This is a genomic window from Macellibacteroides fermentans (assembly GCF_013409575.1).
Taxonomy (GTDB): domain Bacteria; phylum Bacteroidota; class Bacteroidia; order Bacteroidales; family Tannerellaceae; genus Macellibacteroides; species Macellibacteroides fermentans.
The window spans coordinates 57,672-115,342 of record NZ_JACCCY010000007.1 but is presented as its reverse complement, the minus strand read 5'-3'; the positions used below and the strand labels follow the sequence as shown (position 1 = coordinate 115,342).

The window sequence follows — 57,671 nt, the reverse complement described above, 5'->3', positions numbered from 1 at the left end:
TGCGATAATGAAAACACATTGGCCGATTGCTCTTTTTTCTTTCTGTCTTCTTACTTCAGACAGCTATTTCGTATGCGCAGACGTACACCGTTGCCGGAATCGTTGTAGACGATAAAGGTGCGCCGATGATGAGCGTGAATATTTACATCCGGGAAACGCTGGAGGGGAACAAGCAGCAGAGAGGGACGGTTCGTTTGATTTCAAAAACCAACAGCCAAGGGCGAAATCACCCTGTGCGCCCAGATGTTAGGATACACCCTGCGTATATGAAGGGTGAAGCATCCGGGATAGGGCCGGGTACATCTGGTGTTGCATCCTCAAAACGTTGCATTACAGGAGGTATTTGTTACTGCAGGGAATTATCGGTTACAGGGAAGTTCCAAATGGAAAGAGATGTCGCCGGTAAGCATCGGGCGACAACCGCCGGAGGCTGTGGGCGATATTTACAACGGCATTGCTTATTGCCGGGAGTGCAGGCCGCCAGGCGAAAGCGGTAAGTTGATGGTGCGTGGCGGCGACAGTCGTGAGGCGCAGACCTTTATTGACGAGATGCACGTACTATCGCCCTACACCTATACGCCCGAAAACTCGGCCGCACGGGCAGGTACTCTCCATTCTTATTTGAAGGGATTAACTTCTCGTCGGGAGGCTTCTCTTCCGATTATTCCCAAAGTTTGTCCAGCGTACTCCCTCTATAACTACAAAGACGAAAGTCCGGTTACCAAAATCGCGTCAGCCTGTTATCCGTAGGTATGGTGGAGGGGGCACCAAAGCATGGGCAAACTCTTCGCTCTTCCTTCAACGGCGGATTACCAGAACATCGGACCATACAACAAGTTGTTTCCGGACAGCTATGACTGGATCAACCCCTACAACGAATCTCAGGCGAGAGCCAGTTCCGAAAAAACATTGGCAAATAAAGGGATCTGGAAAACATATCTGGCGTACGACCGCACTCGTTTGCCCAGCATACCAGCGAAGCCTTTAATCCGATCAATCGCCGAATGGATTTTGAGGAGGATAATCTGTACCTGAACAGTTACTTTTAGAAAGACATTGGGAAAAGGTTACAAATTCTTTTCGGGCGTTGCCATTTCGTCCAACAAGAAACGAATGGATGGAGCCAGGCTTGCCTCCGATGCATTAAAGGAGACGGAAAGCGAAATTCATCTGAAAATAAAGCAGAAAAACGTTACAGCAATCTATATAAGCTGACCGCCGGTGCCGAAAGCATGCTTCGGCGAGATTCGTTGTCTTACATGTATCCTCCGGCAATCCTGACAGGGGGCGAGATTAGCCATAGCATCAACTCGCTGTTTCTAATAAACGACTTTCAACCTGTCGACCAGCTTGCAAGGAAATGTTTCGGCACGGGTGGAACAGACATCCCTGAACGACCACTGGCAGATTCTCCCCCGCGCGTCGCTTACGTATAAGATGAAGGACTTCTATCTGTCGGCCATCGCCGGATTGTATCAGCAGCTTCCCGAAAACAGTTTCCTGCTCCGGAATCAACACCTGTCGGCCGAACGTTGCTGGCAGTATATTCTCGGGGCCTATCACGAAGCGAATGGAAAAACCTTCCGCCTCGAGGTCTATAATAAGAAATATCATAACCTGGCAACCAACCTGAATAGCATCTACACATCCGACGGCTACGGTTATGCCAGGGGAATTGATCTTTTCCTGAATGACCGCGAGGTGGTTAAGAACCTGGAGTATATGCTGGCTTATTCCTATAATGATTCCAAACGAAAATACGGGGACTATCCCGCAGAGGCTATGCCTCAATATGCCACCAGGCACAATCTGTCGCTGGCACTCAAATACTGGGTTCAGCCCATCCGGTCCACTATCGGCATAACCGACCGCTACGCCAGCGGCCGACCGTACCATAATCCCAACGAAGAGGGATTCATGCAGCATACAACCTCACCCTATAATAGTCTGGATTTGAGTATCAGTTTTCTGTTAAACAAAAAGGTGATTATTCATGCTTCTGCCTCCAACATCCTGGGAAGAAACAATGTATACAATTATACGTATTCCAGCTCGCGGGGAGAAGACGGAGCCTTCGCAAGCAGCCCGGTGAACGCTTCGCGCAACAGTTTCTTTATGATCGGTATTTTTATCACCCTCAGCGGTAATACAGCATACGATGTTTCAAACTTTTAATACACCACAAAAATGAAAAAAATGAAATTGTTTTTACTGATTCTGTCTCTGTCCGGCTTCGGATTTATCAACGCTCAGAATGCGCAACCGGAGTTTTCGGATATCATGACCCGGGCATACACGTCGCTGCAAGATGCCGAAAGTCCCCAGGACCTTGTTAACGCACGAAATACCATGGAGCGGATTTCCATGAAATTCACGGATCAATGGCTGCCTGTATATTACACAAGCTATGTGGATATCATTCTTTCCTTTGTAAACGAAAACAAAGAGACAAAGCTGACTTATATCACGGAAGCAAAAGAGCTGGCAAAAAAGCTGAACAACTATCCGGATGCTGATAAGTCGGAAGTCTCGACGCTTGCCGGGTTTGCGCTTAATGCTCAGGTCGCTGCCGATCCGGAGAACAACGGTCCGGCTCTTTTCGGCGAACTTATCGGAGCATACAAAGCCGCCATCGCCATCGATCCGTCCAATCCGAGACCCGTTTACCTGCTGGCCCGCTTCAACCGGGATATGGCAAAGTTTATGGGACAAACTTCGCCCGAATTCTGCAAAGAGCTGCTAAAAGCGAAGGAGTTGTACGAATCCCGAAAGGATAAACCCTTCTACCCATCCTGGGGAAAAGAGGAGGTAACCCGGTTATTGCTTGAATGCGACAAACAATAACCCGGGAAACCGCTTTATTTCTTCAACAATCCATCCAGGTCCACACTATCCGCATCATTGGGAGCCGGTTTAATTTTCAACAGCCGGCAGATGAGCGGATAGAGACTTATATTGGGAAGCGACGGGTGTGTTACATTCTTTTTAAAGGAAGGCCCGGATGCATAAAAGATAGCCTGCATGGTAGGATCAAAATTGTCATATCCATGTGCCCCTCCTAACCAAGGGTTACCCTTGTCACGGAACTGGACCATACATCCCACATCCGGTAATACAATCAAATCTCCGATGCGGGCATTCGAGCCATACTGATAACGGGCCGGAACCTCTTCTTTCTTCCACACAGTGATGTTCGGAACCTTTTTCAAAATTTCGTAAGCTGTATCCGTGTATCCGGGTTTTGGATAAAGAACGGTAGGCACTCCGTCGAAAACAAATTTGAAACTATCCCTGGGAAGATAATCTCCCAGATTTACATATTTATCGGGAACAAAGGTTGCCATCCCGTGATCGGACGTCACGATAAAATCAATTTTAGGTGCGATATCCAGTTTATTAACCTTGGAGAAGAAACGGGCCAGAACGGCATCAAGCTCTTCCACTTTGTCAATTACCGCAGATGAATCGGGGGTGGCATCATGACCGATGGCATCGGGCTCTTCGATATACCACATCACCAAATGAGGCCGTTGCTCTTGGGGCAACGAAAGCCAGGCAACCACAGAGTCGGCTCTATCATTATAAGGCACCGAACTATCAAACACTTTCCAGATCGAATTGTGCTTTCCTCCTACAGGAGCTTCAGATCCAACCCAAAAATAGGTAGCTGCCTTCACGCCCTGACGCTCGGCAGTGTTCCATACCGGCTCACCGCCATAGAAAGCCGGATTGGATACAGCCTCCCGATCCTTGATGCGGTACATTTTCTGCATGGTACTGTCGTAAAACGAATTGTTGACCAACCCATGGTTATTGGGATGCAAACCCGTAGCCATACTATAATGGTTTGGAAAGGTCACACTGGGGAAACAGGGAACAAAGGAGGCCCTGACTCCAACCTTGGCCAACGAATCGAGCGTAGGCGTATGTCCCCTTCCGGGATAATCGTCCCGAAAGCCGTCCATAGATAAAACCACAACGTATCTTTCCTGGCGTGTCGTCTTACAGGCAGAAAAACTCCATGTAAGGAATAGGGCCAGAAATAAAACAAACATATTCTTATTCATCGGCTCATAATTTTAAATATAAAAGCAGGTAAAAGAAAAAGGCGCCACATGGAGCAGCAGCCTTTTTCAAGATATAACAGTTTAACACCCTATTTGGTCTGAGTGAATTAGAAAATATACCTTACACCCAGCTGAGCTCTCCAGCGTGAATTATAATCGCTCTGGTTGTACAAAGCATTGCTGGCTGGTTTGGTAAACGAGAAGGTAGGTGTACCATCCGAAGCGATGCTTTCAACCTTTATCGGCGTATAGGAATAACCCGGCGAATTTACGGTACCCCAGGCTCTGTTAAACAAATTACCGATATTCAACACATCCAGGTTTACTTGCAAAGTATGCTTTCTACCTCCTACCATCAGATAGAAGTCCTGCATGATGCGTAAATCGAAATGATGTTCGAATGGCGTAATCAGTCCGTTTCTTTCGGCATACTTACCCTGTAAATCTTTCAAGCCACTTTCTTCGCTGTTGATATAGGCCTTCAGGTCGGTCCGTTGCTTATCGGCAGGCAGATTTGTCAGAGGTTTGATTAGCATGGCATCTATTTCCGAGTTGGTAGGAACGTAAATCAGATCATTTCCCTTTACACCATCCTTGTTTAAATCGCCATTATAGCACAACGAATAGCGGCTGCCGCTGTTTCCGCTGTAAAACAAAGCGATGGAAGTGGCCAGGTTCTTTCCGTAGGCCACCTTGTAAGATGCCGAAGCGATAATACGGTGAGGCTGATCGAAATCGGTATAAGAAACCTCCGGGTTATTGGATCCGCGCCAGTTTTCATTGTATGACCAGTTGGAGTAGGCCTGACTGGATGTACCGTCGTTCACCCCTTTCGATACACCGTAGGTATAGGCAGCCATCAGGTCTAATCCGAAGTCGAACGATTTCTCCAACTTTCCTGTTACGTTGTAAGAATAACCTTCGTTGGTATTGCTTAACAGGATAACAGATGTATAATCGGCAGAAATAGAAGGTCCGTATAAGGGACGTTTATCCTTAAAATTATTCAACATTTTGCCCGACTCTTCGATATTGATATTCTGATAATAGATGTCGTTCATCTTCTTGGTATAGATACCTTCCAGGGTTCCACGGATATCAAACGGAAGCATTTTTTCGACAGCCAGGTTTACACGGAATGACTGCGGATATTTAAAATCTTTCGACACCACGTCTACCTCAGTACTGGTCATCGCCTTGCCCAACGGCTGGTTATAGGGATCCGGACTAAATTTGAAATTAATATTTTTCAGATCGGCAGTCTGCAAACGTGTACGTATATACTCTACGCCGGTATTTCCGAAAGAGTTTGAAATCCATACGAACGGGATTCTTCCCGTAAAGATACCTGCCCCGCCTCGAAGCAGAAATGAATTATCTCTGTTGATATCCCATCTGAAACCTACACGGGGAGAAAATAACGGTGTAGATGACGGCATTTTGTTTGTAGCCAGATCACGCGATTTTGCAATCTCGGAGGCATTAAACTTTTCATTTATACTGGGCTTATCCAAATAGAGCGGTATATCAACCCGTAAACCATAGGTAAAGTTAAAGTTATCGGTCAGATTCCATTTATCCTGCACATATAACCCCAGCTGCATGGCTCCGAAGGAGGGAGCCCAATTCTTACTTCCGGTAATTGTTTCATTTGAAAATGAATAATTATATTCCTCCGGCTTTGCCTCTTTGGCGGAACCGATAGACAGGAAGTCGGCTAAAGAACTATACACATAGGAACCAAAGTTCTCGCGGATGAAAAGATTTTCCAACATGAACAGTTCGTTGTGTGTTCCGAAGGTAAGCTGATGCGAACCAAAGCTCAGGTTAAAGTTATCGGTTAAAGTAACAATATCCTGATCCAGGCGGTTGGCTGTTGAGTAACGCTCCGTACCCATTTCAATATACCGTAAATTATCAAGTTTCACCTTAACATATGGGAAAGGAGTAGAACCGAAATCGCGGTTATCACGAACACGTGTATATCCTACGCGCAACTCGTTATTCATCGTGTTGTTAAGCTTCGTATTCAATTCGGCAGCAAATGTGTGTGTCTTGCTGTTCATATAATAACCATTGTCATTAAAGCGTAATCCGTTGGCCGAAAGCGAGTAGTTAAGCTGTTTTCCGCTTACATAACTATGGCGGAGCGTAAACTTATTGTTATCGTTTATGTTCCAGTCGATACGCTCGAGTATCTTATACGATTTAGTGGTAACATCCATCGGACCATATCCGCCTCCGTTGTAACCGCCCGAGATTGACATCAGGTGGTTCATCACCTGATCGGCCTCCTCTTTGGTAACATTCGATCCTTCACCTACATTGTAGGAGGTAGGATAACTTTTGTCGGTTATTTCGCCGTTCACAAAGAAGAATAGTTTATTCTTGATAAGTGCTCCACCAAGACTTACACCAAACTGCATATCTGTCTGCTTGTCCAGCTTCTTCCTGTTTTCCACATTCTTTCCGGCAGTGGTACCCACAAAATCCTGGTTATTACCATAGAAATAAGCACTTCCCTTGAAATCGTTACTTCCCGATTTGGTGATCGCATTGATTCCTCCGCCGGTAAAACCACTCTGGCGAACGTCGTACGGGGCAATAACCACCTGAATCTGTTCAATAGCATCCAGAGATATGGGCTGAATACCAGCCTGTCCGCCGTTGGTTCCGGTACCTGCCAGACCAAACACGTCGTTGTTCACCACTCCGTCTACCTGAAAACTATTGTAACGATTGTTTGTTCCGGAAAAAGAGGTACCTCCATTGGATGAGGCTGCCTGAGGGACCAATCTTGTAAAGTCGCTTACGCTTCTTGAAATTGAAGGCATCAGCTGCAATTGCTGCGAAGAGATGTTGGCCGAAGCTCCTGTTCGTTGCGTATTAAAACCAGGCGCAGCTACTACTACCAATTCATTAAGTGCAATTGAAGATTCATTCATAACCGGATTATAGATGAAAGTCTCGCCCAAAGGGAGGTTGATTCCTACTAAATCCGACTTTTCATACCCGATGTAACGAGTTTCAATCCGATAGGGGCCTCCGGGCTTCATACCCATAATTGCATAATAGCCATCTACGTTTGAAACACCGCTGTAATAAGTTCCCGAAGGAAGGTGAATGGCAACTACCGTTGCACCTGGTAGTGCCTGCTTTTGTACATCCACAATTTTACCTGAGATTGCAGATGTTGTAACCTGTGCATACGATAGGGTTGTAAAGAACAACATCATTAATAGAACAAAACAATACTTTTTCATAAATGGTTTGAGGATAAATGTGTTAAATTGCCATATTATACATTGCAAATATAGCAGTTAATGTTTAACATATCATTACATTCATATTACATTTTTTGACATAAAAAAGTCGGAATTCAAAGATTTAACATTTCTGCAACATCTTTGAAATCCGACTTAAATATCAAACAATCAGTATAGTTTATTCAAGCATGCGAATCACGCTCTGATTTGCCTCCTTAACGGCCTTTTCGTTAATTTTTATTACTTTACGATCGTAGGTCATCAACCCGTTCACTTCGCCCTCTACATCGGTAGTCTGGGTATAAACTGCAGCAGAAAATCCTCGTTTAACCATGTCTTTCAACTCATTGGCAAACTTCACGTATTCGGCTGTCACCTCATCGCTGTTCTTGAACTGAACATATCCCCAGTTTTTGCCTTGTTGCCACAGGTGACCTTCCAATGGAAGTCCGATTCCGCCGTACTCGCCCAATACATTTACTCTTACAGCATCAAACAAGAACATATTCGGTCCCGGATAATTGTGTAAATCCAATACATCACCGCAAGCACGATGGTTTCCTCCACTGGCCGGATTAACCAAGCGGGATGGATCATACTTCTTAGTCCACGCAATCACCTCTTCAGTTTTAAACTGACCCCAGGCTTCATTAAAAGGCACCCACATTACAACCGAAGGATGCGAGATGCACAGATCCATAATCTCTTTCCATTCCTGATAGTAGTTAGCGATGGATTCGTTGCTTCTGTTTTTATCGGTTCCGCCATTATATACATGAGGTTCCCAACGGTTTCCGTGATCGCCGCTAGGCATATCCTGCCAAACCAGGATACCTTCCTTATCACAATGATAATACCAACGTGCAGGCTCCACCTTTACGTGCTTACGAATCATATTGAAACCCCAGTCCTTAGTCTTTTTGATATCATACAACAATGCTTCGTCTGTTGGAGCTGTATACAGACCATCGGGCCACCAACCCTGGTCAAGCGGACCATATTGGAAATAATCTTTGTTGTTCAATTGCATACGCATAATGCCGTTTGCATCTCTTTTTGTTGAAATCTTACGCATCGCGGTATATGATGAAACTTCGTCAATCTTCTTACCATTGCTGAACAAAGAAACCTTCATATCGTAAAGAACCGGATTTTCGGGACTCCATAACTTCGGACTCTTCACTGCCAGGCGCAATGCCTTACCGGCAACGCCCTTAGCTGTTGCAATCTGTTTTCCTCCGTCCAGGATAGCCACTTCAATATAATCGGCTGCACAACACTTAGCAGCAGAAACAGTTACATCTACCAACTCCTTGTCAACATCCGGAATAGCCTTGATTGCAGTAACGTGATTTACAGCAACCGGTTCAAGCCAGACTGTCTGCCAGATACCTGTTACAGCTGTATACCAGATTCCTTCCGGTCTGGAAGTCTGCTTTCCGATAGGTTGAAATCCCTTTTCTGTTGGGTCCCAAACGCGAACCACCAGTTTTTGTTCTCCTTTATTTACCAGATAAGGGGTTACATCGAACGAGAACGGAGTGAAACCACCCTGATGCGAACCAATAAGGATATCGTTCACAAATACATCCGTTTTCCAATCTACAGCACCGAAATTAAGCATTACCTGTTTTCCTTTCCATGAGGCAGGTACCGTAAACGTGCGTTTATACCATAATTCATTTTTCTCTCCAACTGTTTTCTGTACACCCGAAAGAGAAGATTCAACAGCAAAAGGAACCAGGATAGTTCCGTCGAACGCAGCAGGTTCAACGCCTCCTTTTTCGCGGATGGCATATGCCCATTCGCCATTCAAGTTCTTCCATTCCGCCCGTTCCATAGCAGGACGAGGATATTCCGGCAATACAGCGGCTGGATTTATCTGTTCCGCCCATTTGGTTTTAATCTTATCACCGACGGGCTTCCACTGGGCATTCGCCCCCATAACCGTTGCCAGCAGGCAACACAACAACACCTGTTTTTTCATGATCTGTCGTTTAAAGTAAATATTAATTATATAAGTCAATGAAGAATCCTTATTTTTTCAATACCGGAGTTATATATTCCGGATCGATATACATGGTTTGTTCAGAACTTCCTTTTTGTTTACGGAATTTTACCTTCCCTATGTACATAGCCCGGGGATGGATAGACTCCTTATCCTTATGCGCATGAAACACAATACGTAACTGTCCTTTTTTATCGCGGAACATGGCACTATGACCTACTCCCACTAAATCGCCCGGACATTGTAATAACGGGTTGTGTTCATATTTCGTCCACGGACCGTTTACATCGGTTGCAGTTGCACAGCCTATTCCGTAAAACGGACTTTCATAGCTGTTAGCCGAATAGGTCATGTAATACATCCCTTCGTGCTTCATTACAAATGCCCCCTCATTCACCCTGGGCCATATCATCTCCCAAGGTTGAGAAACATGAATACAGGGTCTCATGGTTTCACGTTTAATCTGAAGCAGATCATCTGTAAGCTCGGCAACCCAGATATTCAGTCCGTCGTTGAACCGATCGAAAAAAAGATAAGGCTTTCCATCGTCATCTATAAAGAGGGAATTGTCGATACATTTCTCATCCGCAATCATAGGTTCCTTCTTTTCCTGTTTAAACGGACCCAGGGGAGATTTGGACGTTGCCACACAGATGTGCTCGTCGGCCGAATAATACATATAGAAGGTACCATTCACCAGGTATACTTCAGGCGCCCAGAACCAACGGTCGGCCCACACATCTTCCTTATTCAGGGCCAGTCCGTCGGGCAGATGAGCCGGTCTCGACCACGTTTTAAGATTATCAGACACATACACCTCAATTCCCTTATCCGAGTGGGTACCATACGCATAATAGGTTCCCTCGTGCAATAAAATGAAAGGGTCGCCCAACGGAACAGGGAAAGGACCTTTGTCCTTCCCCTTACCTGTCACAGAATTGCCGACCAATACCAATATAAAGGTCAACATCCATATACACCTGTTTATCTTCATCTCAATCATTTTTACCAGCAGTTGTCGTCTTAACAGCTTTCATCTTATTCTCAAGCATTTTCATAAAATACCCACCCACAACCGACCGGGCACGGAAACCAACAGAACTACCGTCGGTTGTTTCATGCCAGTCACTTAAAGGCATCCGTGTAGTTGTTTCGTTTGCATAATTGTATACCGGAACCAGCAATTCCTTAAAATCATCCGGATTATCTGTCAGACATGCACTCCACAAAATCCAGTCACTTTTGGTATAGGTCTTTCTGCTATCCAAAGGTAATCCGTATTTGTTTTGTTTCGTACGATAATACGACATCTCTTTCGTAGCAATATCAGAAGCAAATATAGTAGAAGCAAACAATTTATCCCAGATGAGGTTGTACTTCTGACTCCAGGTTCCTGCCTGGTCGAAGGTCAGTTTGTAATGATCGCCATCGTTAGCCATCGACTCCCACTTGGCTGCCATTGCTTTTGCTTCGCTCAGGTACTCGTTTGCAATCTCTTTTTCGCCCATCATCTCGGCCATAATACCATAACCGGCAATCCCCATGATCGCTTTCACCGAAAGGTTTGCATTGTGTGCAAAGTGACCGGCAAAGTCGTCTGTACAAAGCTGATTTTCGGGATCAAGACCCTCCTTACGCAAATAATCCGCCCAGGTTGTAAGTACCGTCCAGTGCTTTTTTGCATAATCGGTATTTCCTTCCATTATAGCAATCGCAGCGGTAAGGGTTAGCATGTTACCACATTCTTCCACCGGCATATCGCCGCCATAAGTCTGACCGTTAGCCAACGGATAGGTACCTACGTCGTGAGCAGCGAAGGGTTTGTTCCATTTGCCCGATTCACTGTAATAAAAGATCGGATTCAGCATACCCTTCAATAATTCGGGATTATATACCAGAAACATGGGAGCCGAAGGATAGGTAACATCTACCGTTCCGATGGAGCCGTTACTAAAATTCTCTTTTGAAAAGAACAAAAGATCACCCTCCTTGCTTTCCACTAATTTATGGGCAGCAATAGCCTGTCTATAGGCCAACGCACAAAGTTCGGCATACATTTCGCCTCCGTCTTTTGCAGCCTGCTCCATTAACGTTCCGTCAAAATCATTGCAACGTTGCATTACAGAAGCATAATTGGAAGAAGCTTTCTCAAAAGCCTGATAAATATCAACCTGTCCGTTGCGTTTCCAATAAGGCAGCAGGTTCTCGTTAAAATACTGGATGGAATACAAATCATCGTATCCAATCATCAGATATCCATTGCTTGATGAAACATCCACCATTCCCAGATTCCGGCTATAAGCCAATACAGGCATCTCTTCCTGCATCTTCTGCGATACTTCACCCTCTTTGGCTACCAATACGCCACTTTCATTAAATTCACTTTTCACTGCGTGATATTCACCCAGCTTCATGGAAGTCTGCTTCTCTGCAGCTGCAGCCAGATAAAAATAGCCCCAGTCTATGCGTACATCGTCCCCTTTTTTACCAAGAATATTCTGTTCGGCTGTACCTGTTTTAAGATAGGTAATTCCATTCTTTTCCAGTTTCTCCGATTTCACAGGCTGATTATCTGTATTCACAGCCCATTGGGGTGTGGCATCAAAATAAATCTGCACATCATGTTTTGCTCCGTCGAGGGATTTAACCTGATAAGTAACGTAATTAATAGGCGTAGTCATCAGCTCCAGGTCATCCATCAGCAATGGAGCTGTAAAAATAAGGTCAAGCTGAACAGGTCCGCATTCAAACGTATAGAATGTTTGTGTAGGCATCACGTTGGCCGACTTCTGTACAGCCATCGTATCGAAAGATGTTTTTGTTTCGGGTGTAGTAAACAAGCCAAAGTCTACATACCCTCCACCGGTACGGTTATGACAATGAGCTGTAATTATATTTTTTCCAGGTTTTAACGTTGCTTTTACCTCGTCGGACAACTCAACCATTACATTGTTTTTCCAGGTGTATTCTGTAGCAACAAACTCTATTCCATTAATATAGAGTTCGAATATATCATCGTGCGAATATTCCAGATAAACAGGAACCGATGCAAAATTCTCTGTAAGTTCAAAATTACGACGAATCCAAATGTCTTTCGACAGCCAGGGAGTAGTAAGGTTGGGCATTCCATCGGTACCAAATGCAGCTTTGGCTTTTTTCCACGAACGATCATCAAAGGCAACTGAAGTCCAGTCGCCGCCCGGTTTGGATTCGGTATATGCGGCATCCCAACTTAAAGTAGCTGCCGTTGGAATAATTTCTTTTAAAGGCGTCTCCTCTTTTCCCATAAAACGGTACGATTTCCCATCCACACGCAAAACTCCAATGAGCGGATGCTTTTTACCTGTCCAGTGGCGTACATCATCCTCGTTCAATTTGTCGGTAAACGACCAGGCACTGGTATAAGGGTCGATAGTTATAAGCGGATAAGCCGGAGCCCGTAATTTATTCACTTTTACAGGCGAATAGGTCTTCACTGCATTGTTCGCGCACGATGATGCCATCAAAACAACCAGAAAGAGAAAAAGAAGATTTCGTTTCATACAAATAAAATTTTAAAATGGAAGGTAAAAACCTTAGCAAAACCTATTGGTTGCTATTCGATACAGACTGTAGAATACAGGCCTGTGTTATGGTATTAAATTATAAAATAAAAAGGGAAGAAAAGAGATACCAATCCCTCCTCTTCCCTTTATAAAAGAGCTTACTTAAGCTTAATCACTTTTGAATAAATGGCCTGATCTGCGCCCGAAGTCTTCACTCCGATTCTGGCATAAAGAGCCTTGGCTGAAGCCACATTCGCATTACCGGTCAGGTCCATCGACAGGCTGGCATTTCCGGCAGTCATTCCGGAAAAGTCCTTACGGGCAATGTTATTAACCTCGTCAACAAACGATGTTTTGCTTAACAAAAGCATCACACGGTCGATATTTGCCGTAGCCACCACTTTATTAATCGCACAGGTTGCACTCAGTGTATTACCATTCAACGAAATGGCATCACCCGAAATGGTAAAATATGGGGTAACTTTCACTTCGCATTGGGTACTTCCCTTCAGATTCACCACCATGGTATCGCGGGTATTCACCCAGGGGCCATTCTTATCTTTGGTCACCAATTTATATTCGCCATCGAAAAGCAGTGCTTCGAAGGTACCTTCCTGACCAACATATACGGTAATAGGGTCACGTAGTTCAAAGCCATCCTGATACAATTGCATTTGAATCGCTTCACCTGTGCCTCTCAAACCCAGTGCTTCGCCATTGTAGGTAACTTTACCATACAATTTTGATTTAGGTTCGTCGTAATTATCCAAACCGCAGCTCCACAGAAGCGTTGCCAACAATGTAAATGATAAAATATTTGATAGTAGTTTCATTGCTTTATAATTTAGAATTATTGATATGGATTCTTTACAAGCTTCGGATTGTTGTTAATCCAACCCTGATCAATAAAGTTATAATAATGCTTTGGCTGGAAGTATCTTGGATACGGAGCCATATGAACTGGTTGCTTGTCGAACACCCATTTGCCATTATTCGGATTTCCCGGTTCGTTAATAACGTAAGGGAACAAGGCATACTGCTGTGCATTCGGGTCGTTAGGTATACCATTCCATACCTTATCTGCAATTCTCCAACGCTTCAAATCCCAGTATCTGTGATCTTCAAAAGCAAACTCAACACGGTTTTCCTGTACAATATCATCAAAGGTAACCACTGTCAAAGGCTGAATACCTGCACGTTCGCGAACCATATTGATATATGTCACCGCATCCGCCTGTTTATTCAATTCAAACGATGCTTCGGCTGCAATCATAACCGCTTCGGCAAAACGGAAACGTGGGAACCACATATCGCTGTTACGGCCACGGGTAGAAGACATGGGCGTTTCATCCAGGAATTTACGGAAGAAAAATCCGCTTTTATTGATAAACTGCTCGTTGGTTGTTGTAGGACCGTTGAAAGATGTAATTACATTACCCTGTGCATCGGTTGTACCACCTTTTGCAGTTTCAGACACCCAAACCCCGTTTTCCAACGATTTACGTCCGGCCTGCAAAGGAACCGGCATACCTTTGAAAGGAGCACCCGGATAAATGATTGATCCATATAAACGGGCATCTTTGTTAGCAAAGGCATCTTCCGGTTTATTATAGAAAATATAATTTCCCTGAGCATCCTTGGTCTTGATACCTCCTTCGCGGTTGTCCACATATTCGAATGCTTCAACCAGATTCAGGATTGGAGAATACATACAACGGTCGATATCTTCTGCATGGGTTGCCGGGATATTCAGTTTTGTAAATTCCACAGTTTGTCCCGGATATTTATAATCTCGCGCCCAGATAATCTCTTTGTTGTTTTCTTTCACACAAACAGCTTCATAAAAATTCTTTCCCTTATCATTGGGTTTTGTATTCTGAAGCTGGTACTTACCACTGGCAATCACCTCCTTGGCTGTACTCAAAGCCGTTTCATAATAACCCTTTGCCTTATCGGCCGGGATACCTACTTCGCCTCCGGCAGTTTTAATCGGGTTCACCATCTTGTTGTTATAGTTGGCAATGGATCCGGCGTAAAGGGCTGCACGGGCCTTCAGCATCAAGGCAGCCCATTTGGTTGCACGGGCTCCGTTTATAGACGGTGCTTCAGACAGTAATGGAGCTATTTCGGTGCATTCCTTAATAATATAGTCGTATAATTCGGCTTCGGTAGAACGAGGATATTGCATGGCGGTGATATCCATTCCAGCTTTATATTCGAACACTTCATCACCTACGATAGGCATACCACCCATACCGCGACACATATTAAAATAGGTCCAGGCTCTTAAAAAGCGAGCCTCCCCTTCTATCGAAAGTTGTACATCCTTATCCAATACCTTAGCCGCACGCACACCTGCCAGGAATTGGTTGATGTTACGGATCAGTCCATAATCGTACACGCGCCACTGGGTATCGCTGAATGTTTGCGTGTTATCCGGACCACCATCCGAACGACAAGCCTCATCCAAAAGTATATATGAATAAGAGTCTTCAGTATTTTGTCCCCATCTAACTCGTTCGTAGTAATTGGCTAAAACTGACTTAATCATGTTTGCATCACCAAAAACCTGTTCTTCCGTAAGAATCTGATCCGGGTCTCTTTCCAGAAAATCAGAGCAGCTTCCGAAGGACAAAGCTAAAGCGGCTACAGCCGTTAAAATATAATGTTTCTTCATCTCATTTAAAATTTAAGTGTTAAACCAAGGTTCACAATTCGGGTTGTTGGATACTGAAGTCCATTTTCACTTGTAATTTCAGGGTCTGTACCTTTTGTATTAGCAAATGTAAGCAGGTTCTGACCGGAAACATACAGTCTTAATTCTGAAATCAGGAATTTTTCCAATACCTGTCGTGGAATTGTATAACCAAACTCTAAATTTCTAAGTTTCATGTAGCGGATGTTGTGCATCCAGAAGGTACTGTTCCAATAGTTACTATGGCTACTGTTACCGATTAACATCGTTGGATATTTACCCGGAATCAATGCGCTGTTAGCATCGGTTATATCAGACAATCTCCAGGTGTTTTCCATGTAATACTGAGAGTTGTTACCTCCGTCGTGGAACGGATTACGTTGTTCCCAGTCTTGTCTCCAGCTGGCCAATGCGCCTCCTGTCAAGTCGAATGCCAGGTCGAATCCTTTGTATGCAAATGAGAAGTTCATACCGAAGTTAAGTACTGGAGTAGAACCCTGGCGGTAACCGATGGGACGTTCGTCCATACCGTTAATCACCTTATCACCGTTCTGGTCTTTGTACTTGATATCACCCGGGCGAAGAGTCTTGTTACCCTGACGGTCGTTATCAATTGGCCAGGAAGCAATTTCTTCCCATGTCTGGAACTGACCATCGGCTTCAAGTCCCCATGACAGATAACCGAAACGCTCGTTAATAGAATTACGGTATACATTCCATGAATTGCTGAAACGAGGTTTGTACTGGTTCCAGTCGTAAAAACGAGAATAGGTAACGTTTGCACCAATAGAATAAGAAAGATCGCTGATCTTATCGCTCCAGCGGGCAGATGCGTCGTAACCTAGATGCATATCCGAGTTCAGGTTTTCTTTAGGCAAACCGAACCCAGCTTCCGACGGGATCAATACGTCGTAACGCGATGCCGGCAAACCGGTACGTTTACGTTGGAAGAAGTCGAATGTTCCAGTTAGTTTTCCATCTACAAAGCTTGCATCTAAACCAATGTCCAAAATCTTTGCTTCAATCCATGAAAGCGTTGTTACAGGTAAACCTCTGGGAACACTACCGATGGTATATTTACCATCAATTACGGAGCCTCCGTTCTTATAGTTATATCCACTCATATAATCGAAGGCAGCATAATCAGATACGTTATCGTCTCCCATCATACCGTAAGAACCTCTCAATTTCAAGTCGCTTACGATAGCACCGATTTTAGTATCTTTCCAGAAACCCTCTTCGGATATTCTCCAGCCCAAAGATCCCGATGGGAAGAATCCCCAACGGTGATGAGGTGGAAATTTCCAGGATCCGTCGTAACGGGCAGAAAGTTCTACCAGGTACTTATTAGCAAAGTCATAATTTACACGACCGATCCAACCCAGACGAGCTTCCGTATTATTACCGGTATCATCATAAGTATCCATGGTTTCGTAAGTAATCAGATGCAGGGCATTGGAGGCCGGAATTGAATGTACCCAATTTTTGGGTGAATCCCTTTTAATAGATTCCAGACCAACTACAGCTGCTACATTATGATCCCCAAACGTTTTATTATAAGCTAATTGAACATTGGTGGTTAATTCTTCAACCATTTCTGTTGTACGTTCTCTCCATGGATTGTTATTTTCAAACATCACAGGATAGGTGTCCGTTGCTTCATCGTAACGATATAGCTTGTAGGTATACTCCTGGTTATCATGCTTTCTGTTGGCCAGATAGTAACCAAACATACCTTTCGCTTTCAACCCGTCCATAATCTCATATTCTGCATCGAAATTAAGTTGAGCTACACGCCAGGTATCTTCCATTTTACCGGACAAATCGTAATTTAACCAGGCAAAGTTCGTACCAGAGTCTGTTGAGGTCATGGTTGGATACTTCGGATTGTCATTAGCAAACGGACGAACCGTAGGCAAGTTTCGGTATGTTCCGAAAAGAGGCAACCAATAGTCGTCGCCACCCGGCACACCCGGATTCATACGCTTCTCAATACGACCGTTCATAGCAGCACCCAGTTTCAGTTTATCATTAACCTGCGATTCGATGTTCATCTGCACGTTTGAACGGGTGAAACCTCCGTAATTAACGATCATTGCATCCTGGTTAAGGTGACCCAAACTAAAGTAATAGTTTATCTTGTCTGAACCTCCGGATACATTCGCATTTATATATTCCTGAGGAGCTGTTTCCCAGATAAAATCCTTCCAGTCGAAGGGTTGATATCCTTTTTCAGTACCCTGTTTCCATTTGGCCAGGTCTTCTTTATCCCAGGTAAGAGATTTACCTTGAATAGTTTGCGACTGGATGTAATTTTCCACGTAGGTGGCAGCATCTGCCGGATCGGGGAAGTTTGACAATGTCTGCCAACCATAATAGGCATTCAAAGAAACCGTATTTTTGGTATTCTTGCTACCCTTTTTAGTTGTAACAACCACAACTCCGTTAGCTGCACGAACCCCGTAGATTGATGCGGAAGCATCCTTTAATACGGCGATGGATTCGATGTCGTTAAAGTCGATGTTGTTAAACTGTCCGGCATCTTTCTGTACCCCGTCAATTACATACAAGGGATTTCCCATGTTACGAATTTGGATAGAGGTAGTAGAACCCGGGCGACCGTCGGACTGACGGGAGTTAACACCTGCAATTTTACCTACCAAAGCACCCGATGTAGTAGAAGAAACCGAACGACTCAAGTCGTTTGCGCCGATGGAAGAAATAGCACCGGTCAGCGTGGCCTTTTTCTGTGCCAAACCGAAACCGGTAACTACAACTTCGCTTAACTGTGTGGAATTTTCTTTCATTACAATGCTTAGCGAAGTACTGTTGGCAACCACCGTTTGGGTTAAATAACCAACATACGAAACTTCGAGGGTTGCACCCACCGGAACATCCAGCGAGAAGTTTCCGTCCATATCGGTAACAGTCCCTGTAGTGGTACCCTTAACTACGACCGAAGCGCCGATAATGGTTTCGCCGAATGCATCTTTCACCACTCCCTTGATGCTACGATTCTGCTGCACTTCGGGTAAAGCGGTTTTTGAGAACGAACGCAGATTAAGCTGTCCTGTATTTCCCTTGGGAATAAGCGCAATCTGATTGTTCGAAATCTCATAAGTAAGATTGGTTGAACTCAATAATTCGGACAAGACACTGGTAATCTCATCATTATCAGCATCCAGATTAACCACATGATTTAAATCCGTTTTATTCGCATCATAAAAGAAGGAATACCCGCTGGCTTTTTCAATTGCGGTCATCGCTTTAGACAGCGATACGTTCTTAAGTTCAACAGTAATTGTTTTTGCTTGTTCGGCTGCCCGTATTTCTGCAGGGCCGCCTAGATAGAGAGTAAACGCAGCTAGTAAAACGAGCCGTTCACTCCTTTTTAAATAATTAAACAGACGATTCTTCATAAATGAATTTTATTAAATAAATTAACAAATCAAATGTTGCCCAACAAGGGGCATACAGGTTAACAATTTCGATCTCTATCCATAGGCTTTAATTTTTTAGGTTCATTTCTTAGGTGTTATTATCACTGTTTCATCTTCTGTATAATGATATTCTATGGGATTAATGCGTGCCATAAGACGCAAAATCTCCTCAAAAGGTTCTCCTTTAATAGTAAATGTATAAGCCTGACTTTCAGGAATGGATGGATCCAATATGATTTTAACATCGTACCACCTGGACAAATAGCCGGAAAGCTCTTTAATCGATTTCTTTTCAAAGCGAATGGATTCCTGTGCCCAGAGGGCTTCAAATGCCACATCCGTCTTTTCAACCTCAATCTGTCCGGTATTTTTTGCACATGTAGCCTCTTCGCCGGGAACGATCAATTTCGACTCGTTGGCTGTGGCAACCTCAACCGAACCGGATATAAGACTTACACTCACATCTTCCTTATCTTTACGGGCATCCACATTGAATACGGTTCCGTATACCTTAACATCTACTCCATGGCTCTGTACAATGAAAGGGCGGCTCTTATCTTTTGTCACATTGAAACAAGCTTCTCCATTAAGACGGACCTTACGCTGATTGCTCCAAACGGAAGAAGAATACTCGAGGGTAGTCTCCTTATGAAGCCATACAGTGGTTCCGTCCGGCAAAATCACCTTCGATTTTCCGTTATAAGAGGCATAGGTCTGAACAACGTGGTTGGAGCGTATCCATTGATTGGTGACATATCCGGTAATGGAAAGCAGTAAAATCAAAAGTAAAGAGGCAGCAACTGCCATCCATCTGAATTTATTTGCCGGGAATCTGATTTCCCGGCTTTTCGTTCCCGCCAGCCGTTTCTCCATCTTTTCCCAGCATTTATCTGCTCTGGATGGTTGTGTCATCCGTTCAAACATCAACGTATTCCACAATTGGACAAATTCCTCGTAAAGCGCCCGGTTATTCTCAACGGCTTTCCAGCGGTCGAGATCTGCCTGCTCATCAAGGGATATCTCCTGTTTAAGTTCCTTGATTATACGCTCCCAAGGTATTTTGTTATTCATATTTCTCTATTGTTTTAAAATAAGACGCACAACTTGGCTGCTACCCCTAAATGCCTGAAAAAAATTATTTAAACAAAAGGTAATACCAATAGGTATCCCCATACTTCTCGCCCAACCTTTTTTGAATCGCCGACGAACCATCTTGTGCAACCAACTCTCTCTCAAAAAGTGTATACTGATGTTCCGTCTCGCTGCTCATTCCGTGTTGTATCCAGTACTTACGATCGTCGGGAGCGATGAAAGGTAACGCCTGTTGCTGTGTAACCGCCAACTGAGGCCATACATCGGTCGCATAATATTTCTCCAGCAATAATTTGAACCGGCTTAAATCCTTGTTGACCAGATAAAATGCCGCCAGATATTGAAAGGCGGTCTGGTTTTTAGGATTATTGACGGCCAACATCTCCAATTCCTGCAATAAATGAGCCGATACCGCTTTACCGGCAATACCATCAAGACCTTTTCTTCTACTACCCAGTACCGGGTGCTTTTCCACCGCCTCATCATTAAATAAAAGCTGACGGTAACCCGATGCCCATTCCTTATAAAAGAGAGTCTGTTCGAGCAAAGCTATATATTTTTCGGCAACCCTGTATGCCCCCATAATCAGATTTGTTTCCACCAGCCGTTTAAGCAAACGACTGCTACCGCCGTTTACCGAGCTTACACAACCCTCAAAGGCAAACTTCTGGGCAGAAGCCACATCTCCTATACCATAATATATATCACTCATCGGCATGGCTGTTGCAATTGAATTGTCCCAGGTTGAAACAAGCGATTTAACACCCTGCTGGTTGTAAGCGAACATGGCATCACCCAACTTTCCCTGTTGAGCCAAAGCATAATTTACCAGGTTCATTTTGCGTTCTGACATCGGGTCCTTCAGCTCAACCGCCAGCAGTTTATTCCATTGCTTTGTATAAGCATAATAATCAAGCTGCTTCTCCTGAATGGTGCCGGTCAGCCCGTATCGGCTATAACAGCCGGCAAACAGTCCGGCTAAAAGTAATATAGGAATTAGCAGAGTTGAATATTTCCTCTTCCTGTTTGCTGTTTTTGGAATCCTGTTATTATAATAATGTGATGCGAGTATACAAAACGGAAAAACAATCCAGGCGAGATACCCCTTACTCCCATCAATCTGCGGGTCGGCATACGCATCGGAAAGAAAGGCAAAGCGGAATTCGCCAACCACCGAAAAATGGAGACTTGCCAATGCGAGAAGTAAAACTACAGCCAACAATACCAACGAAATATACCAACGGATTCCTTTCGTCACAAACTCCCACAACAATACGCATACGGCAAACAGGATGCTGACTGGGCCGGCTATCAGATAAAGGACGCTACCCATAAACAAGCCGGCAAGATGCCTGCCCCATGAATCTGAGAAGCTTCTATAGCCAACAAAAAAGAGTATGAAGAACAGGTATGCAATAATCCCCTGCAAAAAATAGTTGGGGTCGATAATAACCGGATATAACGAGACAACAGGGAAAAGGCTTAACAACGAAGTCTGCATAGATTTTGAAGAACCGGATATGCCTTTTTTAGTACTCCACCAAACGCCGTAAAGAAGGATAGAAATGATAATGGACCCTGCCCAGGGCACGACAAAAAACTGAACCATAAAACGAGATAACCACAAAGACACCCCCCCGGGCTGCAGCAAAACATCTTCCGCCCATTGCGCATTAAACAAAAACAACTGTATCTGTTCCATATAATAGAAATGGTAACAATAGTTGGTTTGCAGGAAAGCCACAAACAAGACAAATAAGGTTAACCCAAGTATAATTTCTCCTTTCTTAAACACGACATCATTATTTTACATGTATGACGCACAACCGCCTTACATCCCCTAAGGAACCAATCTAATTTTGAACTTTATAGAAAACTCTTTACCACAAGTAAGCATATTTGTCACCCAGAAAAGCCTTGATTTTTTTAAGAGCAATGGTAATCTGTCCCTCAACGGTCTTAACCGAAATGCCCAGCTCTTCGGCTATTTCGCGGTTCGTAAGGTTTTTATCGCGGCTTCTGCTGAAAATCTCCCTGCATTTTTCGGGAAGTAAAGATACAGCTTCTTCAACCAGCCGGGACAACTCATCAAATTCCACCTGCCAATCTTCGGTGCTGAACAGTTGGCCGTTCACATCTTCTATGGCTACGGTATCCTTTTTATCGCGTATATGTGTGAAAGCTTTATTTTTAGCTGCCTGAAAAAGGTAGGCTTTCAAGGTAATCTTAATTTCGAGGGTAGTACGGTTCTCCCATATAAAGGAAAATAAATCCATGACCAGCTCTTCCGTTGCATCCCAGTCGTGAATATAGAAATTGACAAAATGGCTTAATGGATCTATATATTTATAGAATACCTGCTTGAACGCCAATTGGTCATCCTGTTTAATCAGCTTCAATAATAGTATGTCGTCGTTCTGCGCCTCCATGATGTTCCTGCGGTAAAAGTACATAAAATAATAGAATTTTAGCATTTTTGTAATAGTTTTGCTAAAACAGGATACCTAATGTCCATTCTGAGTAATAGTCTAGCAGTAAAAGGAGTGCTGTTTGGTGATTCAACGGCTGTTTACGTAAATATCTGCAGCAATTATATACTTACATATATCCTCCTCTTTATACACACGATCATTAAAGAGAGTTAGCACTTTACATTAACAATATAAGACGCTAATAAACAGTGGTTAATCATTTGCATTACGAACAGCTATTCAGTATGCAGCTGGCTACTGCAAGTTATTCAATTGAGAAACTTACAGTATGCAGCTGCATACTGCTAACAACACAGCTGCATACTGAATAGATACCTGTTACTTACAATTAGTTTCCAACCTATTTGTTGCTTATTATCCGTTAGAAAAAAGATACAGCCCAATGTAAAAACCCGTAAGCGTCTCCGCGATACCGTCTTGTAAGATTTATTAATTGTTATTAGAGTTTAGTCCACTTGTCTGGAAGTAAATCGCGATATATTTGATCGGGAGCGGTTGGACTTATGTATGCCAGTCGGTTTAGTATGTCCGTAAAGTATTCGAAGGAGTTTATATTATGAAGTTTGCAGGAGATGGATAGCGAGTAGAGCAATGCCGTTCTTTTAGCTCCGGCATGACTGCCACAAAAAAGAGAGTTTTTTCTGCTTAAAGATATGCTTCGCATACATCTTTCCACGGCATTGTTATCCAACGCATAGTCCGGACGTACAATGTAATTACACAGTGCATCGTACTCGTTGAGAGTATAATTCACGGCCTTCGAGAGGGGACTCTTGGGAAGGGTGGATGGATTGGATTGTATTTCCAACAGTTTACTTTTTAGTTCAGCCAGTATGGGTGGGGCGTACTCTTGTCTATGTTCAAGGATTTTGTCGGGCTTCCATTTCGGGTCAATCTTATGCTCCGCCTGATAAAGCCGGTTGATTATGTTGACAATTCCGATGGCTTCTTTATCGTTTGCGAGATCCAGGAACTGACGCTTGCAGTGCTGGAAGCATGCCAGCCGGATTACATCAGGATAGGTATCGGTCTCAAGTATTTTATAGTTGATCAGCCCGTCACTCTGGATGGCTCCTTTGTAATGATTGCCGATATAGTTGGTCAGAACCTCCCGGGATCGGGAGCCGTTTTCATAAAAGTACTGGACCAATTTCTTTGTATTGGCCAGCGAAGCCCAGATATACCCTTTGCGTACGCCCTTACCATCCTTGTTTTTCTCTTTGGTAAGGATGGTATGGTAACTTTCATCCATACAAAGATAGTCATCTTCAAGGATCGCTGTATGAAGAACATCATCCAGGCGGTCCATTAATCCGGCAGACTTCTTAATCAGTCCGTGGGCGGTAGCTTTGTTTAATTCAAAGCCATTTTCTGTAAAATACTTGACAATCCGCTCCACAGGCATGGAGTAAACATACCGCAGTTGAAGCATGCCGGCGATAAAGGAGGCATCATAGTTTGAGTTCTGCAGGGGAGATCTGGGGGCTTTACCCGAGTAAACCTTTTCCTGCTGTACGCAATTATATTGTCTGTATATGATTTTCTTAAAAGTAGCCTTGCTGTAGGTATACATGACGGAGTCTACAGATCCGATCACCCTGGCCTTTTCTTTGTCAAAGGCAGGGTCATCGGGATATACATGCTCGACAATGGTTTCCAGAGAGAAGTATTCTTTCCGTTTGGCATTGTTGTTTCCGCGGTCTTTGGGCAAAACAGGGGGAGCGGTTTCTGCCGGTTCTTCTTTTGCAGCATCGGGCACAAGTTTTTCCGATTTATTGGAGAGAAGCTTGCTCATTCTCCGGTTTTTCCCCTCAACCTTCTGCATGTCCCCATTCTTTTGAAGAAGGCTTTTTTCCAGCGAACGGATTGTTTCGGTTAAACTACCAACCTGGACAGAGAGGCTTTCTATTTGTTCGGATTGCCGGACGAGTTGTTCCAAATACATCTTTTCCCTTTGAGCGGAAAGTTTCAGCTGGTCTTCCTGTAGTTCAATAATCCGTTTGCTATTCATGTCATAAAGATACGGACAATACTTCGGATATCAAAGTAAATTACAATAAATAATTTAGCTATATATTTGGTATACAATATATTAAGCCTTATCTAAAACCTTATCCTGTACTTTGCCGAACGGACCGAGACGCCCTCCATTATCAAGACAAAGGTCTTCCATTTCATCTCAAACTCATTGTTTGAAGGGTTAAATCGGGGGACTTCAAAGGTGCCCCGTTCCAGCTTTTTCTGATACAAAACAAATCCACCGTCTTCCCAGTGAAGGATCTTAATTAACGACCGGTTCCTGCCAAGGAAGAGAAAAACCTCTCCCGACAAAGGATTCCGTTTCATGTCTGTCTTCACTAACTGGTATAGGGAATAGATGCCTTTGCGCATGTCCACGTAATGCGGACATAGATAATAGCTCATGGATTCTGTAAGTGCAAACATCGGATTATTGGTTAAAATAGGTTTGTATAAATTTATTCAGATCTTCCTGGCTAATCTCTTTAATGGTTATAATTACGCCATCGGGAAAAGTGATGTTGACGCCTTTAAGCACAGGGAAAACATTCCCTGTGAAAACCGGTTTTTCTGATGCTTCCTTTATAAAGGAGAGCGGATAGAGTTGTTGTCCTTCACAAGAGGCTTGCTCAGGAGTGGAGGCAGAAGTATCGGGTAATACGGGACGAGGCTTGAGATCTGCTACTTTGATCGAATGCCTGCTCATCCAATTCTGGATACCTCCGTAGCAGACATGACGTTCTTTGCAATAGTCCCGTAAAGTCATGCTACTTAAAATACAGATTTGCCTGTACTCTTCGATTGCCAATGCATAAAGTTCGGATGCTTTCATTTGTTTCTTTTTTGAAAACAAAGGTAAAGGGGATCAAATGTGTTCACAAGATGGCATCGCGGAGACGCTTACAAAAACCCGGCATTCGGCTGTGACAGATGACAGATCATTCGGATCTGTCACCAGGCATCTGTCATCTCAACTATCCGCTTCAATAAAGGGATTCAAGCCATTTCATGATAGATGACAGATCAAAATGCGATTTATTCAATTTAGTTTGAGATAACAGATAAATTGGTTCTCTATAAATCAATAATTAGGAATGCAGCAACATTTATTGCAATTCAATTAATTCGATAGGATAAAGAGTTAAAATATTAAATAACAACTTCTAACATATTAAAAATTGAATAAATTGTTTTTACTTTGTCTCCCAAACATAGTTATTAACAAAATTTAGCTTCTTGACTTTGGAAACAAAAGAACTTAACGAGCTCAGCAGAAAAATCTGTAAAGAAGATGATGAAATAGCCTTCTCCAAGCTTTTCAATTATCTATACGACAGATTGTATGTTTTTGCCAATAAGTTTGTACAGAACAAAGAATCGAGCGAAGATATCGTAGCGGATGTATTCACAAAATTCTGGATAGGTAGAAAAAACACAGAAATAAGGAACATTCTTAATTACCTTTATACGTCTGTCTACAATGCTTCGGTAAGTCATCTAAATAACCTAACCCTTCACGGGAGACAGGTTTATCTGCAGGATATAGAGATCGAACTGGAAGAATACACCTTTAATCCAGAGGTGGAAATGATATCCAACGAAGAGGTGACAAAAATTAATAAAGCGGTAGCTGAATTACCGAATCAATGCAGAATGATCCTTTTTTTAGTTCGGGAAAACAACATGAAGTACAAGGAGGTTGCCCAGGTGTTAGGTATATCTCAAAAGACAGTGGAAAATCAAATTAACATTGCACTTAAAAAGATTGCCGCTTACCTACAGATCGAAACAGATCCGATCAAACAAAAGGCTCTATTTGTTTTTATGCTAGCTTAAAACGCCTTTATCGCTATAAATCAACCCTTTAATCTTCCGAAATTAATTAAGACTATTTAAATAAGGTAGTCCAGAGGATACTTATAATCAATTATTTGAACAAGATCATTGTTATCAAATGTTAAATATCAACCTCCCTTTGGGGGTAAAACAGATTTTGGAAGTCCATTAAACGCCAATTAAATTGAGATGTATAAAATGAATATTTTTAATATACTTACAAAGTTCATAAACAGTTCCCTTAATCAGGAGGAAACAAGGGTTCTGGAGCAGATTAAAAAAGGAAACGGTAATAACAGCCGCCTTTTTTCAATTGTAAAAGATTACTTCAGCTACAAAGCGGTAGATCTTTCTGCAGCCGACAAAGAACGCGTATTCGAAAAAATAAAACTAAATACTGGTAACTTTACTTACACAGACCACAAACCCTTCCTTAAAAAGCGCATAACTAAACTAAATCTGGCTACTTATGCTGCTGTAGCATCTGTAGCTCTACTCATTTCGATAGGCCTTTGGAAATATGTAACCGACAACCAGGGCGAGCTCAATATCTTAATTGAGGCTCCCCTGGCGCAGACCCGGGAGGTAGTTCTTCCTGACAGTTCGAAAGTGTGGCTGAACGGTGGAGCCAGTCTGCGCTATGGAAAAAATTACCTGAAGGATCGTAAAGTAAGTCTTACCGGGGAAGCGTTCTTTGATGTAAGAAAATACAATAAAGCGACTTTCAGGGTATTGGTAAACGAATTCAATGTGGAGGTATTAGGTACAACCTTCAACATCAAAGCATATAAGAATCAGCATTCGGAAGTAAAACTTTACACCGGTAAAGTAAATTTTGAAGTTCCTTCCTTAAACAAGAAGATCACACTAAAACCAATGGAGGAAGTCACTTACGATCCATTAACTAAAGAGATTCAGGTTAGCTCCTTTGAAAAAGACGAATACGACTGGCGTTCGGGCAAATATAAATTTACCGACAAGCCTCTCAAAGAGATAATTGCGATTCTGAATCAAAACTACAGCGTCACAATCCTCTTAAGTGAAGAACAGCTTGGCGAAAGTATGTTCTCCGGAGCAATTGGAAAAGACGAACCATTAGCCGATGTACTGGATAAAATATGTATCAGTACCGGCCTGAATAAAACAATTGAGGGGGATAGTATCACCCTCTACTAACCAACGGAGTTATTTAATGTCTAATATAACAAAAAACAGCAAAGTATGAAAAATCATTTTCGGGGAATAAAATGGCGTACCGGGATACTATCTCTGGCACTCATTACAAGCCCCTTGTATACAGACGCCGCTCAAGGCCAGTTGTCGATAAAAAAACAATCGGCCTCACTTAAACAAATTATCCAGCTAATCGAAAAAGAAAGCGGATATACCTTTTTCTTCAGATCATCGGACATAGACGATTCAAAAAAAGTAAACATTGACTGCGAAGGATCAATCGAAGAGGTCCTTAAAATTGCTCTGAAAGAATCCGGAATGACGTATGTAATTAAAGACAAAGAAATCATTCTAAAACCGGTTCCTGTAACTCAAAATGCACAACAGAAAAAAAGAATTATCAAAGGAAGTGTTATTGATGCCGAAACAAAAGAACCAATTATTGGAGCAAATGTATGGGTTAAAGAAACCACCATTGGAGCTGTAACCGATGTAAACGGTAATTATTCATTATCTGTAAATGCCAATGTTGGTCTGGTTGTTGCCTCATATCTTGGTTATAAAGACATGGAAGTTATGGCGGGTGACAAAACTGAGATTCAATTTAAACTCGTTCCCGACGCCGAAGCCCTGGAAGAAGTAATGGTAATTGCCTATGGATCTCAAAAGAAGGAAAGTGTAATCGGTGCTATTTCAAGTGTAGATATTGCCAAGCTGAAAGTCCCTACCAGTAACATAAGTAACAATCTTGCAGGACAACTCGCAGGTATAGTTGCCGTAACAAGATCGGGTGAACCAGGTTCAGGCTCTGAATTTTATATCCGCGGTATCAGTACTTTTGGGGCAAATAAAAACCCGCTTGTTTTGGTAGACGGTATTGAACGAAGTCTGGATTTAGTTGACCCGGAAGATATCGCATCATTTTCAATCCTTAAAGATGCTACTGCAACAGCTGTATATGGGGTGAGAGGTGCAAACGGTGTAATCCTTATCTCAACCAGAAAAGGAGCAGACGGTGCTCCAAGAATTAATGTTAAGGCTGAAATGGGTATTCTGGGACCGTCAAAAATGCCTAAGATGGCTAACTCTGCTCAATTTGCAGAAATGTACAACGAAGCATCCGGATCTAAATACTATTCGCAGGAAGTTATCGATAAATATGCTAATGGCACTGATCCTGATTTGTATCCGGATGTAAACTGGATTGACGAGCTTTACCAGGATTTTACTTCAAATCAACGTGTGAATGTAAACATTTCCGGGGGTGGTTCCATTGCAAAATATTATATAGCAGGATCTATATATAATGAAGGATCTATTTTTAAATCGGACAACTCCAACGACTACAACTCTTCTATCAACTACAATAAAATAAATTTCAGGGCAAACTTAGATCTTAATTTATCAAAGTCCACAACTCTTAATTTAAATCTGGCAAACGTATACGAGAAGAAGAATAGTCCGGGAGCCGCTATCGGTGATATCTGGAGTTATTCATTTGCAACATCTCCGAATGCATTCCCTGCAAGGTATTCAGATGGTAAGTTCTCCGGACCGTTGGCCGGTTCAGGATTCAACCCCTACAACCTACTTATGCAGTCTGGTTATAGAGAACAATTCTGGAACTCAGCTCAGTCTTTAATCGGTTTGACTCAAGATTTCAGCGAGATTGTTACACAGGGTCTTAAAGCAAATATCAAATTTTCGTGGGATGCGTACAATTCCAATCTGATTACAAGATCAAAAGAGGTACAACAGTTCATGGCAATCGGACGCGATGAGGATGGTAATATTATTTATAATGAAACGGCTAAAGGACAGGAATCTCTAGGATATAAAAATGAAGTTGACGGATATAAAACAACCTATTTGGAAGGTTCAATAACTTACGACAGACTTTTTAATGATGTACACCGTGTAGGTGCTTTATTTCTGTATAATCATAAAATAAAGAATTATACTGCAACCGGTGATGCTCAAACCAGCCTTCCATACAAGAATCAGGGTATCGCTGGTAGAATTACCTATTCTTACAATGATCGTTATTTTATTGAAGGTAACATTGGATATAATGGATCAGAAAACTTCAGTCCGGGTAAACGGTTTGGGGTTTTCCCTGCCGGAGCATTAGGATGGATGGTTTCCAATGAAAAGTTCTTCCAGCCAATTACAAGCGTTATCGATGTACTTAAAATTAAAGGATCTTACGGGATTGTTGGTAACGATCAAATCGGAGGAAGCAGACGTTTTATTTACGAAGCAACAATCAAACAATCTGATGTACCCAGCTATCAATTCGGCGAAACCGGAAACTATAATCCGGGAGCTATCCGCATTGGTGAATGGGCTAATGCAAACGTTGGATGGGAACAAGCATACAAAACAAATATAGGTCTTGAACTCTCATTGTTCAGAAAACTAAAATTACAAGGTGATGTTTTCCATGAAAAAAGAGAAGGCATCTTTATGCAGCGAGCAGCTCTTCCAGGATTAGTTGGATTATCAACAACCCCATGGGTAAATGTGGGTAAGATGAAAAATCAAGGATTTGACGGAACGGTCGAATATGAACAAACTATCGGAGATTTCGTGTTAACCGGCAGAGGAAACTTCACCTATTCACAAAGTGAAATTCTTGACAACGATGAACCAGATTGGAAAAACCTGTATCAAAACCGAATTGGCAAACCATACGGTCAGCTTTTCGGACTTGAAGCCTTAGGATTATTCCAAAGTCAGGAAGAAATAGACAATAGTCCCACACAAAGCTTCGGTGCTGTTCGTGTTGGAGATATTAAGTACAATGATATAAATGGCGACGGACTAATAAACGAAGAAGATGTTGTAGCTATAGGACACTCAAACATTCCTAAAATCAATTACGGTTTTGGTGGAACTTTGCAATGGAAAGGTATCGATGTTTCTGTATTCTTTCAAGGTATTAGCAAGGTTTCTTATTTCTTAAGTGGAAATTCTATTTATGGATTCAATTCGGGATCTTTAACAAGAGCTGCTATTAACGAAGATGTGTATTTGAATCGTTGGACAGAAAATAATCCAAATGCTAAATATCCACGTCTGGATTCTAATGCAAATACAAACAACAACCGAAATTCAACTTTCAGAATGATAGATGGTAGCTTCTTACGGTTTAAGAATGCTGAGATCGGTTACACCTTCCCTAAGAAAATGCTTAACGGAACTTTCCTAAAAACTGTACGTATTTACGCATCCGGAGTTAACCTGTTAACATTCAGCAATTTTAAACTTTGGGATCCTGAACAAGGAGGAGGAGAAGGTGCAGGCTACCCACCTTCAAGAATATTTAATGTAGGTTTAAATGTTAATTTCTAATTATTAAAAAACAAACTTATGAAGTTTATTAATTATATAGCACTTATATGTAGTGTATTCATGATAAGTTCATGCGACTCATTCTTAGACAAGCAGGAGGATGAAGCGCTTACTTTTGAGAAAATATGGTCGAAACGATCGACTGTGGAAAAGTACCTGAATAATGTATGGGGATTCATGCCTGACGAATCGAATTGGGTAGACGAGAATCCCTGGATTGGGGCTTCTGATGAAGCAAGTGCAACTTTTAACAGGGGTTATCGTTATATGAATTTTGGAACATGGAGTCCATCCAACGTACCCTATGACAGATGGAGTAAATTCTATAGCGGTATACGCGAAGCAAATGTATTTATGCAGAATATTGATGCTACAACAGCAGAAGATATAAGTGAACAAGAGAGAATACAATGGAAGGCAGAAGCGCGCTATGCAAGAGCCTATTACTATTTTCTTCTGTTGCGTTCTTACGGACCAATCATGTTGGTTGGTGACGAGCCGATAGATTTTAATCAAAACGTTGCCTCTCTTTCATTTATGCGAAACACATATCAGGAATGCGCAGATTACATCACAAAGGAAATGACCGAGTGTGCAGCGGTACTCCCCTTGGAACAAGATGCTATATATTGGGGTAAACCAACTAAAGGGGCAGCATTATCGGTGATTGCCCGATTAAAATTATACAGTGCCCGTCCTTTATTCAATGGCTGTGAACTATATGCTGGAATAGCCAATCCCGACGGAACCAAACTTTTCCCTACATACGACAAAAACAGATGGAAGGAAGCTGCTGAGGCTAACAAAAGAGTAATTGACCTGGGAATATATGAACTGTATGAAGATGAATCAGGAAATCCCATCAAATCTTACCTTGGAGTAGGACTTAAAACATGGAATAAAGAAATTATTATGGCTCGCTGGACTGGAGGATATTATAACCGCGTTCACTGTACTCCCCGTGTTGTTGGTGGTACTGCATATGGTGGTATCGGCCCGACTCAACAACAGGTAGATGCCTATGCAATGGCTAATGGACGCTATCCGATTAAAGGCTATAGAAACGATGGTACTCCTATCATCGATGAAACATCCGGATACAAAGAAGATGGTTTCTCAAACTTTGAACACCCCTATGATCAGTTAAAAGACGGACATAAGCAAAAAAGTACATTTAACATGTATGTAGGTAGAGAGCCAAGATTTTATGCGACAGTACTATGGAGCGGAGCGGATTGGCCTTATATGGCTGGAGCAAAAGTGCCCGTATTTGCATTTAACGGTAATAGCGGTCCTGGCGTTAGCCATGATTATCCTAAATCGGGTTACATCTGTCGCCGGTTTATTGATGGTTCGTTGAATAGTAATGGTGGACAATGGGGTAATTTAACATTCCCAATTTTCAGATTGGCAGAAATATACCTCAATTATGTTGAGGCGCTCAATGAATTCGACCCAACTAATTCGGATATCTTATTATATTTAAACAAGATAAGATCTCGTGCCGGTGTTCCAAACATTGAAGAGGTTTACCCTGAAGCCGTTAACAATCAATCTCTAATGAGAGAGCTGATACGCAAAGAACGTAGAATCGAATTAGCATTTGAATCACATCGTTATTTCGATACAAGAACCTGGATGATTGCAGAGCAGACGGATAATGGTCCAATGTTCGGGATGAATACGATGGCACCGGTTGCAAATGCCAACACAACCCCTGCTGCTTTCTGGCAAAGAACTGAATTTGAAGTCAGGGTATTTGAACCTAAGCATTACTTATATCCATTTAGTCAACGTGAACTAGACAGAAATAAGCAATTAACCCAGAATTTTGGTTGGTAATTTAATAAAGTTAGAACAAATGAAAACTAAAAACATATTATTTGGATTACTTTTCGTTTTAGGATTTGGCGCTAGTTCCTGTGAAGATAAAAGCGATGACAATCTAACAGAAACAAAAGTATATATATCAAAAAGTGGTGATATTTCTGTCAATGTTTACAACGTTGGAGAAGATGTAACTTATAAGATCGGTGCTTATAAAAGTGGGGCTTTCAATAATTCGGCAACAGCAGAGTTAACCGTTTTATCTGATGCTGAACTCGCATTGTACAATCAGACAAACAGTACCGACTATAAAGCTATTCCAGCCACTTGTTATACCATTGATGGTTCTAAATTAGCATTTAGCAAAGAAGAAAAGAATGCATACATTACTATTAATTTCAAACCGGAATCGATCCTTTCAATCCCGGATTACAAAACGTCTAATTATGTACTGCCTATTCAATTAAGCGATGCATCGGTAACTATTAATGAAGATAAAAAATATAGCTTTATAAAGCCTAATGTATTAGAACCAACCATATATTTGGCTAAAACCGGATTTTCCAACACAGTGATTGACGATGGTGGTGAAGCTACAATTGAACTTGATCTTCCTTTAGCTCTTGATTTTGAAAATAAATGGGATATCAACTGTTCTCTTCAAGCCAATCAAGATCTATTAGACAGTTATAACACTGCACAGGGAACTTCATATAAGTTATTGCCTGTACAGGCTTATACAATAGATCCAAATCCTGTAACCATTGCATCCGGTAAAAAGGGGGCAACTGTTAAAATCCAAATTAATAGAGACAAGCTTGATTATGGCGATTATATTCTGCCTGTTCAATTGGCATCTGTTTCAAAATTTAACATTGCTTCAGATAGTGATAACTGTCTGTTTGGTGTATCATATCAAGCAAAAAAGTTATCTAAATTAACATGGAAAGTAGTTGATTTTTCAAGTGAAGAAGCTTCCGGAGAAGGAGCTAATGGGTTTGCGAGCCTAATACTTGATGGTAATACCAGTACATTCTGGCATAGTCAATGGGCCAATGGAACTGGTCAATTACCTCATCATCTAACGATAGATATGCAAAAAGAGGTAATTGTTGTGCAGGTAGATCTTACAAGACGAACCAATAACACAGATACAAAAGCGGGTAATTTTTACATAAGCTCAGATAAATCGAACTGGACAAAAGTTGGATCTTTCCTTATGGCGAAAACAAACGATGCACAACCATTTGCTGTAACAAAGTCAAAAGGTCGCTACCTCAAAATTGAAATTACCGAAAGCAACCGGGCTCCATTTGCAAATATGGCTGAAGTTGATGTTCGGGGTATCGAATAACATACCTACTATTAAATAAATACCCGAAAGGAGTATTACTTTTGCAAACGGACCAGTGGTCCATTTAAACTTTCATCGAGGAATCTTCCCATAATTGGGAATCTTCCTCGATGATACTTAAAAGCTAAATCTAATTACGTAAACACATTGTATGAAAAAGTTCTTACCATTTATCGCCTTTCTGCTCATTTTAATAGGATGCAGCGATGATTCTCCCGAGGGCATCCAATCTTTTGAAATTACTGATAAGTCGGTCGACTTCTCTGCCGAAGCCCAGAGAAAGGAAATTCAGATTACAACTAACCTATCGGAATGGGGAACTTACATTGACGGTGCCGGCGAAGCCTGGTGTTCAGTCAGCCCTGTGGTAAATGGCACGAAAAGGGCTCTGATTATTCAGGTAGAAGAAAACAAGGAATGGGATGTACGATCCACCACCATTCAAGTAAAGGGTGCGGGTATAACACACTCCATTAAAATAAGTCAATTAGGTGTAAAGCCAACGATATTGGTGTCGCCTGATAAATTTACACCAGGTTTTATCGGACAAGAAATCGAGCTGAAAATTACAGCAAACGTATCTTTCGATCTGATAGATTCTCTTGATTGGGTAAATCCGGCTCCTATGCTACGATCTGTCGAAATGAGTACAACCACCGCAAAGTATGTGGTTTCACGAAATGCCAGCAAGGAATCTCGTACCGGGATTATTTACATCCGGAATAAAGAGAATAAGGCCAGTGCACAGGTAAGCATCACCCAGGCCGGAGAGGGGGATTATCAACCTTCAGTGGAAAGTGGGATTAAAGATGATATAAAATTAGTCGTAGCTTCGGCTGAGGCTTCATCCTTTCAGAGTGGTTCCGGGTTGGATAAATCCATTGATAACGACAAATCTACAATCTATCACTCAAATTGGACCAACACGGCCAGTAATTACTTTCCTATTACGCTAACCTATAATCTGAGGGAGGTTTCCGATTTAGATTACCTTATCTACTACCCTCGTACCTCTGGCTCCAACGGTCACTTTAAGGAGGTAGAAATTCAAGTTAGAAAGAACGGACAAAATACATTCGAGAAATTGCTGGATTACGACTTTAAAGGAAGTGGTTCAGCCACCCGGATTGGTTTTGATCAGCCTGTAAAAGGGATTGCTTCCATTCGCTTTATTGTAAAATCGGGTGCAGGCGACGGACAGGGATTTGCGGCTTGTGCCGAGATGGAGTTCTACAGAAAAAATCCGGACAACTTCGATCCGTCTGTCCTTTTTACCGATGCAAGCTGTTCCGAATTAAGAGCCGGAATTACAGAAAGTGATATAGAAGCTGTTTCTAATCCATTTTTCAAGAACATGGCTTATTATATGCTGAAAGGGTCCTATCCTCGTGAATTTAGAATTCAACAATACAAGGCCTATCCGCATCCTAATACGCTGGCTGCGTCTAACAAGACAAATCCATACAGTTTACTCGATAATCCTACCGGAATAAGTGTGGCAGCTTACGACACGTTGATTGTGTGTGTTGGCGAAACCAACAATCAGTCCCTTAGTCTGAAGGTTCAGAATTTAAATAAACCGGGCGGCGACGGATACAATGATGGTTCATCTTCTTATCCGCTGGTAAAGGGTATTAACAAAATTGTTCCGACCAACAGAGGTCTTATTTACGTAATGTATCATACAAATGAATATAAAACGGCATCACCCATTACCATTCATTTCGCTTCGGGAAAAGTAAACGGATATTTCGATGTAAAGAAACATACGGCCACTCAATGGAACACGTTGTTAAACAATGCAGTGGACGATTACTTTGATGTACTGGGTGAATACGCTCATCTTACGTTTCCGGTCTATCAGTTCAAGAACAACACACCCGATGGTAAAGCCCTCATTGATGTGTATGATGAGATTACACGTCTGGAACAGGAATTTATGGGTTTGGATAAATACGACCGGATGAATCCGAACCGGATGTATCTGCATGTTATATACACATCGTATATGTATGCCACAAACAACCGGACGGCCTATAACAATACCACACTGGGTGAACTTACAAATGCAGCTAAAGTGAGAAGTTCTTCCGTATGGGGACCGGCACACGAGATTGGTCATGTAAACCAAACCAGACCAGGCCTTAAATGGCATGGCATGACTGAAGTGAGTAATAATATTTATTCGCTGTATATTCAAACCAGCTTTGGAAACACGTCTCGCCTTCAGGGTGAAAATCTAAGTGGAGATGGGTATACCAACCGTTACGAAAAAGCAATGAGTAATATGATTGTAAAGAAGATTGCACATGCACGTGAATCGGATGTATTCTGCAAGCTGGTTCCCTTCTGGCAATTACAACTTTATTTGAGTAATGTACTTGGTAAAACCGATTTTTATAAGGATGTACATGAAGCGATCCGCACTACCTCTAATCAGTCTACCGATGGTTTAAGTCAGCTTGAATTCACAAAGATTTGTTGCGATGTGGCAAAGCTGGATCTAACAGATTTCTTTATGAAATGGGGATTGCTTTCGGCTGTCGACTATACATTCGATGATTATGGTGAAAAGCGTTTCCTAATTACCGAAACCCAGGCTCAGCAGACCATTGATGCTATCAAGGCAAAGAACTACCCAAAGCCGGCTCATGCTGTTGAATATATAACAGACCTTTCGGTACCCGTTTACAAGATGAACGCTTCCATCCAAAAAGGCAACGTTGCCAGAAGTGGTCAGCAACTCAGCTTTACAAATTGGAAAAATGTGGTGGCTTTCGAGGTATATAACGATACGGAATTGGTGTTTATATCTCCTTCTACCTCATTTACAAGCAAAAGCTCGTTCAATCAGGTATATGCCGTAGCGGCCAATGGAACTAAGGTAAAAGTAGATTTATAATTTTCATAGAGTAACATGAGGTAATAGATTGTTTTTTGATTTTAATTAATAGTGAATGAGGCCGGGACGTAACGTCCCGGTTTTCTTTTTTATTCATTTTCTTTTTGCTTGTTGCGGAATTTCATTCTTCTGATTTGTACATAGCGGAGTAGCAGAATAGCAGCCACAGAAATACCCATAATCAGAAAATAAGACTTGTAATCCGGGTTCGGCTTGTTTCCGGGCCATCCCATAACACTCATCACGGCCAGATAGACCAGAAGAAGCAGAGAGGTAATGTTTATCTTTTTCATTTGAATAAAATTTTAAAAGGGATACTTGGAACACGCTTCTTACACATTAATTACCTTTAAAAACTAATATACTAAGTTACACGATTGATTGTTTTATTACACTCGTTTTTCACAAGCAAATATACAATAAGTTTTACAAATCCTATTGGGCTATAATAAACAACTGTTGTTCCAAAATCCGACCAAAACCTACCTGAAGTATATATGTACCCTTATTTAATGTTAAATCAGTCCTACTGCTTCCTGCAGGAAGGACTTGATTCCAGATTGTTTGTCCCGTTAAAAGCATTACCCGGGCTGTTCCTTTCACTGGCACATTTGTTGTAACAAGCGTTTTTCCTTCTATACCAAATTTTGCTGGAGTAACGTCTTCTATTTCAGTCAACAACGTTTTTTGCAGAATAAGTTCAAAACGATCGGAGTCATCTGCTGTTCCTGAAACAAATGAGTAGCTCTTATTTCCTGCTACGTCCGTAACCTTTCCGGTCTGCTTGTCGGCCAACTGAACAGTATACTGGTCGGAATCAAAAGAATCGGCATTGAAGTTAAGGATATAACTGTCTAAAGAAGGAATTCGCAAATGAATAGGTATCACAATTTTATCTCCTTCCAATGGTTGTGCATTCACTGCCAGAAGATTGGATCTGCACTCAGTTGCTATTTGTGGAGATTCATTTAACAAACTTGTGAGCTTATATGCATCATACGCCTGATCGATATGGGTGGTTGCTTCGGGGATAAAGCGGACTTCTGTACGGTCGTTATATTTTGCCCCCTGCAACGTAATTCCAATGAATGAATTGGAAGAAGAAAACGCCTCTCCTTTCACCACCGGAAAATCCCTGGTTTTTAGGCTGACATCGGTTTGTGCCGTAGTTTTAAAGAAGAACGCACCATAGGCAGGAATCACACCACTACCTCCTGCATCAAAGACCTCATAGGTTGAGCCATTATACCAATATATAAAATTCCCCAAAGAAGTCCCCGCCGGCAGTTGGCTGACAGACATAGGTGATGGGAACGGATTTCCGGATAAATACCAACCGCTGTGCGGAGAGCCTGCATTTTCCTGATAGCTGTAATGAGGTACGGATAGTTGAACCTCCTTGCCAAAGTCAGACGGAATAGCCCCGGACCGGGAGGTAAAGGTGAGCAACGTATCGGTTGAAGCCTCGTCGATAGCAATCAGATAGCCTTTATTTTTTTGAAAGACCAATTGATCTCCAGTCCCCAATGACGCCGGCACGGGTTTCCAGTTAGAAGATTCAGTCCCTGTTTCAGCCCGCTTGCTGGCATCATATATTTGTGCATAAAGATAGTTTCCGTTCGTTGCCGTTTGATCATCTTTCAAAATAAACCGGGGATCTATACCATTTGCATACACATCGAAAGGGAATGAAATAAAACGCCATACCCCCTTTTGAGGGAAAGAGGTTACCAATTGAACTTTATCTTTTGCCACCAACGTTCCCTTATTAATAAACTCCGATTTGTGTTGTGCTGTATGATACAAGACAAGCGTACTGTCTATTGTAAGTCGAGCACCTTCATCCACTTTGACAGATCCTTGTCCTATTTTCAAGCCGCTTACCTGCTGATTATTCGTCACCGTTACATTTCCTGCAACCAGCGCCTTCCTAAGACGGGCCGGCGGAAGATGGCTCCACCGGATTGAATCGTTCCAGTTTCCGACACCGGTAAACAGTGAGTTTCCGGCAATTTTCCCGTAACTGAATACATTATCTACATAAAACCCTCCCTGCGGAGGAGTCGTCTCGTCAACATAGATATGTATTAAGTTCACTTTAGACATTGTCCGGGATTTGAAAGAACCATCCGTATTAGGATCTTGAAATTGATCACTAATTGCAATGTTATCCTGAATGGAAGAGTACAGAAGTTTTTGAGATACGGCCAGATCTTTGCCAACATAGTTTATCCGGGTCTGAACTGTTTCATAAGCTGAAATAGTAAGCGGTGCAAAAACAATACCACTTCCCGCAGGTAACCAAACGGAATAGTTTCCATTCTGACCGGTTATTCCATTAATTGAGGCATTTGCTAATGAGGCTCCTTTCCCTGTTAAGGTGTATTCCCATGTATCTATGGAAAAAGATTCAAAATTCTGAACCCTGAAAGTATCTATTACAACTAAATTCTTCGAAGTATCGTTAATCCAGCTGCTCCATTGATCGGGGTGAACGGTTTGAGCACTGGTAGTCAACGCAAAAGAGGTAAAAAACAGGGTAAAAATAAAGCACACGGCGGTCTTTTTCATAGCTAAGGCAATTATCTGGTTACAAAATTAGCTACAAATATAAACAAATCTTTGAATTTACTATCTTTGTAGCATGAAAGAATTTATCATATCAGAGGCACAAACAGAGAAAGCGGTATTGGTGGGGTTAATTACTCCAAATCAAAACGAACAGAAAATCAAGGAATACCTGGATGAGCTGGCGTTTTTGGCTGATACAGCGGGGGTGGAGCCGGTAAAGATGTTTTACCAGCGACTGGATTATGCCAATCCGGTAACCTTTGTGGGAACAGGTAAGTTGCAGGAAATCAAAGAATATGTGGTTGAAAATGAAATAGGGGTTGTGATATTTGATGACGAGTTATCTCCAAAGCAATTACGAAATATTGAGAAGGAATTGCAGGTGATGATTCTGGATCGCACAAGCCTTATTCTCGATATATTTGCTAAACGGGCACAGACTGCCCATGCCAAGACGCAGGTGGAGCTGGCTCAGTACAAGTATATGTTACCCCGACTTACCCGTCTGTGGACTCACCTCGAGCGTCAACGGGGGGGTGTTGGTATGCGTGGACCGGGAGAGACTCAGCTCGAAACCGACAAACGTATCATCCTCGACAAGATCTCATTGCTTAAAAAGGAGCTGGTAAACATAGACAAGACCAAATCCATCCAACGCAAAAACCGTGGAAAGATGGTTCGTGTGGCCTTGGTTGGTTATACCAATGTGGGTAAATCAACTCTTATGAACCTGTTAAGCAAAAGTGAAGTATTTGCCGAAAACAAGTTGTTTGCAACCCTGGACACCACTGTAAGAAAGGTAATTATCGACAATTTACCGTTTCTTCTGTCCGATACCGTTGGGTTTATCCGTAAACTTCCTACAGAGCTGGTGGAATCATTCAAATCCACACTGGATGAAGTGCGTGAAGCCGATTTGTTGGTACATATAGTCGATGTTTCGCACCCTCAGTTTGAAGAACAGATAGAGGTTGTAAACAAAACGCTTGCCGACATCGACAAAGAGGAGAAACCAATGATTATTGTATTCAATAAGATAGATGCATTCTCGTTTGTTCCGAAAGAGGAAGACGATCTGACCCCGCGTACCCGCGAGAATGTAAGTCTGGACGAATTAAAAAATACATGGATGAACCGTCTGCAAGACAATTGTATTTTTATTTCGGCTAAAGACAAAACCAATGTAGATGAACTAAAAACAAAATTGTATTCGCGCGTAAGAGAAATTCACACCACGCGTTTCCCGTATAATGATTTCCTGTACCAACAATATGATGATGTTGACGATGGAAGTCTGGATGAATAAAATCATGTTATCCTAAATTTGTAAACGTATGAGTAAAAAGCGTAACCTGCGGCCGGAAGAAATTGCCATGCTGCAGGCCAATGCATGTATGGCGGACAACTGGAGTTCCGTTTTTGTGCCCGAGAACTTTGACATTAAGTATGTAAGCCACACTCGTTTTTCAGGCGAGGTAACCCTGGGGGCTTTCAACAAAGAATTTATTTTGCCCGGCGGACTTAAAAAGCATGCCGGTCTGCGCCACGTAACCCTGCACAATTGCAGATTAGGCGACAACTGTTTAATTGAAAATGTGCAAAATTACATTGCCAACTATGATATCGGCGAGAATTGTATCATCCAGCATGTCAATGTAATTTTAGTGGATGGAGTCAGCTCCTTTGGCAATGGCACACTGGTGTCGGTGTTGAATGAAACCGGTGGACGTGAAGTCCCGATATATGACTGGCTGCCGGCACCTCTTGCCTATGTGATTACCCTGTATCGTCATCGACCGCAGTTAATCAGCAGAATAAGCAACCTCATCGAATCCTATTCAAAAGAAATTTCCAGCTCACGAGGCTCGATCGGCAACAATTCGCGTATTACAAATACCGGAACCATACGGAATGTACGCATCGGGAGCTATGCAACCATCGAGAATTGCACCCGTCTGGAAAACGGATCCGTAAACAGCCGCGAAGAAGAGCCTGTGTATGTAGGCGACAGTGTAATTGCTCAGGATTTTATCCTTTCGGCAGGTGTAATATTATCCGATGCAGCCAAGATTGTACGTTGTTTTGTTGGACAGGCCTGCCACATCACTCACAATTTCTCGGCTCACGACTCCTTGTTATTCAGCAACTGTGCCTTCGAAAACGGAGAAGCCTGTGCCATCTTTGCTGGTCCCTTTACCGTTTCCATGCACAAAAGCAGCCTGCTGATCGCAGGAATGTATTCTTTTCTCAATGCCGGAAGCGGATCCAACCAAAGCAACCATATGTATAAACTGGGACCAATTCATCAGGGTATTGTAGAAAGAGGCTCCAAAACGACAAGCGACTCTTATATACTTTGGCCGGCCCGTGTAGGGGCATTCTCTCTGGTGATGGGAAGGCATTATCACCACTGCGACACATCCGATATGCCTTTCTCCTATCTTATTGAGAAAGACGATGAAACCTATCTGGTCCCGGGTGTGAACCTGCGTAGTGTGGGAACAATCCGCGATGCACAGAAATGGCCCAAGCGAGACAAGCGCAAGGCTGGTTTGCAGTTAGATCCGATCAATTACAATTTACTTAGTCCCTATACTATCAGTAAAATGCGGAAGGCCGTGGAAGTGCTCAAAAACCTCCAGGCCCTTGTAGGTGAGACTTCCGAGATCTACTACTACCAGAACACCCGCATCAAAGGGTCTTCGTTACGAAACGGACTCGCGCTATACGGAAAGGCAATCAACAAGTTTCTGGGAAACTCGCTTATCAAACGTCTGGAAGGGATTGCCTTCTCCAGCATAGAGGAAATTTGGGCCCAATTACAACCTACCGAATCCAGGGGAAAGGGAGAATGGATCGATCTGTCGGGGATGATTGCCCCTCAGGAAGTAATCGAGAATCTGCTGCGCAGCATCGAAGCGGGCGAAATAACATCGTTAGAAGAAATCTCCGCAATTATTCTCGACATCCAGAAGCATTATTATGAAATGGAGTGGACCTGGGCGTACGATATGATAGAGTCGGTTTACGGAGTCAACCTGCAAACAATCACTGCAAAGGAATTGATTGCACTCACTGAAATATGGAAAGAGTCGGTCGTATCCCTCGACGAGCTATTGTATGCCGATGCAAAGAAAGAGTTTTCACTTACTTCCAAGATCGGATTCGGAGTAGACGGATCGGCAACCGAGAAGATGAAAGACTTTGAAGGCGTACGGGGCGACTTCGAGAACAATCCATTTGTATTGGCTGTAAAAGATCATATCGTAAAAAAAGAGGCCCTCGGAAACGAACTGATTGAAAGACTTAAGGTCGTATTGTAAAATAAACTATCTGCAGGTTATACGTCACTTAAGTTCTTTTAGGTATTAGAGCTGTAATCTGTATGGATTTATTCTGTACATTTGTGGGATAATATTGTAACATCATTATATTAAAAATAGTATAGATATGGCAACACCTCCTTTTAAGTATCAAGAGCCTTTTCCCATGGGAAAAGACAAAACGGAGTATTATCTGCTTACAAAAGAACATGTTTCTGTAAGTGAATTTGAGGGAAAGGAAATCCTTAAAGTAGAAGCCGAAGGACTTACCAAATTAGCGAACGCAGCTTTTCGTGATGCATCTTTCCTTCTCCGCACTGAACACCAGGAACAGGTCGCTAAGATTTTATCGGATCCTGAAGCCAGCGAGAACGACAAGTTTGTTGCGCTAACTTTCCTTCGCAACTCGGAAGTTTCGGCTAAAGGTCAGCTTCCTACCTGTCAGGATACAGGTACAGCTATCATCATGGGTAAAAAAGGTCAGCAGGTCTGGACCGATGGCTGCGACGAAGAGGCCCTGTCCTTAGGAGTATATAAAACCTACACAGAAGAAAACCTTCGTTATTCGCAGAACGTAGCGCTGGACATGTATAAGGAAATCAACACAGGCTGCAACCTTCCTGCTCAGATCGACCTTTATTCAGTACAGGGTAACGAATACAAATTCCTTTGTATAGCAAAGGGAGGTGGTTCTGCCAACAAAACCTACCTGTATCAGGAAACCAAAGCGTTGTTGAATCCAACATCCCTGGTTAAATTCCTGGTTGAGAAGATGAAGACATTAGGTACAGCTGCCTGCCCTCCATATCACATTGCATTTGTTATCGGAGGTACTTCGGCAGAGGTAAATTTGAAAACAGTTAAATTGGCTTCTGCTAAATATTACGACAACCTCCCTACTTCAGGAAACGAAGGTGGTCAGGCATTCCGCGACATCGAACTTGAAAAAGAGGTTTTGCTTGAGTCTCAGAAGATGGGTCTAGGCGCTCAGTTCGGCGGCAAGTATTTTGCTCACGACGTCCGCATCATCCGTCTGCCCAGACATGGAGCTTCTTGTCCGGTAGGTATGGGTGTTTCTTGTTCGGCCGACCGTAACATTAAGGCTAAAATCAACAAAGACGGTATCTGGATTGAAAAGATGGAAACAAATCCGGCCCGTTTCATTCCGGAAGAATTACGTCGTGCCGGCGAAGGAGAAGCCGTTCAGATCGACTTGAATCAACCGATGGCCGATATTCTGAAAGAACTTAGCAAATATCCTGTTTCGACCCGTTTGTCATTGAACGGTACAATCGTAGTAGGCCGCGATATCGCACATGCTAAACTTAAAGAGAGAATCGATGCCGGTCTGGGATTGCCTCAGTATGTCAAAGATCACCCCATCTATTATGCTGGTCCGGCTAAAACACCTACCGGTATGGCATCTGGCTCCTTCGGCCCCACAACTGCCGGCCGTATGGACTCTTATGTAGACCTGTTCCAGTCGCAGGGTGGCAGCATGATCATGATTGCCAAAGGTAACCGCAGTCAGCAGGTAACCGATGCTTGTCACAAGTACGGAGGATTCTATCTGGGAAGCATCGGCGGACCGGCAGCTATCCTTGCTCAGGAAAGCATCAAGAAGGTTGAATGCCTTGAATATCCGGAACTAGGTATGGAAGCCATCTGGAAAATTGAAGTAGAAAACTTCCCCGCATTCATTCTTGTGGATGATAAAGGAAACGACTTCTTCAAACAATTGAAACCGATGTGCATCCTAAGTAAATAAGCATACCTTATTTAAATATACAGACAGGTACTCCATCCAACGGAGTACCTGTTTTTTTTATCTTTTACAAAAAAGCCCCGGCAGCAGATACTGTCGGGGCTTAATATATTAATGTAATAAATTACTTAATCACGGTTACCACGCTCTGGACGAGGACCTCTTTCCGGACGTGGACCACGTTCTGCACGGGGAGCACGCTCTTCCATACCTTCAGGGCGGGGAAGCAATACCTTGCGTGAAAGTTTGAATTTACCGGTTTTCTGATCGATATCTACCAACTTCACTTCAATTGTGTCACCCTCTTTCAAACCAGCCTCTTCTACAGTTTCCAACCGTTTCCAGTCGATCTCCGAAATATGAAGCAATCCATCTTTTCCCGGAAGGAATTCAACGAATGCACCGTAAGGCATGATTGAAGAAATCTTACCCTGATAAACTTCGTTTACTTCCGGAACGGAAACAATACCCTTGATGGTAGCAATTGCAGCATCGATACAAGCTTTGTTTGTTCCTGAGATCTCAATACGGCCAGCACCGTCAACCTCTTCGATAGCGATTGTAGCACCGGTCTTCTCCTGAATTCCCTGAATAATCTTACCACCCGGGCCAATTACGGCACCGATAAATTCTTTGGCAATGATCATGGTCTCAATACGAGGCGCATGCGGCTTCAGGTCTTCACGAGGTTCAGACATTGTCTCTTCAATCTTACCTAAAATATGCAGACGGCCCGCTTTAGCCTGAGCCAATGCATTTTCAAGAATTTCAAAAGAAAGTCCGTCAACCTTGATATCCATCTGAGTGGCAGTAATACCATCGCGGGTACCAGTCACCTTGAAGTCCATATCACCTAAATGATCTTCGTCGCCCAGGATATCAGAAAGAATTGCATAATTCTGACCTTTATTTTCTGAGATAAGACCCATAGCGATACCCGAAACCGGCTTTTTGATCTTCACACCGGCATCCATCAATGCAAGCGTACCTGCACAAACAGTAGCCATGGAAGAAGAACCGTTAGATTCCAGAATATCGGAAATAACACGTACCACATAAGGATAATCGGCAGGCAGCATACCCTTCAGGGCACGGTGAGCCAGGTTACCATGTCCTACTTCACGACGTCCTACACCGCGGCTTGCTTTAGCTTCACCGGTAGAGAACGGAGGGAAGTTATAATGTAGAAGGAAACGCTCTTTTCCATGATTCAACACGTCGTCAATCATTTTCTCGTCAGATTTTGTACCCAACGTAACGGTTGTAAGCGACTGAGTTTCACCACGGGTGAATATGGCCGAACCATGAGGACCCGGAAGACAATCCACCTCCGACCAGATAGGACGGATTTCGGTAGTCTTACGACCGTCAAGACGCTTGCCTTCGTCCAGAATAGCACGACGCATAGCCTCTTTTTCAACATCATGATAATAACGACCTATCATTTCAGCTTTTGCAGCTAAATCTTCTTCAGAAAGTGATGCCTTGTATTCTTCAACAATAGCTTTGAAAGCATCAGCACGCTGGTGCTTGTCCGTTCCCGAAATTGCGACAGCATAAGCCTTGGCAAAACACTTATCCTTAATATCTTTACGAAGCTCTTCGTCGTTCACTTCATGGCAATAAGTTCTTTTTTCCAATTTACCCACTGCTGCAGAAAGATCGAGCTGTGCCTGACAATGAACCTTGATGGCATCGTGTGCAACACGGATGGCTTCAAGCATTTCCGACTCCTGTACCTCTTTCATCTCGCCTTCCACCATCATGATGTTGTCCATAGTGGCAGCCACCATAATATCGATGTCAGCTTTTTCAAGCTGAGCGAAAGTAGGATTAACGATAAATTCACCGTTTACTCTGGCTACACGAACTTCCGAAATCGGACCGTTGAAAGGTATATCAGAAACAGCAAGCGCAGCAGAAGCAGCCAGACCGGCCAATGCATCCGGCATATCTTCACCGTCAGCAGAGAACAATATTATATTTACATAAACTTCAGCATGATAATCCTCAGGAAATAGAGGACGAAGCGCACGGTCAACCAAACGCGAAGTCAGGATTTCGTAATCCGAAGCCCTTCCTTCTCTTTTTGTAAACCCTCCTGGAAATCTTCCCAATGCAGAGAACTTTTCTTTGTATTCAACCTGCAAAGGCATAAAATCAACCCCGGGATTTGCGTCTTTGGCAGCACAAACAGTAGCAAGCAATACGGTATTGCCCATACGGACAGTTACCGAACCGTCCGCCTGTTTTGCCAATTTCCCGGTCTCGATGGTAATGGTTCTTCCATCACCTAATTCGATCGTCTTGTTAATTGGATTAAGCATAATCTTCTTTCTTATTTTTCTAATCTCTTAAATTGGGGCAAAGGTAATGAAAGTTTAACTCTAATTATGTGAAAATGAAAAGAAATAACGGGCAAAATAACCATTTTAAAGAAAAAAAAAGGAAGAAAGAAGGTTTTTTAGTACATCAATTGCAAATTAATGTATATTTGCAGCAAAATTAAAATGACAGTAAGAATATAATGAAAAAAATATCCACACAGCTGCTTTCGGCATTTACCCTGTTGCTCGTACTTTTAGCAGGTTGCAGCAAGTCGAATGAATTCACCGTCAAGGGAATTGTATCAGGTGCAGACGGAGAGACCATCTACTTCGAGAATGTAGGTATCTCGGCGGTTGCAACACTTGATTCGGCAAAACTTTCTGCAGACGGAAAATTCAAATTCCAGCGAAAGGCCACCCCTTATCCGGAGTTCTATCGTCTACGGTTGAACAAACAGTTTATCAACGTAGCCATCGACTCGACCGAAACTGTCAAATTAATTGCAGACGCCGGTACGTTTGCCACCTCTTACACCGTGGAAGGTTCCGAAAGCTGTAAAGCCATCAAAGACATCACACTTGCCCAGCTGGATGCCAACATGGAAATCAGCAAGCTTCGCAAGGCCTATGGAGCCAAAGAGATTGCAGACTCCACATACAGAACCAAAGTACTTGAAGCTGCAGAAGCCTATAAGACCGTTGCTAAAAAGTATATCTTCTCTGCCCCCATGTCGGCCGCAGCCTATTTCGCTCTTTTCCAGCAGATAGACGGATTACTGTTCTTCGACCTGTACGACAAGGCAGACTCGAGAGCTTACGGAGCAGTAGCTACAAGCTACGACCACTACTATCCGGAAAGCCCCAGATCAAAGCATTTACACAACCTGGCGTTGCAATCCATCAAAGTATTGCGTGGTCAGCGTCCTATCAACTTCGACAACATCAAGACAGAAGAGGTAAGCTTCCTCGATATCGAATTACCCACTATCACCGGAGAGATGTCGAAACTGTCTGATCTGGCCAAAGGCAAAGTGGTATTGGTAAACTTTACCGCCTACCAGGCAGAATGGTCGCCCGCGTTGAATATGGAATTAGGTAAGATCTATACCAACCACCACAGCAGCGGATTGGAAATCTATCAGATCTCGCTCGACTCCGATGCCCACTTCTGGAAAAACGCAGCATCAAACCTGCCGTGGATGTGTGTACGCGATCCGCAATCCGTTTATTCACAGGCGGCAGCACTCTACAACGTAAAACAATTACCGGCCCTGTTCATTCTGGACAAAAACGGCAATCTGGTTAAACGTGTGGAGAATATCGGCACGTTGGAAGCATCGATAAAAGGCCTTCTGTAAGACTTTTTATCCTCTGTTTCAGAAATTTATGTTTTAAAGCACATCTTTAAATTTGCTTCTTCAAAAAAGAAGACCTACCTTTGTAGGGTAAAAATAAGACAATGAGTTCCGGCCATACCGTTGGTCGGGATTCTTTTTTTATGTAGCATTCAATATTTATATAATAAGAAAAAATTAGGAGGATTTAGTATGGCTGTTAGTTATATGACAGAGGAAGGTTACAACAAGATTTTAGCAGAAATAAATCTGTTGGAAACCGTTAAGCGTCCGGAAATATCCCATCAAATTGCCGAAGCAAGAGACAAGGGAGACCTTTCCGAAAATGCAGAATACGATGCCGCCAAAGAGGCTCAGGGCATTCTGGAAGCTAAAATTGCGCAATTGAAAGGGCTTATTGCCAATGCTCGACTGATAGACGAGTCGCAATTAAGAAGCGACGTAGTACAAATCATGAGTAAGGTAACAATCAAGAACGTAAAAAATAACATGGTTATGAGCTATACGTTGGTATCCGACTCTGAAGCGAATCTGCGCGAAAACAAAATTGCGGTAAGCACTCCCATTGCCAAAGGCTTGATGGGTAAAAAGGTGGGCGATGTAGTAGATATCAAGGTACCATCCGGTATTGTTAGTTATCAGGTTGAAGAAATCTCTATTTAACTTTATAAATCATGGCAACAATATTCAGCAAGATTGTGGCAGGAGAAATCCCATGTCATAAAGTGGCGGAAGACGACAACTTCTTTGCCTTTCTGGACATCAACCCGCTGGTTCATGGACACACGCTGGTAATTCCCAAAAAAGAGGTGGATTACATATTCGACCTGAACGATAATGAGCTTGGCGCCATGATTCTATTTGCCAAGAGAGTAGCCGCGGCCATCGGGCGGGCTATCGAATGTAAAAGAGTGGGACTTAGTGTAATCGGGCTCGAAGTACCGCATGCACACATCCACCTGGTTCCTATAAACAAGGAATCCGACATCTATTTTGGAAAAACGAAACTGACCGTAACTTCTGATGAGCTGGCCGCTGTTGCCGAAAAGATCAGAAAAGAATTTATTTGACCCATCTCAGATTATGGATGGCTCTATAAAACCGGGCCAGATTCATAATCAATGTAAATGCCAATGAAAAGTGTACACTTTCATTGGCATTTATTCTTTCCGCCGGCCCGTTACGGGCACAAATCCATTCAATATCAACTTTTTGGAAACTATCTTACGTTAAGTTTCGGGTTTTACCGTGCTTAATTACAAAGATTGTTTATATTTGTCCCTTGTTCGGAAAAACATATCTAAAAAATATGCACCGAACAATTTATTTTTAATTCATTAGTGGTTTTTACTCATTAATTTGTTAACCTTACAAGAAAGGCCCCTCTGAGACAGAGCGGCCTTCTTTTTTAAACACACATACATTAAAAACTATTACCAAAGAGAAATACTTACAGAATTCCAATTAACAGGCCAGTTCGTCATCTGATAGAAATCTGGCCAGCCAAAAGTCCATCCTATTGAAACAAACCCTATTGCTGCAATAATCCAGAGGATTAAGAACGTCCATTTAAGTACGGCAGGCATCGGTTTGAATTTAAACACCGCACTGCACAATCCGTACAGAAGTGAAACAACAGGAATGGCAATCAAAACAAACGTTGCAACGCTCGCACCTATCAGTGCAGATTCCGGATAGGCCTGGATAGTACCCCAGTCGGCCATCGGCATCAGGTGATACAAGATACCGAACCCACCTCCAAAAATCAAAGCAAAAGCAACAACAACAAAAATAAACAGAGCCAGCAACAGCGGCGGTATCACAATAATTGCCAGTAAGATCAGCGCAACCTTCACCAAAGCACCTACAACCGTAACGAAAGCATCCGCCAGTTTTTGCAGGGTTGTCCGTGGCTTACCGGAGTTCACATAATCATTTACATTGTTAGACACCTTCTCGAACCCATCGGTTACAGTCTTTCCAATATTTTCGATCGTCACCCTTTCGCCTCTCATTTCAAGTTTCTCGGCTGCCGTGCGTGCCTGCGGAATAATCAGCCAAAGAATAAAGTAGATCGGAATCATAACCCCCCAGAAAAAGCAGAGAACAAACAAACCGATACGTACAGCGCTGGGATCCCAATCCATGTAGGCAGCAAAACCACCGGCAACACCACCCAATATCTTATCATCCGGGTCGCGGTAAAAACGCTTTCTACCTGTAGACGTAGTATGAGTTTTTCCCTCTTCCGATGCAAATTCCTTTTCTCCTTCAGTATCAAAAATCTCCTCCGGTTTTCCCATGCGTTTGATCACCTCTTCCACATGTTCTATCGTAATCACTTCGAAGCCCAGTTTAATGCGCTCTCCAAGCAATTCAGAGATTCTCATTTCGAAATCATTCATAATTTCGTCCGAACCCTCCTCTTTCTTAAAATGAACACGGAGGTTAGACAAATATTTTTCTAAAAGCTGGTAGGCATCTTCGTCTATATGAAATACGGACCCTCCCAGATTAACGGTAAGCGTTTTCTTCATTTTGGTAATTATTAATTGTTTCTAATGTGGTTTATTGTATTATTCAGCTCCTCCCATGCATTTTCCAGTTCACCTAAAAAAAGTTGTCCCTTTTCCGTCAACTGATAATATTTACGTGGCGGGCCTTGTGTTGATTCAATCCATTGATAGCCTAGCAGTTCACTATTTTTCAGCCGGGTAAGCAACGGATACAAAGTGCCTTCAACAACAATCAATCTTGCCTCCTGTAATTTCTGAATAATATCAGATGTATAAGCAGGCTCCTTGCTGAGGAGAAGGAGTATACAATACTCCAAAGTACCCTTCCTCATTTGTGATTTTACGTTTTCTGCATTCATTGTTTTCTGTTTTATGCCACAAATATATGCATTGCTATTGTACTATGCAATACATACTACCATATATTTTCAAATAATTTTATTTTTTACAATATATTTCACATTTGTTCACATAAAAGAGTCGAATATTACCGGTAAAAAGCCAAATTTAACAGCATTATTGCACATAAACGTCCTTTTTGTGTAAAATAATAGTATCTACCTACTCATTATCCAATGAAAAGCTTACTTTTGTATATTCAATTCAAAATAAAGGATTATGTCTTACTATCATTTTGCCGAAGTAGTACACCGTCAGGCCGACAAGTACGGGTCACGCATTGCATTAAAGTACAGAAATAACGAAACCGGGAAATGGCTCAAGATATCCTGGAGGGAGTTTGCTGACAAAGTTATGCTAACCGCCGAAGCCATGGCGGAATTCGGCATAGGCGTTCAAGAAAACATCGGCGTATATTCGCAGAACATGCAACAATGCCTGTATACTGATTACGGAGCCTACGCAAACCGGGCAGTACCCATCCCGCTCTACGCAACCAGTTCGCCGGCTCAGATAGACTACATTGTGAACGACGCCCAAATCCACACATTGTTTGTTGGCGAACAGTTACAATACAACAACGCCTTCAAAGTACAACAAAAATCGGCGGTTCTTACCCGGTTGGTCGTATTCGACTCCAGCGTAAAGCTAAATCCGGAAGATAAAACATCGGTATACTTCGACGACTTTCTGCGTTTGGGCAACAACACCCATGCGGAATCGACTGTGAAGGTACGTATGAAGGAGGCATCGGAAGACGATCTGGCTACCATTGTATATACCTCCGGCACCACCGGCGAGCCCAAAGGCGTTATGCTGCACCACTCCAACTTCATGAAGTCCATGCATATCCACACCCTGCGCCTGCCCGAAGTAAACGACAAAGACACCTCCATGTGCTTCCTGCCGCTCACCCACATCTTCGAAAAAGCATGGGTAGCCTACTGTATTCACAAAGGGGTGAAGATCGCCATCAACAACGATCCGAAGATGATTCAAAAAACGCTTCCCGAGATACACCCTACCCTGATGTGCAACGTTCCCCGGTTCTGGGAAAAGGTATACGTAGGTGTGCAGGATAAGATTAACAATTCGCCTTCGGCTATCAGAAAGGTATTCCTGGATGCCATCGAGACAGGCAGACTCTATAACCTGGAATACAAAAACAAAGGGATCAAAGCCCCCTTCCTGCTTGAAAGCAAGTTCAGGTTCTACCAGAAAACCGTATACGCCATGCTTAAGCGTGTATTGGGACTCGAACGCGGCAAGTTGTTCCCCGTAGCCGGCGCCCCGCTGTCGGACGAAGTGAACATCTTCCTTCAGTCGGTAGACATCCACATCCGTTACGGATACGGACTCAGCGAAACCACTGCAACCGTATGTTTCTATCCTGAAACAGGCTTTATCATGGGTTCCATCGGAACCATCATGCCCGATGTGGAAGTAAAGATCGATCCATCCAACAACGAAATACTCGTGAGGGGCAAGACCGTTACGGCCGGATACTATAATAAGCCAGAAGCCAACGCACAATCCTTCACGCCCGACGGATGGTTCCGTACCGGAGATGCCGGCCGTCTGGAAGGCGAGGTACTCTATTTTACCGAACGTATCAAAGACCTGTACAAAACATCCAACGGTAAATACATCGCTCCGCAGGCCATCGAGATGCTTCTCAGCAGCGACAAATACATCGAACAAATAGCCGTGATCGGCGACGAGCGGAAATTCGTGAGCGCGCTTATCATCCCCAATTTCCCTATGGTGGAAGCATATGCCAATCAAAAAGGCATCGGGTTCGAGAGCAGGGAAGAGCTGGTAGCCAATCCGGAGATCATCCGATTGATCGAATCACGTGTGGAAGAACACCAGCGCAACCTGGCCTCCTACGAAAAGATCAAGAAATTCACCCTGTTGGCCGAACCCTTCACGATGGAAGGAAAGGAACTTACCGACACGCTGAAATTACGCAGACGCGTAATCGGCGAAAAGTATGCGGCTCAAATCGAGGCAATGTATCAGGAGTAATCGTCTTTTTTCGTACCTTTGCACCCAAATATTAATTAGAACAGATAAATATGATTACATCAGACCAACTACACAACGTGTTGGAGCGCGATCTGGCGCTGAGGGGGTATCTTTGACATTGATGCCAAGACCATTCAACTAGAAGAAGAAGAACTTCGTACGCAAGATCCCGGATTCTGGGAAGACGCCAAACGGGCGGAAGAACAGATGAAGAAGGTAAAAGAGATTAAAAAATGGATAGAGCTGTATAACGAGATGCACACCGCATGCGAAGAACTCCAGCTCACCTACGATTTTTATAAGGAAGAACTGTCAACCGAACAAGAGGTAGACCAGGCCTATGCCACCTCCCTCGAGCTGGTTGAGAACCTGGAACTTAAAAACATGCTTCGCCTGGAAGAAGACCGCTTGGGAGCGGTACTTAAAATCAATGCAGGCGCAGGCGGAACCGAAAGTCAGGACTGGGCTTCCATGCTATGCCGTATGTACCAACGCTGGTGCGAAAGCAAAGGCTACAAGGTAACCATCACCAACTGGCAGGATGGCGACGAGGCCGGCATCAAGACCGTAACCATGCAGGTGGAAGGCGAGATGGCCTACGGCTATCTGAAAAGCGAAAACGGCGTACACCGTCTGGTCCGCGTATCCCCTTACAATGCACAGGGAAAGAGAATGACCTCCTTCTCGTCCGTATTTATCACCCCGCTGGTAGACGACACCATCGAGATTCAGGTAAATCCGGGAGACATATCATGGGATACATTCCGATCGGGAGGCGCCGGAGGACAGAACGTAAATAAGGTAGAAACGGGAGTCCGCCTACGCTACAACTACCGCGATCCGGACACCGGCGAAACGCGCGAGATCCTGATCGAAAACACCGAGAGCCGTTCGCAGCTGGGCAACCGCGAGAACGCCATGCGACTCCTTAAATCGCAGCTCTACGAACTCGCATTGGAAAAACGCCGTGCAGAGATCGCCAAGGTGGAGGGAGCCAAAAAGAAAATTGAGTGGGGATCGCAGATACGCAGTTACGTGTTTGACGACCGCCGCGTAAAAGACCACCGTACCGATTACCAGACCAGCAATGTTGGCGCAGTGATGGACGGCGATCTGGATGGGTTTATCAAAGCCTATCTCATGGAATTTGCGGGCACACCCAAGGAAGAATAAAACAACTTTTTACTAAAAAACTTGTATATTCCGATTAAAACCCGTAATATTGCACCCGATTTCAGACCCAGTGTCTGAACCGGTCCTATAGCTCAGTTGGTTAGAGCACCTGACTCATAATCAGGGAGTCCTTGGTTCAAGCCCAAGTGGGACCACAACATACTAAAGCACTTACGATATCTATCGTAGGTGCTTTTTCTTTTCTCAGCATCTATAAACCTTTAATTCCGGGCTCTATATTCATTAGGCGATTGCCCAGTTACACTTTTAAACAAACGGGTGAAATGCTGCGGATATTTAAACCCGAGTATATAGGCAATTTCGCTGATCGACAGACTATTGTCGTGAAGTTTATCTTTTGCAATATCCATCAGCTTGAGTTGAATATATTCCTGTGCCGATTTTCCTGTTTCCTTTTTTATAAGCTCCCCAAAATATCCCGGTGAAAGGCTTATCTGATCGGCAAAATATTTAACCGACGGCAAACCATATAACTGTGTTTTCTCTGATTCAAAATATTCATCAATCAGTTTTTCAAACCTAACCAGTATATCTTTATTGACATGACTTCGTGTAATAAACTGACGGTCGTAAAAGCGAACACAATAATCAAGGAACAGCTCAATACTTCGAACAATTAATGTTTTGCTATGCTTATCAATTGTGTGTCTCAATTCGATATCAATTTTTTTAAAACAATCAAGAATGATTTGACGTTCACTTTCCGATAAATGAAGTGCTTCGTTTACTTCATACGAAAAGAAATTATAATTCCGGATATTTTGACCCAGTGTAGTACCACGAATCAAATCGGGATGAAACCGCAACGCCCATCCTTTGGGCCTTACACTCTCTTTGTAATTTTCCACACTGAAAACCTGTTCCGGGGCAAGAAAGACCAAGGTTCCATCCTGATAGTCGTAATAATTACAGCCGTATTTAATATTGCCACACTTAATATCTTTCAGGTAAACGGTATAAAACCCGTAACTGATCCGCATTTTGCCCATCGGCTTTGAAGGATTCATCTTTTCTAATTCAACTACACTCACCAATGGATGGAAAGTTTCCAATCCCATCGCTTCATTATACTGAGAAATACTTTCAAATTTTACTATTTTATCCATGGCTATTCTTATTAATCTGAAACAAAGTTAATAATCTCATTTTAAATATAGTAAGTCTACGCATCAAATCCGGAATAATGGTAGGTATATCCGTAATTTATATACAAGTTATGTCAACATTTCAGGTCAAATTTGCATCGTGATAAATTTCAACAACGGTAAAATCTTTAATTCATTCATAGTATGAAAAAATTAGTTTACTTATTTGTTTCGCTCCTTTTTTCATTATCCGTTTTCAGTCAGAAAAAAGCCAACAACATTTCTGTTAAACTCATTGCCGACGGAGCTATAACAATCGACGGGAAGCTTGACGAAGATGCTTGGAAATCGGCCGATAGTGGAAACCAATTCTGGCAATTCTTCCCTTCCGACTCCACCCGATCGACAAACCCGACTGAATTTCGTCTTTTGTATGACGAGCATACTATATATATAGGTATTCGTGCGGAAGTGAAGTCGGACAACTACGTGGTTTCATCGCTGCGTCGCGATTTCGGAGGAGCAGCCAATGACAACGTCACATTGATGTTCGACACCTTTAACGATGGCACAACCGCTTTCCTTTTCGGGATGACTCCATACGGCGTTCAGCGCGAAGTATTTGTTTCGGGCGGCGGCTCCGATTTTAATACCAGCTGGGATCAGAAATGGCAGTTGCAAAGCACGAAGTTCGACGATCATTATATTCTTGAAGCAGCCATCCCGTTCAGCTCCATCAAATTTCATGAAGGTGCAACATCGTGGCGGGTACAGTGTTACCGTTGGGACATGCAAACCAACGAGCAAAGTGCCTGGTCTCGCGTACCTCAAAACCAACTGCTTTCGAGCCTTGCCTTTATGGGAAACATGCAATTTGAAAAACCCTTGGGAAAATCGCGCAAACCCATCGCCATCATTCCATATGTTAATGCTTTAACTTCAAGAAACTTCGCAAGTGATTCAAATGACAGTAAGCTCTCATTCGGAGGCGATGCCAAGCTGTCGATTGGCAACAGCATGAACCTTGATATTACAGTAAATCCTGATTTTTCGAATGTGGAAGTGGACGAAAATTTTACCAATCTGACCCGTTTCGAGGTGTTCATCCCCGAGAAAAGGCAGTTTTTTATCGACAACAACGACCTCTTTGGTGGGTATGGTGATGCTTATGGGTCTGCAAATCCTTTCTTTTCGCGCCGGATTGGTCTGGCAAGTGATGCGATGGGCAACCTGATTGAAAACCGTATTCTTGGCGGAGTCCGGTTAAGCGGAAAGGTTCTTCGTCAAATTTGGTGCAGGTTATCCTAAGTTGGAAAGCACGACCTTTCGTCTTAATAGTTCAAATCCAGCCCTGCCATACATCTCTCTTTTCTTGTTTTTTAATCTGTTTACATGACCCTCCACAACTCCATTACTCCAAGGGTATTTAATGGCGTTTTTTACTGCTTCCAAATCATGAATAATGCCATTTATAAAACTTTTAATCCTCCGTATTTGGGTCGACTTATACTTCTCGAGCCATTGGTCTAATCTAAGTTCATCTTTACTGTTCAAAACCTCTCTAAAAGTGTTGTATACCTCTCTCATGCTTTTTAATAACATAGAGGAGTTAATAATATCCTCTGCCAGTATGTGAGACTTGCTACACTCGCCTGTTTCCTTTGAAACACCCCATTCACTATTTGTTAAATGTATAGCAAGTCTGTTGGGTGACATTCCGCTAAATCGAGTTTCTTCATAAACTATCGGAGAGGTATTTAATGCTACTGGTAATCTTTTCTTATTCTGATATTCCGGGAAGTGCCTGTTGAACCACTGATAAAAAGATGTTTGATTACCCTTGAATCCCTGTTTTTTCAGAGACACAAATATATTTCTTACATTTAACCCCTGATTACAACACTCCTTAATCAGATCCATAAAATCTCCATAATTATTATAATAGATGGTTGCTCGTGGCAACAACTCTTCCATTTCAAAATAATATCTTACAGTATTACGGCTAATGTTTAAAGCCTTGGCAATTGCTCTTTGAGAG

The 57,671-nt window shown here is 42.7% G+C and carries 41 protein-coding genes and 1 tRNA gene (1 of these 42 only partly in view); 21 read left to right on the top strand and 21 right to left on the bottom strand.

The genetic code is table 11. The features are described from left to right. Window positions 1-306 precede the first annotated feature (306 nt). The 5 genes from F5613_RS15930 (at window position 307) to F5613_RS15910 (ending at window position 2,844) form a co-directional block, all read left to right on the top strand. A complete protein-coding gene (locus F5613_RS15930) occupies window positions 307-750 on the top strand; it encodes a hypothetical protein (RefSeq protein ID WP_179400487.1) in 444 nt (147 codons plus the stop codon). Window positions 751-774: 24 nt separating this feature from the next. Next, complete coding sequence (locus tag F5613_RS15925) at window positions 775-1,035, top strand: hypothetical protein (RefSeq protein ID WP_179400486.1); 261 nt, start codon at window positions 775-777, stop codon at window positions 1,033-1,035. 21 nt (window positions 1,036-1,056) lie between these two features. Beyond that, window positions 1,057-1,215: a hypothetical protein gene (locus tag F5613_RS15920; RefSeq protein ID WP_179400485.1), complete on the top strand. Its 159-nt coding sequence runs from the start codon at window positions 1,057-1,059 to the stop codon at window positions 1,213-1,215. A 135-nt stretch (window positions 1,216-1,350) separates the two neighbouring features. Continuing rightward, window positions 1,351-2,175, top strand: a complete 825-nt coding sequence (locus F5613_RS15915; protein WP_179400484.1) for a TonB-dependent receptor — start codon at window positions 1,351-1,353, stop codon at window positions 2,173-2,175. 12 nt (window positions 2,176-2,187) lie between these two features. Beyond that, the gene (locus tag F5613_RS15910; protein ID WP_179400051.1) at window positions 2,188-2,844 is read left to right on the top strand and encodes a hypothetical protein; all 657 of its coding nucleotides are present in this window, start codon (window positions 2,188-2,190) and stop codon (window positions 2,842-2,844) included. A gap of 14 nt (window positions 2,845-2,858) precedes the next feature. Here the strand turns inward: F5613_RS15910 and F5613_RS15905 are convergent, their stop codons facing one another. The 14 genes from F5613_RS15905 to F5613_RS15840 all read right to left on the bottom strand — a co-directional run bounded on the left by F5613_RS15905 (window position 2,859) and on the right by F5613_RS15840 (window position 25,456). Next, entirely contained in the window at window positions 2,859-4,067 is a 1,209-nt protein-coding gene (locus F5613_RS15905) for an alkaline phosphatase family protein (protein WP_179400050.1), read from the bottom strand. A gap of 107 nt (window positions 4,068-4,174) precedes the next feature. Further along, a complete protein-coding gene (locus tag F5613_RS15900; protein WP_179400049.1) occupies window positions 4,175-7,330 on the bottom strand; it encodes a TonB-dependent receptor in 3,156 nt (1,051 codons plus the stop codon). Window positions 7,331-7,511: 181 nt separating this feature from the next. After that, window positions 7,512-9,320, bottom strand: a complete 1,809-nt coding sequence (locus F5613_RS15895; RefSeq protein WP_179400483.1) for a glycoside hydrolase family 2 protein — start codon at window positions 9,318-9,320, stop codon at window positions 7,512-7,514. Window positions 9,321-9,369: 49 nt separating this feature from the next. Further along, the gene (locus tag F5613_RS15890; RefSeq protein ID WP_179400482.1) at window positions 9,370-10,344 is read right to left on the bottom strand and encodes a glycoside hydrolase family 43 protein; all 975 of its coding nucleotides are present in this window, start codon (window positions 10,342-10,344) and stop codon (window positions 9,370-9,372) included. After that, a complete protein-coding gene (locus F5613_RS15885) occupies window positions 10,337-12,883 on the bottom strand; it encodes a glutaminase domain-containing protein (protein WP_179400481.1) in 2,547 nt (848 codons plus the stop codon). The genes F5613_RS15890 and F5613_RS15885 overlap by 8 nt, the downstream gene beginning before the upstream one ends. 161 nt (window positions 12,884-13,044) lie before the next feature. Beyond that, window positions 13,045-13,719 carry a DUF3823 domain-containing protein gene (locus F5613_RS15880; RefSeq protein WP_179400480.1) on the bottom strand — a complete coding sequence of 225 codons (675 nt, stop codon included), beginning with the start codon at window positions 13,717-13,719 and terminating at the stop codon, window positions 13,045-13,047. Window positions 13,720-13,736: 17 nt separating this feature from the next. Beyond that, window positions 13,737-15,563: a RagB/SusD family nutrient uptake outer membrane protein gene (locus F5613_RS15875; protein ID WP_179400479.1), complete on the bottom strand. Its 1,827-nt coding sequence runs from the start codon at window positions 15,561-15,563 to the stop codon at window positions 13,737-13,739. A 5-nt stretch (window positions 15,564-15,568) separates the two neighbouring features. Beyond that, the gene (locus F5613_RS15870) at window positions 15,569-19,000 is read right to left on the bottom strand and encodes a TonB-dependent receptor (protein ID WP_246303442.1); all 3,432 of its coding nucleotides are present in this window, start codon (window positions 18,998-19,000) and stop codon (window positions 15,569-15,571) included. A 102-nt stretch (window positions 19,001-19,102) separates the two neighbouring features. Further along, window positions 19,103-20,092, bottom strand: coding sequence for a FecR family protein (locus F5613_RS15865; protein WP_179400478.1), 990 nt, complete (start codon window positions 20,090-20,092; stop codon window positions 19,103-19,105). Window positions 20,093-20,156: 64 nt separating this feature from the next. After that, on the bottom strand, window positions 20,157-21,908 hold the full coding sequence (locus tag F5613_RS15860) for a DUF6057 family protein (RefSeq protein ID WP_179400477.1): 1,752 nt from the start codon (window positions 21,906-21,908) through the stop codon (window positions 20,157-20,159). A gap of 85 nt (window positions 21,909-21,993) precedes the next feature. Continuing rightward, entirely contained in the window at window positions 21,994-22,587 is a 594-nt protein-coding gene (locus F5613_RS15855) for an RNA polymerase sigma-70 factor (protein ID WP_317171265.1), read from the bottom strand. A gap of 457 nt (window positions 22,588-23,044) precedes the next feature. After that, window positions 23,045-24,616, bottom strand: a complete 1,572-nt coding sequence (gene tnpC, locus F5613_RS15850; RefSeq protein WP_179399143.1) for an IS66 family transposase — start codon at window positions 24,614-24,616, stop codon at window positions 23,045-23,047. A 92-nt stretch (window positions 24,617-24,708) separates the two neighbouring features. Beyond that, window positions 24,709-25,050, bottom strand: a complete 342-nt coding sequence (gene tnpB / locus F5613_RS15845) for an IS66 family insertion sequence element accessory protein TnpB (protein ID WP_179399144.1) — start codon at window positions 25,048-25,050, stop codon at window positions 24,709-24,711. 4 nt (window positions 25,051-25,054) lie between these two features. Continuing rightward, on the bottom strand, window positions 25,055-25,456 hold the full coding sequence (locus tag F5613_RS15840) for a hypothetical protein (protein WP_179399236.1): 402 nt from the start codon (window positions 25,454-25,456) through the stop codon (window positions 25,055-25,057). 410 nt (window positions 25,457-25,866) lie between these two features. On the opposite strand from F5613_RS15840, the gene F5613_RS15835 reads away from it, so the two are divergent. The 6 genes from F5613_RS15835 to F5613_RS15810 all read left to right on the top strand — a co-directional run bounded on the left by F5613_RS15835 (window position 25,867) and on the right by F5613_RS15810 (window position 37,070). Further along, complete coding sequence (locus F5613_RS15835; protein WP_176421699.1) at window positions 25,867-26,460, top strand: RNA polymerase sigma-70 factor; 594 nt, start codon at window positions 25,867-25,869, stop codon at window positions 26,458-26,460. Window positions 26,461-26,658: 198 nt separating this feature from the next. Then, window positions 26,659-27,636 carry a FecR family protein gene (locus F5613_RS15830; protein ID WP_179400476.1) on the top strand — a complete coding sequence of 326 codons (978 nt, stop codon included), beginning with the start codon at window positions 26,659-26,661 and terminating at the stop codon, window positions 27,634-27,636. Window positions 27,637-27,681: 45 nt separating this feature from the next. Beyond that, entirely contained in the window at window positions 27,682-30,987 is a 3,306-nt protein-coding gene (locus tag F5613_RS15825; protein ID WP_179400475.1) for a TonB-dependent receptor, read from the top strand. Between the two features lie 18 nt (window positions 30,988-31,005). Beyond that, window positions 31,006-32,829, top strand: coding sequence for a RagB/SusD family nutrient uptake outer membrane protein (locus F5613_RS15820; RefSeq protein ID WP_179400474.1), 1,824 nt, complete (start codon window positions 31,006-31,008; stop codon window positions 32,827-32,829). A 19-nt stretch (window positions 32,830-32,848) separates the two neighbouring features. Continuing rightward, a complete protein-coding gene (locus F5613_RS15815) occupies window positions 32,849-34,168 on the top strand; it encodes a BT_3987 domain-containing protein (protein WP_179400473.1) in 1,320 nt (439 codons plus the stop codon). 151 nt (window positions 34,169-34,319) lie between these two features. After that, window positions 34,320-37,070 (top strand): M60 family metallopeptidase, encoded by a 2,751-nt coding sequence (locus F5613_RS15810; RefSeq protein WP_179400472.1) that lies wholly within the window; start codon window positions 34,320-34,322, stop codon window positions 37,068-37,070. Between the two features lie 89 nt (window positions 37,071-37,159). Here the strand turns inward: F5613_RS15810 and F5613_RS15805 are convergent, their stop codons facing one another. Both F5613_RS15805 and F5613_RS15800 read right to left on the bottom strand, forming a co-directional pair. Next, window positions 37,160-37,363, bottom strand: a complete 204-nt coding sequence (locus F5613_RS15805) for a hypothetical protein (RefSeq protein WP_068181990.1) — start codon at window positions 37,361-37,363, stop codon at window positions 37,160-37,162. Window positions 37,364-37,505: 142 nt separating this feature from the next. Then, window positions 37,506-39,641: a hypothetical protein gene (locus F5613_RS15800; RefSeq protein ID WP_179400471.1), complete on the bottom strand. Its 2,136-nt coding sequence runs from the start codon at window positions 39,639-39,641 to the stop codon at window positions 37,506-37,508. Between the two features lie 73 nt (window positions 39,642-39,714). Between F5613_RS15800 and hflX the strand changes: the two genes are divergently transcribed. The 3 genes from hflX to F5613_RS15785 all read left to right on the top strand — a co-directional run bounded on the left by hflX (window position 39,715) and on the right by F5613_RS15785 (window position 44,732). Beyond that, window positions 39,715-40,947 (top strand): GTPase HflX, encoded by a 1,233-nt coding sequence (gene hflX / locus F5613_RS15795; protein WP_179400470.1) that lies wholly within the window; start codon window positions 39,715-39,717, stop codon window positions 40,945-40,947. Between the two features lie 28 nt (window positions 40,948-40,975). After that, a complete protein-coding gene (locus F5613_RS15790) occupies window positions 40,976-42,964 on the top strand; it encodes a DUF4954 family protein (RefSeq protein WP_179400469.1) in 1,989 nt (662 codons plus the stop codon). 127 nt (window positions 42,965-43,091) lie between these two features. Continuing rightward, window positions 43,092-44,732 (top strand): fumarate hydratase, encoded by a 1,641-nt coding sequence (locus F5613_RS15785; RefSeq protein WP_179400468.1) that lies wholly within the window; start codon window positions 43,092-43,094, stop codon window positions 44,730-44,732. 125 nt (window positions 44,733-44,857) lie between these two features. Here F5613_RS15785 and pnp read toward each other — a convergent pair whose 3' ends face one another. Beyond that, a complete protein-coding gene (gene pnp / locus F5613_RS15780) occupies window positions 44,858-47,056 on the bottom strand; it encodes a polyribonucleotide nucleotidyltransferase (protein WP_068181975.1) in 2,199 nt (732 codons plus the stop codon). A gap of 200 nt (window positions 47,057-47,256) precedes the next feature. Here pnp and F5613_RS15775 point away from each other — a divergent pair, with 200 nt between their 5' ends. The 3 genes from F5613_RS15775 to F5613_RS15765 all read left to right on the top strand — a co-directional run bounded on the left by F5613_RS15775 (window position 47,257) and on the right by F5613_RS15765 (window position 49,481). Beyond that, on the top strand, window positions 47,257-48,414 hold the full coding sequence (locus tag F5613_RS15775; protein ID WP_068181971.1) for a TlpA disulfide reductase family protein: 1,158 nt from the start codon (window positions 47,257-47,259) through the stop codon (window positions 48,412-48,414). A 189-nt stretch (window positions 48,415-48,603) separates the two neighbouring features. After that, entirely contained in the window at window positions 48,604-49,074 is a 471-nt protein-coding gene (gene greA, locus F5613_RS15770; protein ID WP_068181968.1) for a transcription elongation factor GreA, read from the top strand. Window positions 49,075-49,085: 11 nt separating this feature from the next. Next, entirely contained in the window at window positions 49,086-49,481 is a 396-nt protein-coding gene (locus tag F5613_RS15765) for an HIT family protein (RefSeq protein WP_179400467.1), read from the top strand. A gap of 363 nt (window positions 49,482-49,844) precedes the next feature. Here F5613_RS15765 and F5613_RS15760 read toward each other — a convergent pair whose 3' ends face one another. Together F5613_RS15760 and F5613_RS15755 are read right to left on the bottom strand one after the other, a co-directional pair. Next, window positions 49,845-50,948, bottom strand: a complete 1,104-nt coding sequence (locus tag F5613_RS15760; protein WP_179400466.1) for a PspC domain-containing protein — start codon at window positions 50,946-50,948, stop codon at window positions 49,845-49,847. A gap of 11 nt (window positions 50,949-50,959) precedes the next feature. Next, entirely contained in the window at window positions 50,960-51,286 is a 327-nt protein-coding gene (locus tag F5613_RS15755) for a PadR family transcriptional regulator (protein WP_079682127.1), read from the bottom strand. Window positions 51,287-51,545: 259 nt separating this feature from the next. Between F5613_RS15755 and F5613_RS15750 the strand changes: the two genes are divergently transcribed. The 3 genes from F5613_RS15750 (at window position 51,546) to F5613_RS15740 (ending at window position 54,682) form a co-directional block, all read left to right on the top strand. Beyond that, window positions 51,546-53,354: an AMP-dependent synthetase/ligase gene (locus tag F5613_RS15750; protein WP_179400465.1), complete on the top strand. Its 1,809-nt coding sequence runs from the start codon at window positions 51,546-51,548 to the stop codon at window positions 53,352-53,354. A gap of 50 nt (window positions 53,355-53,404) precedes the next feature. Continuing rightward, a protein-coding gene (gene prfB / locus F5613_RS15745) for a peptide chain release factor 2 (protein ID WP_139376547.1) occupies window positions 53,405-54,527 on the top strand; the annotation gives its coding sequence in 2 pieces (ribosomal slippage) (window positions 53,405-53,467 and window positions 53,469-54,527; 1,122 coding nt in all). A gap of 81 nt (window positions 54,528-54,608) precedes the next feature. Further along, window positions 54,609-54,682 (top strand) — tRNA-Ile (locus F5613_RS15740). Window positions 54,683-54,748: 66 nt separating this feature from the next. Here F5613_RS15740 and F5613_RS15735 read toward each other — a convergent pair. After that, window positions 54,749-55,654 carry a helix-turn-helix domain-containing protein gene (locus tag F5613_RS15735; RefSeq protein WP_179400464.1) on the bottom strand — a complete coding sequence of 302 codons (906 nt, stop codon included), beginning with the start codon at window positions 55,652-55,654 and terminating at the stop codon, window positions 54,749-54,751. 183 nt (window positions 55,655-55,837) lie between these two features. Between F5613_RS15735 and F5613_RS15730 the strand changes: the two genes are divergently transcribed. Continuing rightward, window positions 55,838-56,941 carry a carbohydrate binding family 9 domain-containing protein gene (locus tag F5613_RS15730; RefSeq protein WP_179400463.1) on the top strand — a complete coding sequence of 368 codons (1,104 nt, stop codon included), beginning with the start codon at window positions 55,838-55,840 and terminating at the stop codon, window positions 56,939-56,941. Here the strand turns inward: F5613_RS15730 and F5613_RS15725 are convergent. Beyond that, a protein-coding gene (locus F5613_RS15725; protein ID WP_179399297.1) for an ISL3 family transposase crosses the window boundary here: on the bottom strand, window positions 56,933-57,671 show its 3' portion. 983 nt of this gene lie beyond the right edge of the window; 739 of the gene's 1,722 nt are visible here — the last part of the coding sequence; its start codon lies off the right edge, out of view; its stop codon occupies window positions 56,933-56,935. The genes F5613_RS15730 and F5613_RS15725 overlap by 9 nt on opposite strands.

Coding starts and splice junctions, on each gene's coding strand:
- F5613_RS15895 (WP_179400483.1), bottom strand. CDS start 9,320: ATGAAAAAACAGGTGTTGTTGTGTTGCCTGCTGGCAACGGTTATGGGG.
- F5613_RS15820 (WP_179400474.1), top strand. CDS start 31,006: ATGAAGTTTATTAATTATATAGCACTTATATGTAGTGTATTCATGATA.
- tnpB (WP_179399144.1), bottom strand. CDS start 25,050: ATGTTTGCACTTACAGAATCCATGAGCTATTATCTATGTCCGCATTAC.
- tnpC (WP_179399143.1), bottom strand. CDS start 24,616: ATGAATAGCAAACGGATTATTGAACTACAGGAAGACCAGCTGAAACTT.
- F5613_RS15735 (WP_179400464.1), bottom strand. CDS start 55,654: ATGGATAAAATAGTAAAATTTGAAAGTATTTCTCAGTATAATGAAGCG.
- F5613_RS15790 (WP_179400469.1), top strand. CDS start 40,976: ATGAGTAAAAAGCGTAACCTGCGGCCGGAAGAAATTGCCATGCTGCAG.
- F5613_RS15865 (WP_179400478.1), bottom strand. CDS start 20,092: ATGAATAACAAAATACCTTGGGAGCGTATAATCAAGGAACTTAAACAG.
- F5613_RS15815 (WP_179400473.1), top strand. CDS start 32,849: ATGAAAACTAAAAACATATTATTTGGATTACTTTTCGTTTTAGGATTT.
- F5613_RS15925 (WP_179400486.1), top strand. CDS start 775: ATGGGCAAACTCTTCGCTCTTCCTTCAACGGCGGATTACCAGAACATC.
- F5613_RS15890 (WP_179400482.1), bottom strand. CDS start 10,344: ATGATTGAGATGAAGATAAACAGGTGTATATGGATGTTGACCTTTATA.
- F5613_RS15880 (WP_179400480.1), bottom strand. CDS start 13,719: ATGAAACTACTATCAAATATTTTATCATTTACATTGTTGGCAACGCTT.
- F5613_RS15785 (WP_179400468.1), top strand. CDS start 43,092: ATGGCAACACCTCCTTTTAAGTATCAAGAGCCTTTTCCCATGGGAAAA.
- F5613_RS15755 (WP_079682127.1), bottom strand. CDS start 51,286: ATGAATGCAGAAAACGTAAAATCACAAATGAGGAAGGGTACTTTGGAG.
- F5613_RS15830 (WP_179400476.1), top strand. CDS start 26,659: ATGAATATTTTTAATATACTTACAAAGTTCATAAACAGTTCCCTTAAT.
- hflX (WP_179400470.1), top strand. CDS start 39,715: ATGAAAGAATTTATCATATCAGAGGCACAAACAGAGAAAGCGGTATTG.
- F5613_RS15900 (WP_179400049.1), bottom strand. CDS start 7,330: ATGAAAAAGTATTGTTTTGTTCTATTAATGATGTTGTTCTTTACAACC.
- F5613_RS15775 (WP_068181971.1), top strand. CDS start 47,257: ATGAAAAAAATATCCACACAGCTGCTTTCGGCATTTACCCTGTTGCTC.
- F5613_RS15905 (WP_179400050.1), bottom strand. CDS start 4,067: ATGAATAAGAATATGTTTGTTTTATTTCTGGCCCTATTCCTTACATGG.
- F5613_RS15855 (WP_317171265.1), bottom strand. CDS start 22,587: ATGCTAAAATTCTATTATTTTATGTACTTTTACCGCAGGAACATCATG.
- F5613_RS15840 (WP_179399236.1), bottom strand. CDS start 25,456: ATGAAAGCATCCGAACTTTATGCATTGGCAATCGAAGAGTACAGGCAA.
- F5613_RS15730 (WP_179400463.1), top strand. CDS start 55,838: ATGAAAAAATTAGTTTACTTATTTGTTTCGCTCCTTTTTTCATTATCC.
- F5613_RS15885 (WP_179400481.1), bottom strand. CDS start 12,883: ATGAAACGAAATCTTCTTTTTCTCTTTCTGGTTGTTTTGATGGCATCA.
- F5613_RS15875 (WP_179400479.1), bottom strand. CDS start 15,563: ATGAAGAAACATTATATTTTAACGGCTGTAGCCGCTTTAGCTTTGTCC.
- F5613_RS15910 (WP_179400051.1), top strand. CDS start 2,188: ATGAAAAAAATGAAATTGTTTTTACTGATTCTGTCTCTGTCCGGCTTC.
- F5613_RS15825 (WP_179400475.1), top strand. CDS start 27,682: ATGAAAAATCATTTTCGGGGAATAAAATGGCGTACCGGGATACTATCT.
- F5613_RS15800 (WP_179400471.1), bottom strand. CDS start 39,641: ATGAAAAAGACCGCCGTGTGCTTTATTTTTACCCTGTTTTTTACCTCT.
- F5613_RS15810 (WP_179400472.1), top strand. CDS start 34,320: ATGAAAAAGTTCTTACCATTTATCGCCTTTCTGCTCATTTTAATAGGA.
- F5613_RS15805 (WP_068181990.1), bottom strand. CDS start 37,363: ATGAAAAAGATAAACATTACCTCTCTGCTTCTTCTGGTCTATCTGGCC.
- greA (WP_068181968.1), top strand. CDS start 48,604: ATGGCTGTTAGTTATATGACAGAGGAAGGTTACAACAAGATTTTAGCA.
- F5613_RS15765 (WP_179400467.1), top strand. CDS start 49,086: ATGGCAACAATATTCAGCAAGATTGTGGCAGGAGAAATCCCATGTCAT.
- pnp (WP_068181975.1), bottom strand. CDS start 47,056: ATGCTTAATCCAATTAACAAGACGATCGAATTAGGTGATGGAAGAACC.
- F5613_RS15870 (WP_246303442.1), bottom strand. CDS start 19,000: ATGAAGAATCGTCTGTTTAATTATTTAAAAAGGAGTGAACGGCTCGTT.
- F5613_RS15750 (WP_179400465.1), top strand. CDS start 51,546: ATGTCTTACTATCATTTTGCCGAAGTAGTACACCGTCAGGCCGACAAG.
- F5613_RS15760 (WP_179400466.1), bottom strand. CDS start 50,948: ATGAAGAAAACGCTTACCGTTAATCTGGGAGGGTCCGTATTTCATATA.